Genomic DNA, 51,062 nt, shown 5'->3' on the forward strand with positions numbered 1-51,062 from the left:
CTGCTGGCACTGTTCCCTGCGCGCCAGCGCAGCCCGCAGAGGTGGGTTGGCTCTCATGGAAAACATCATAACAATATGATTTAACAGATAATTCTGTAGGAGCGGGCTTGCCCCGCGAAGCAGGCGACGCGGTGGATGGCACCGGCTTCGCCGGTGTTCGCGGGGCAAGCCCGCTCCTACAGGGGGGCGCGGCGCACCTGCTGGCAATGTACCCTGCGCGACAGCACTACCCGCAGGGCTGGGTTATCTCCCATAGGGTGTTGGGTACATGTCGAATGCCTGCTCCCACCTGAGCACCTGGACCAAACCACTATCACGGCTTATCAAGTGGCTCAGGGATGAAACCCTGCTCTCTCAGTGCCTTGATTACCCCGCGTATGAGGTAATTACTGGAGAAGCCAATCGTGTACTGCCTTGACCCCGCGCTAACCGGAACAAGCATGCCTTGGTCGACCAGCCTCTTGATCTGATAGGTTCGCTGGCCAGCCGTGAGCTTGGGCAGCGCATGGGCAATGTCTGCCGACTTCACTACCTTCATTTTGATCGCACAGGCCAGGACGTGCTCTTCAGCTTCTGTAATCCACTCGCGGCTGCGCGCAAAAGCCACTGCCGGCGACAGGATGCACTCCGTGAGATAGGCATAGTTGGTAAGCCTGTCTACTTTCTCAAGCTCGTCCCGAATGCCTTGCAATACATAGACGCACCACGCCTCCAAGCCCTCGGTGGTGCCGGTATCGGCCACTCCAAGCATGGCGTAGTAATTTTCTCGGTCATTGCAAAACACTGCCGTAGGGTTGAGCACCCTCCCACCCACATTTACGTTGAAGCCGTACTTCATCAACAGCGCATAGGTGAGCAGCCTCACTACCCGCCCATTGCCATTGCCGAATGGGTGAATCCAACCGAAACGATGGTGGGCCAAGGCAACCTTCATCAACGCGTACTTGGGTGAGTCGTCGCGATTGATGAAGCTGACCAGCTCCTGCATGTATTGGGACACCAGCACAGCATCTGGCGGGGAGTGTTCGGATTGGGAAATCCTGACAGGCCCTTCGCGGTAGGCCCCGGGCGTCTTGTCGCCTTCGCGGCGCAAACCGAGTACGGTCAGGGCATGCAGCTCGCGAATGGTGTGCTCTGTCAGGTCTACACCAGGCTTCATCACCTCCTCGATGTAGTCCATCGCCTTCTCGATATTTGCAACCTCAAGCAACTGATCAGTGCTTTCAGCTTTCCCTTCAACCTTGCTGTCAATGTAGTCCGCCAGGGTGGTGTGGTTGCCCTCGATCCGCGCAGACCCCAAGCTCTCCAACGTATGGAACAGCCCCTTGAGCTGGAAGAAAACCTGCGGCGGCGTGTCCCCCTCCAGCCTCAACCTGCGCAGGAATTCAAGCTCACTCAGCACGTCAACCAGAGGCGAGTCAAAGGAAGGGTTCAGCAGTCGGAGATCGTGATGAGAAAAGCTGGCCATCTAAAAATTATCTCTAATCGGCAAACGCACTATCTTTAAATTTTTTGACAAACACCCCGTAAATACTGGGCGAAAGCCAGAAACCAGATAAGCACTATCTCAAAAATCGTGCAAGCCTAAGTGGAAAGTGGTCAGAGATTAAGTCGAAAACGGCGCCCGGTGGGCAGCGGCTGGAAGGCGTCGGGGTGAAGGAAGTAGAAACAAAAATGCCCGCACAGGGCGGGCATTTTAGGGAAGGCTATATGCAAACAAAGCTGCATCAAACCTAGAGTACTGGTGCCGGAGACAGGAATCGAACCTGCGACCTTCGCGTTACGAGTGCGCTGCTCTACCGACTGAGCTACACCGGCGTGTAGCGCAACGTACCACTGCCGCACCCGCTGCGTAAACCCCTGTTTCCCCGGCTTATTCCCCTTTCTTCACGACGCCGTGCACCCGCTTGGCGCCAGGTCTTCCTCGATATTGGTCGCACACTGCCAGCCGCTGGCCGTGCGCGACAGGGTCAGGGTCTTGCCCAGCACGTTGGCCGGGGCGTCGGCCAGGGTGCAGGTGATGGCGGCGGTGCCGTCGGCGGCCTTGCCGGTGGCGGTGATCGCGCAGTGCGCGGTGGCGGGCTGGCCGCCCAGGGCGGATACGTTGGCGACGTCCTTGCCTTCGTTCAGGCGCAGGTCCATGGCCGTTTTCAGCGCGCTGATTTCCAGCAAGCCAGCCGCTGCCTTGGCGCGGGACTGGTGGTTGGTGTACATCGGCAAGGCGATGGTCGTAAGAATGCCGATGATCGCAATGACGATCATCAATTCGATCAGGGTAATGCCGCGTTGCCCTTTCATGAACGGTTTCCTTTTTGATACGTGTAGCCGTGAGGGTCAGGCTCGCCCCAGCGGACAGCGGCGCAGTAGGCCTGAACAGACACCTTTTGTCACCCCTGCCCGCCAGGGCGTCATCTTCGCTGAACTACTCTAGTGAGCATCACGGACGCACGCCTGCCCAGGGAGGCGGCAAGCTGTTTCCAGGCTTGTCGCCGGGGTGGAAAAAGGACCTTGGCATGAACACTTCTACACAGCTCTACACCTGGCGCGGCACCAACGCCAGCGGTGCCGCGGTCAGCGGCCAAATCAGCGGGCGCAGCCCGGCGTATGCGCGGGCCGGGCTGCTGCGCCAGGGTATCCGGGTGGCCAGCCTGCGGCCTACAGGCAGCTTTGAATGGCGCTTGCCGAAGGCGCGGGTGAAGGCCGACCCAGCGGGGTTCAGCCGGCAGTTGGCGACCTTGCTCAAGGCCGGGGTGCCGCTGTTGCAGGCCTTCGAGGTGATGGGCCGCAGTGGCTGCAGCGCGGCGCAGGCGGCGTTGCTCGGCCAATTGAAACAGGATGTGGCCGCAGGGCTGGGGTTGGCGGATGCGCTGCAGCGCCACCCGGCGTGGTTCGATGGCGTGTACTGCAACCTGATTCGCGTGGGCGAGCAGTCTGGCACGCTGGACCGGCAGCTGGAGCAACTGGCGGGCATGCTGGAGCAGCGCCAGGTGTTGCACAAGCGGGTGCGCAAGGCGATGTTCTACCCGCTGCTGCTGTTGCTGACCGGGCTGGGTGTTGCGGCGATCTTGTTGCTGGAAGTGATTCCGCGCTTCGAAAGCCTGTTTGCCGGGTTCGAGGCGGGGCTGCCAGCGTTCACCCAATGGGTGATCGACTTATCCACAGGGCTGGGGCGGTATGCGCCGGTGCTGGCAATCACTGGGCTTGTCTTGGGGTTTGCAGTTAGCCAGCTTTACCGAAAGCATGCACCAGCGCGCCTGTGGATATCTCGCCAGGCCTTGCGCCTGCCGGTGTTCGGGCCGCTGCTGAACCAGGCCGCCCTGGCCCGTTTCGCCCGCACCCTGGCAACCTCCTATGCAGCGGGGGTGCCGCTGCTCGATGCACTGGGCACGGTGGCCAGGGCCTGTGGCAGCAGCCTGCACGAGCAGGCGGTGATGCAGGTGCGCCGGGCCATGGCCAACGGCCAGGCGCTGAACCAGGCGATGGCGCTGGAACCGTTGTTCCCACCACTGCTGGTGCAACTGACGGCCATTGGCGAATCCAGCGGCACGCTGGACCTGATGCTGGAAAAATCCGCCAGCCATTACGAGGAACAGGTCAGCCAGGCGCTGGACCAGTTGACCAGCCTGCTGGAGCCCGCCATCGTGCTGGTTCTGGGCCTGCTGGTCGGTGGGCTGGTGGTGGCGATGTACCTGCCGATCTTCCAGTTGGGTAGCTTGATCTGAACATGACTCTGTGGACTTTCCTGGCCGGGCATCCGGCCTACTTCATTACCCTGGCGACCGTGCTCGGCCTGCTGGTGGGCAGTTTTCTCAATGTGGTGGCGTACCGCCTGCCAATCATGCTCGACCGCCAGTGGCAGCGCGAAGCGCAAGAGGTGCTGGGCCTGCCGACCACCGAGCACACACGCTTCAACCTGTCGCTGCCCGCCTCCCACTGCCCGCATTGCGGCCATGGCATCCGTGCCTGGGAGAACATTCCGGTGCTCAGCTACCTGGCATTGCGCGGGCGTTGCTCGGCCTGCAAGCAGCCGATCAGTGCCCGTTATCCACTGGTGGAAGTGGCTTGCGCATTGCTGTCGATGACGGTGGCCTGGCACTCCGGCCCTGGCTTGGAGGCCCTGGCCCTGCTGTTGCTCACCTGGAGCCTGCTGGCGCTGAGCCTGATCGACCATGACCAGCAACTGTTGCCCGACGTGCTGGTGCTGCCAACGCTGTGGCTGGGGCTGATGGTCAATGCCCTGGGCACCCTGGTGCCGTTGCACGATGCGCTGTGGGGCGCGGTGGCCGGCTACCTCAGCCTGTGGACGGTGTATTGGGTGTTCAAGTTGGTTACCGGCAAGGAAGGCATGGGCCATGGCGACTTCAAGCTGCTGGCGCTGATCGGCGCCTGGGGCGGTTGGCAGGTGCTGCCGGTGACGTTGCTGCTGTCGTCATTGGTTGGGGTGGTGGCGGGCCTGTGCCTGTTGCGCCTGCGCGGGCAATCGGTGCGCACCGCGATTCCGTTCGGGCCCTATCTGGCAATTGCGGGGTGGATTGCCGTGCTCTGGGGTGATGAAATAGTCACCTTCTACCTGCAACAGTTTGGAATGTGATGACCACCAAGGCCTTCACCCCCTGGATTCTCGGGCTTACCGGCGGCATCGGCAGCGGCAAGAGCGCGGCCGCCGAGCGTTTCGTCGAACTTGGCGTGCACCTGGTCGATGCCGACCAGGCGGCGCGCTGGGTGGTCGAGCCCGGCCGCCCGGCACTGGCCAGCATCGTCGAGCGCTTCGGCCCTGGCGTGCTGCTGGAAGACGGCCAGCTCGACCGTGCGGCGCTGCGCCAGTTGATCTTCGCCGACCCGGCCCAGCGCAAGTGGCTGGAACAACTGCTGCACCCGCTGATCGGGCAGGAAATCTTCAGCTACCTGGCCAAGGCCGAGTCGCCCTATGCGGTGTATGTGTCGCCGCTGCTGGTCGAATCGGGCCAGTACCAGAAGGTGCAGCGCGTGCTGGTGATCGATGTGCCTGAGGCGCTGCAGGTAGAACGCACCCTGGCACGTGACAACACCAGTGCCGAGCAGGTGCAGGCAATTCTCAAGGCCCAGCTGGGGCGTGAGGAACGCCTGGGCCATGCCGACGATGTGGTGGTCAATGACGGCGACCTCGCCGCGCTGCACGAGCAGATTGACCGCCTGCACCACTTTTACCTGACTTTACGAGGAGGCCAGCCATGAGCCAGCCATTGACCGTCGATTGCCCGACCTGTGGCGCACCTGTGGAATGGAACGAGAAGAGCGCGTTCCGGCCGTTCTGTTCCGACCGTTGCAAATTGATCGACCTGGGGGCCTGGGCGGCCGAGGAGCACAAGATTCCGGTGGCGCCGGATTCGGAAGATGAATTGTTTTCGGGGGATCTGGAGCCGCGGCATTGAGGTGAATGGCCTGGGTGGGTGCAGTTGGCGCCGCTTGGCGGCGCTTCGCGAGCTTTGCTCGCTCCTACCAGGGGCCACCACAAACAGCACGACAATCAGCGCTCATCTTCCTTCCAGGGCGCCTGCAAGTAGCGCGTGCGGTTGAACGTTTCCAGCCACTCGGGGCAAAACACCACCAGCGCGCTGATCACCATGCCGTTGATGAACGCCTCCGGGAACATCATCAACCACAGGTAGCCAATGAAATCGCTGAGCCATTCCGGCATCGCGAACACCCCATCCAGCCACAACACCCCAAGCGCTACCGGCAGGCACACCAGCACCGTCAACGCGGCGGGAAAGAACCCCGAGCAGAAGATATACACGAACAGGTTACGCGGCTGCGCCCGCTCCACCAGCAGCGCGCACACCTCGGTAATCAGTACCGGCAAGCCCACCAGCAGCAGCCCATTGACCCCAAGCGCCGCCAGGTCCTGGCGCCCCAGCGCCAGCAGGCCCAGCTGGGCAAAGAAACCACCGAGCACCGCCAACGGCCAGTCCAGCAGCAAGGTCACCGCCGTCATGCCGATGAAGTGGTACGACACCCCCGTTTCGAAATCGCGCCGCACCAACCACAGGGCAAACAGGCAGAACACCGTGCCGAACAGCAAGTGCTGGCGGCGTCGGTCGGTGACCAGCTCCACCCAGCGCGTGCGGCTGGCCGCCCAGATCAGCACGGGCACATAACCGCACCAGCCCACGGCAAGGCTGGTTGTGGACAACACCTGTGCGCTGATCACCTGAAATACCCCTGACTGCCATGTGGTTAAAACCTGAGTCTATACCCTGCCCCGATTCCTACGCACAAACAGCATCTTACCGTCATCGATTAGCGACTAAGCTTGTTCCCATGGATGACTCAGACTACCTGCGCCTGCTTACCATCCAGGCCGAACAAGCCAATGCCTTCCTCTCCAACGCCCGCAAGTGGGAGCGGGAGCGGTGGGTGTGCCAGCGCCTGTTGCAGGGGCTGAACATCCCTTACCGCAGCGAAGACTTCACCCCGGCCGGCCAGGAGCCACCAGACGTGCTGTTTCGCGATGCGGCATTCGAGGTGTTTTTCGTGCTCGACGAGGGCCGCCGCCTGAACGACGAGTGGCGCGAAGAGCTGCAGCGCCGGCGCAGCGCCTTCTCCCTGGCGCAGCTGGTTCGCCGCGAAACCCGCCCACGGCGCATCGCCGCCACCGAACTGCTCGCGCGCCTGGCGCCGACCTTGCGCAAGAAGGCGCACAACTACCGCGAACGCGGGCTGGAGCTGGGCGAGCTGGACATCATCGCCTTCTCCAGCCTCAAGCGCGAAGTGCTCGACCTCAACACCCACTTCCCGCCGCCCACCGAGTACCTGCGCCAGGGCTGGCGGTCGCTGTCGCTGGTGGGGCCGACCTTTGCCCGGGTGCTGTTCGCCCACCCCGATGCGCCGGATTTCCTGCGTGGCAACCTGGGGCGCAGCATCGTGTTCGACGTGGGCATCAGTCTTTGATCCAGTGCCGAGCATCATTGCAATGGCGTACACTCGGCGCCAGGGATAGAAAGCATTATCATTTGTCTCAAGCGCCTGCATGAACGCTGTAGCGTGCATGCAGTCACAAACGTCTACCTGACGAGGCCCACCATGACCAGCCGTCTGAATCCTGAAGATCAGCGTCGTGTCGATGCGTACCTGCAAGCCCCTCAGCACCAAGTCGAGCGCCGGCCTTTCCGGCCCTGGCTGCTCCTGGTGCTGGTGCTGGCGGTGACCATCGGGTTGGGCCTCATCAGCCGCCTGCTGAGTGGACTGGTGCTATGAGCTGCTTCGCGCTCGCCCTCCCCTTGCGCAGTGTGCGGCCGGCCCCTGGGGCCACGCATTCCGTAAACCTTATGAGATATCCCCATGACTCATCGCATCGTGATTGTCGGCGGCGGCGCCGGCGGCCTGGAACTGGCGACCCGCCTGGGTAAAACCCTCGGCAAGCGCAAGCAGGCCGACATCACCTTGGTCGACGCCAACCTCACGCACATCTGGAAGCCGCTGTTGCACGAAGTGGCCGCCGGCTCGCTGAACTCCTCGGAAGACGAACTGAACTACGTGGCCCAGGCCAAGTGGAACCACTTCAACTTCCAGCTGGGGCGCATGAGCGGCCTGGACCGTGAAGGCAAGCAGATCCAGCTGGCCGCGACCCTCGATGAAGAGGGCCGCGAACTGCTGCCTGCGCGCACCCTGGGCTACGACTCGCTGGTGATCGCCGTAGGTTCCAACACCAACGACTTCGGCACCCTGGGCGCGGCGCAGCACTGCCTGTTCCTCGACACCCGCAAGCAGGCCGAGCGCTTCCACCAGCAGCTGCTCAACCACTACCTGCGCGCCCACGCCGGTGACGTGGCCAGCGAAAAAATCAGCGTGGCCATCGTTGGCGCTGGTGCCACCGGCGTGGAGCTGGCGGCCGAGCTGCACCATGCGGCCCACGAGCTGGCAGCCTATGGCCTGGACCGTATCCAGCCCAAGGACATGCACATCACCATCATCGAGGCTGGCCCGCGCGTGCTGCCGGCGCTGCCAGAGCGCATCAGCGTGCCGGTGCACAAGACCCTGGAAAAACTCGGCGTGAAGGTGATGACCAACGCCGCCGTCAGCGAAGTGACCGAGGACGGCCTGAAAACCAAGGACGGCGAAGTGATCCAGGCCAGCCTCAAGGTGTGGGCGGCGGGCATTCGTGCACCGGGCTTCCTCAAGGACATCGACGGCCTGGAAACCAACCGTATCAACCAGCTGGTGGTGCGCCCTACCCTGCAAACCACCCGCGACGACAACATCTTCGCCTTCGGCGACTGCGCCGCCTGCCCGCAACCGGGTAGCGACCGCAACGTGCCGCCACGGGCCCAGGCCGCGCACCAGCAGGCGTCGATGCTGGCGCAAAGCCTGAAGGCGCGGCTGGAGAACAAGCCGCTGCCCACCTACACCTACAAGGACTACGGCTCGCTGGTATCGCTGTCGCGCTTCTCGGCGGTGGGCAACCTGATGGGTAACCTGATGGGCAGCGTGAAGCTCGAAGGTTGGCTGGCGCGGATGTTCTACGTGTCGCTGTACCGCATGCACCAGATGGCGCTGTACGGGTTCTTCCGCACGGCCTTGATGATGCTGGGCAGCAAGATTGGCCGCGGCACCGAGCCGCGCCTGAAGCTGCACTGATACCCAGCCGGCTACAAGACAGGGGGCCCGCCGTCAGGCAGGCCCCCTTTTTTACAGCCGATCAGCGGTTCCAGTTCGCCTCGCCATTGCGCAACGCGCTGGCGATGGTCTGCAGGTTGCTGTCAGGCAAGGTATCGGGCAGCAGGTCGGCCCCGGAGCTGACATAAAGCTGCGCGTACGCATTGCGCAGCTCGGCGTAGGCCAGGTCGCGCTTGAGCTGGGTCTGCAAGTTGTTCAACTCGCCCTGGATCAGCTCCAGCTCACCGATGTTCTGGGTTTGGTAGCGGTTGCGCAGTTGCCCGGCGATTTCCCCATCCAGCGTGGCCAGCTCTTCGCTGGTACGGAACTGGCGAACCGACTCGTTGAAGTTGGCGTTGGCCACGTACAACTGCGCCAGCACCGCCATCGACATGGCCTGGCGCCGTGCTGCGGCGACGTTTTCACCCGCCTCGGCCACCTTGATCGCCGCCGGTGCCGAGAGCACGTTGAACAGGTTCCAGGTCACCTTCACGCCATAGTCGGCCCAGCTCTGGTTGGTCAGGAACGAGTTGCTATCGTAGTGGCCACCGGCCGAGAACTCCAGGCCCGGCAGCATGCGCAGCATGGCCTTGCGGGTTTCTGCCGCGCTGATGCGCGCCTGGTAGTCCTGCTCGCGCAACTCAGGGCGGCTGGCCAGGGCCTGCTGCTCAAGCTTGGCGAAGTCGCCCTTGAAGGTCGGCACCACGTAGCCTTCTTCCGGCGCCAGGGTGAATTCGGTATTGAGCGGCAGGTTGATCAGCGCCGCCAGCTCGGTCTTGGCCAGCGACAACGCGCGGCGCTGCTCTTCCAGCTGGCGGGTGGCCTCGATCAGGGCGCGCTGGTAGCTCAGGGTTTGCACCGGGTCGCCGATGCGTTGGGCGCTCATGCTCTGGCTGTTGTCACGGGCCTGGTGAATGCGCCGCATCAGCGCGTCGATCTGGCTCAGCAGGCGCTGCGCCGCCACTGCGCGCCAGTAGGCCGAGCGCACATCCTGGGTGATGGTGTGGACCACCTTGCGCTTGCGCTCTTGCAGAATCAGGCGCTGGTCGGCCTGCTGCTTGGCGCTGACGTAGCTCACACCGAAGTCCAGCACGTTCCACACCATGGTCAGGTCGGCCACATCGCGGTCGCGGTCCTGGGAGGTGGACGGCTCCAGCGACTGGGTGCCGGTGCGGATGCTCTGGCTGCTGGAGGCGCTGACGTTGTTGCGCCCGACATAGCCTGCATCCAGCGCCATGCGCGGCAGCATGTCGAACTGAGCCAGGTCGACCTGGCGTTTGGCCAGGGCTTCTTCCATCACCTTAAGCCGTGCCTCAAGGTTGTACTTCACCGCACGGGCCATGGCCTGGTGCAAGGTGAGCGGGCCATTGAGCGGCTCCTGCCCCTTGAACATGCTGGCAAGATCCGCCCGTGCGCGTTCCTCGCTGACACTGCGGTCGATTGGCTGGCTGGTGACCGCGCAGCCGCTGACGGCCAACGCCAACAGGCTGGCGGCGAACAGTTTGTGACTCTTCTTCATCCTTGAGCCGCCCCCTGGTACGGCTTGTTCATCAAGTGTTGTGTGTATTTCATGCCTGCCGCCCGATCTGGGCCGGTTGGGCCAAGGCGTGAGCCAAGTCGCGCACCTGGCGCTGCTCGGCATCGTTGAGTTGTTGCAGTTGCTGGCCGAAGGTCGGCACGCCGAACACCCCGCGCAGCCCCTGGCTGAGGTCGGCTGGCCGCCACTGGCTGCCGTTGAACACGTTCATGTCGCTGACACCCGGCACCTCATGGCTGAAAATCGCCGCCAAGGTGCTGCTGCCGAACACGCCGTTACCGCCGCTGGCAAAGCCGCCGAAGCCCGCCTGCACGGCGGCGCTGTCGCTGCTGCCAAATACCTGGGCGATGAAGCTTGGCGCACTGCTGGCGTTGCCGAGGAAGATCGTGCCCAGGGGCTGGATATCCCCCCCCACGCTGCGCACCTCGAACAGCGCCCCCGGCAGCAGCGGTGACACGCTTTCGTTAAGCTGCGGCCCAGGCACCTGGGGCTGCAGCACGGTGGAGCGCGGGTCACCCAGCGCCTGCGGTGGGTTGAGCCGGTACTGCAGGTCGCCCACGTCCTGGGTCTGGATGCCCTGGGCCTGGCCCACCAAGCTCAGCGCCATGGCATTGCCAGCCGCGTCCTGGATGCCGCTGCCCAGCGCATTCAGGCTCAAGGCCAGCGTGCCCTGGCCGCGCAGGCTACCGACCACGATGCGGTAGGTACTGGCATCGATGCGCTGCACCTGCTGCACCACCCCGCTCGCGGTGTTGGTGCCCAGCACGCTGAAATCGCTGGCGTCCACACCGCTTACCGGTTCATCGAAGGTCAGGGTGAAGCTCAGGCTACGGTCGGTCGGCAGTACCGGACCATCGACCACGATGCTGGTGGCGCGCGGGGCGCGGGCATCGACCAGAATGCCTGAGGTGTCACCCACGTTGTTCAGCGCGGTCACTGCATCGTTGCCGCGGGCATCGCGGATGCTGCCGCCGTTGAGGTCGATGACGGGTGCCACGCTGAAGTTGCCGTTACCGGCCATGCCGCTGGTGACGTTGAGGCGGAACACCAAGGCGCTGCCGCCGGAGCCTGCCAGGTAATCGGCATACACCACCCGCCCGTTGTCCAGGGTGATGGCCAGGCGCGGTGCGCCGTCCCCGGTGTCCACCAGCACGGCCTCGTCGGTGTTGACGGTGAAGTCCAGCTGCTGGCCAGCCACATAGGTACCGCTGGCCGGCACCGTCACACCGGTTACCGAAGGGGCGACGCGGTCGATGCTGTACACGCTGCCCGCCAGCCCGCCACTGATCGGGTTGCCGGCCACGTCGGTGATGCCGGTGCCGCTGGCGTTCAGGTCCAGGCGCACGTTGCCGGCGCCGCTGAGGTTGTCGACGACGATGGTATAGGTGCGGCCATTGACCTGCTCCACCGAGGCAATACGGCCGCTGGCGCTGCCGGTGAAGGCCAGCGAGAAGTCCGCGCTGTCTACCCCGGAAACGCTTTCATCGAAGGTAACGGTGTAGCGCACGGTGCTGGCGTTGCTCGGTGTGGTGTCGACCCGCACGATGTCGCTGACCTGTGGCGCGACCGTGTCGACGATGATGCCTGCGCCGGAGCCTGCTCCGTTCAACGCAAGGTTCATTGCATTGCCAGCGGCATCGGTGAGGGACCCACCATCGAGATCGATGCTGGCGCCCAGGCTGATGCCGCTGGTGCTGTTGTTGCCTGGCTGGATGCTGTACTCGAACACCAGCGCCGAGGTGCCGGAGCCGGAAACGTAGGTTGCATAGCGGGTCACCCCGCCGATGTTCACGGCCAGCCGTGGCGTGCCGGTGCTGGTGTCGACGACCACCGGCTCACTGGCGTTGACGGTGAAGCGCAAAACGTCACCGGCGTTGTAGGCACCCGGCGATGGCAGCGTCACCGTGGCCACGGTCGGCACCACGGCATCCACCAGGATGCCATCGGTGGCCGGCAGGCCATTGAGCGTGGTTTGCGCAGCGTTGCCCACGGCATCGCGCAGGGTCGCGCCGTTGAGCTGCAGGCCGCTGCCCACACTGATGCCGGTGGTGTCCAGCTGGCCGCTGGTGATGGTCAGGCGGAACACCAGCACGCTGCTGCCGGCCCCGGACAGGTACTCGGCGTACACCGTGCCACCGTTGTCCAAGGTGACGGCCAGGCGCGGGCTACCGTTGCTGGTGTCCAGTTGCACCACTTCACTCATGTGCACGGTGAAGTCGAGGTTCTGGCCGGCGACGTAGGTGCCGTTGGCCGGCACATCCACGGCGGTCACGCTCGGCGCGACGCGGTCGATGGCGTAGCTCACGCCAACGCGCCCGCCTGGTACCAGGTTGCCGGCGGCATCGGCAATATCGGTGCCGGGCTTGAGGTCCAGGCGTACGGTGCCGGTGCCGCTCAAGTTGGCCAGGGTCACGGTGTAGGTCATGCCGTCGAGGCTGCTGACGCTCTGAATGTTGCCCGTGACATCACCGCCGAAGATCAGGTTGAAGTCGCTGGCGTCCACGTTCGCCACCGTTTCACTGAACGTCACGCGGTAGCTGACCGTAGCGCTGTTGGTCGGGGTCGTGTCTACCCGGGTGATGCCGGTGGCATACGGCGTCGTGGTGTCGATCAGCACGTTGGCGGTGCTGCCCAGGCCGTTCAGGCTGAGCGCCAGCGCATTGCCGGCCGGGTCGTTGAAGTGCCCGCCGTTGAGGTCCAGCGTGTTATTGACGCCAATGCCGCCAGAGGCCGTGTCACCGGCCTGCACGGTGTACTGGAACAGTAGCGCACCGTCGGCGCCACCGGACACATAGCTGGCATAACGGGTCACCCCTCCCACGGTCAGCACCAGGCGTGGCGTGCCACCGAGGGTGTCGGCCACTACGCCTTCGCTGGTGTTGACGGTGAAGCTGAGCACATCGCCCGCTTTGTAGCTGCCGCTCGCCGGCACGTCGACGCTGGCGATCACCGGCACCACGGCATCCACCAGTACACCACGGGTGTCGGCGACGTTGTTCAGTTGCAGGTTGGCATCGTTGCCCACGTTATCGCGCAGGGTGCCGCCGTTGAGCTCGATGACGTTGCCCAAGCTGATGCCGTCGCTATCCAACTGGCCATTTACGACGGTCAGGCGGAACACCAGCGACTGCAAGCCGGAGCCGGACAGGTACTGGGCATAGGCGACTTCGCCGTTGCCCAGCGTCACCGCGATGCGTGGGGTGCCGCCGCTGGTGTCGACCCGGGTGTTTTCGTCCAGGTTGACGATGAAGTCGAGGTTCTGGCCGGCGACGTAGGTGCCGTTGGCCGGCACAGCCACGGTAGACACGCTCGGCGCCACACGGTCGATGGCGTAGTTCACCCCGACCCGTCCGCCCGGTATCAGGTTGCCTGCGGCATCGGTGATGTCGGTGCCAGGCTTGAGGTCCAGGCGCACGGTGCCGGTGCCGGTCAGGCCGCCCAGGGTGACGGTATAGGTAATGCCGTCGGTACTGCTGACGCTCTGAATGCTGCCAGCGACATCGCCACCGAAAACCAGGTTGAAATCGCTGGCATCCACGTGCAGCACTTGCTCACTGAAGGTCACGCTGTAGCTGACCGAGGCGCTGGTGCTCGGCGTCGTATCCAGCCGGGTGATGCTGGTGGCATACGGCGTGGTGGTGTCTACGATCACGCCGGCCGTGCTGCCAACACCATTGAGGCTCAGCGCCAGTGCATTGCCGGCCGGGTCGTTGACATGCCCGCCATTGAGGTCCAGGGTGCCGCTGACGCCAATGCCGCCGCTGGCAGTGTCGCCCGCCTGCACGGTGTACTGGAACAACAAGGCGCCCTCGGCTGTGCCGGACACATAGCTGGCGTACCGGGTCACGCCGCCCACGTTCAACACCAGGCGCGGCGTACCGCCAAGGGTGTCGACCAGCACCGCTTCGCTGGTGTTGACGGTGAAGCTCAGCACTTCGCCGGCCTTGTAGCTGCCATTGGCCGGCACGGCCACACTGGCCACGCTTGGCACCACGCCATCGACCAGGATGCCGCTGCTGTTGCCCGGCGTGAACGCGGTCGTGCTGGCGTTGCCGGCCTGGTCGTACACGCTGCCGCCATTGAGCTGCAAGGTATTGCCGACGCTGATGCCGTTAGTATCCAACTGGCCACTGGCAACGGTCAGGCGGAACACCAGCGCACTGCCGCCGGAGCCGTACAGATAGTCGGCATACACGATGCCGCCGTTATCCAGGGTGACCGCCAGACGCGGCGTACCGCCGGTGCTGTCGACCGTCACCGCCTCGCTGAAGTTGACCACGAAATCGAGGTTCTGGCCCAGCCGGTAGTTGCCATCGGCCGGCAGCGTCACCGAGCTGATGGTCGGCACGATACCGTCGACCACGATGTTCTGCTGGCCACCCAGGGAATTGGCGCCGCCCACGGTCGGCAGGGTGAGAACCGCCGAATAGCCCGCGCCGCTTTGCAGCACCGCGCCATTGGCGCGCAGCGATGCGGTGCTGGCGTAGTCCAGGTCGGCGGAGGTGTCACCGGCCTGCACGGTGTAGCGGAACACCAGCTGGTTCGTTCCCGAGCCGCTTATATACACCGCTTCACGGTCAATGGCGCCGGTTTCCAGCAGCAGGCTTGGCTGGCCACCGGTGAGGTCGACCACCACGGCGTTGTCGAAATTGACCACGATGTAGACAGTATCGCCCACCTTGTGCTGGCCATCACTGCCGGGCAGCGCGGTCACACTGACGACCTTCGGGTTGGCCGGCGATACGGTGATCAGCAGGGTGTCGATGTCACTTTTCGCGCCGCCGCTGCCGGAATTGCCCTGGTCGTTGCTCTCGATGGTCAGTGAGCCGGTGCCGAAGTAACCGGCGGTTGGGGCGAACGTCAGGCCGTTGAGCGCCGCGTTGATGTCACTGAGGCTGCCGCTGAAGGTCATGGTCGCATTGCTTGAGCCATTACCGACAATGAAGCTCAGGCCGGTGGTCTGGCTCAGGGTCAGCAGGCCGTGGTTGGCGGTGAGGGTGACCACCATCGGGTTAGCGCCGATGTCCACGTCCGAGACGCTGATCAGGTTGCCATTGCCGGTACTGAAGGTCAGCACGTTGTCCTGCAGCACCGTCTGGGAGGGTGGAAGGCTGTTGACCGGGGCATCGTTGACGGCGGCGATCACCAGCGAGAGGTCCGCCGACACCGTCAGCGGGCCACCACTGCCGGTGTTGCCGTTGTCGTTGATGGAGATCGACAGGGTTTTCACCCCCGTTGCGTTCGCCGCGCCCAGGTAGCTCAGGTGGCCATTGCTGATCATGCTGTTGATGTCGCCGACGGTGCCTTCGAGCACGATGCTGTTGCTGCCGGAACCGGTAATGGCCACACCGCTGCTGGGGCTACCGGTCAGCGTGCCGTTGCCGTTGGCCACGCTGAACGTCACCGTGACACTGCCGCTGCCGGCATCGACATCGGCGAAGCTGATGCCAGACAAGGGCATGGCAACATCTTCGGTGACATTGATGAAAACCGGCGTGGTGATGGTCGGCGCGTCGTTCACCGGGGTGATGTCGAGGGTCAGGCTGCGGGTGACGGTGGCGACGCTGGCCGTGTCCACGCTGATGCCAAGGGTCACGCTGCCGTTGGCGTTGAGCGCCGTGGTGTACTTCAGGTTGCCTGCGGCGATGTAGGCGTTGATCGAGCTCAAGGTGCCGGTCAGAACGAGTGCCGAGCCACTGCCAGCCACGCTGACACCACCGGTGCTGACGCCGCTGAGGTTGCCGGCGGCGACGGTCAGGGTGAGGGTGCCGCTGCTGGAGTCGACATCGCTGATGACGATGCCGGTGACCGGCGACAGTGTGTCCTCGGTAACGCTGACGTTGGTTGGTGCGCTGATCTGCGGCGCATCGTTGACCGCCGTGAGGGTCACGTTGCGGGTGACCACGTTGGAATCGAGGCTGCCATCGTTGACCTTGATCGACACCGTGCGGGTGGTGGTGGTCGGGGTGTCCGAGTTGTTGGTGTAGGTCACCGAGCGCAGCGCTTCCTGGAACTGCGCCTGGGTGGCACCGCCGGCGGCGCTGAGGGTCAGAGTGCCGGTGATGGCGTTCCACGTGGCAGTGATGTTGCCCGTGGTCGCGGCGTCAAGGGTTATGCCCAGGGTATCTTCACCCAGCACATAACTGCCGCCCAGGCTGACGGTGGCCGAGGCGATGCTTGGGCCATCCGGGTCGCTGACGATCAGGCCGCTGTCGATGATCACCGGGGTGGACGTGACGTTGTTGCCCTCGGTCCAGGCCACGCTGCCGCCGCTGCCGGTCACCACCGGTGCATCGTTGACAGCAGTCACCACCACGCTGGCGGTATCGGTGGCGCTGGAGTAGGCATTGCTGCCGCCGGTAAGCCCGGCGACGTTGGTGCGCAGGCCTTGCAGGCCTTGGGTTCCGCCGGTCTGGTCCCAGGCGCGGTAAGTGACGGTGGCGGTTTCCCCGTGCACGCCATCGGGTACGAAACGCAGGCGGTCGGCGGGGCTCAGCAATAGCCCGTAGGTATCCGAGGCGCTGCCGATGTTGATCCAGGTGGCGCCATTGTCGGTGCTGAACTGCCAGGTGCCGTAGGTGCCCGTGATGCCGGTCACGACGATACCTTTGAGGGCGCCGCTGTCGACATCGGTAACGCCGCCAAGCAACGTACTGACGCCGCTGCCAATATTGTTGGTGGCCGTATCAGTCAGGCCGGGCAGGGTTGGGTTCACCGGGGTTATCACCGGCGCATCGTTGACCGAGGTGACGATAAGCGTGACCTGGGCGGTGCCAGTGGAGTACGCGGTGGTGCCACCGTTGGCGGTAGTGTCGCCGGTGTTGGGCGAGCCGTTGGTGGCCGCCGTGCCCGTGGTATGGTCCCAGGCACGGTAGGTGAAGGAGACGTTCTCGCCATTGGCACCATCCGGGATGTAGCGCACCTGGCTGGTCGAGGCCAGCAGCAGGGCACTGCTGGTCGATACGCTGCCGAAGCTGGTCCAGGTGGTGCCGTCGGTGGAGTACTGCCAGGTGCCACGGCCAGCGGTGGCGATAATGGCGATGCCGGAGGCGGCGTCCGCATCGGCGTCGGAATAGCTGGCGCCAGCCAGAATCGTGGAAACCGCCACCGCGTTGCTGGTGGTGTCTTCGTTGGTGGCGGCGATCACAGACGGCCCCCCGCTGAGCACCGGGGCATCGTTGACCGCCACCAGGGTGACGACACTGGTGATGCTGAGGGCCGAGGTGTCGATGCCACCGTTGCTGGTTCCACCGCTGTCGCGCACGCTGGTCAGGGTGACGGTGCGCAAAGTGCCGGTCGGGGCGTTGCTGTCGTTACGGTAGGCGATGGTGTTGAGAATGCTCTGGGCCGTCGCAGTGGACAGCCCACCGTGGGTGATGGTGAGCGTGGCGGTGCCGGATGCCACCGAAACCGAGACGGTCAGGCCATTGCCGCTGGTGAACACGCTGGTGCCGTTGGTCAAGGTGACATCGGAGCCATCGATCACCAGTTTTTCCGCGGTGCCATTGGCCAGGTTGCTGACGGTCAGGGTCAACTGGTTGATGGTCTGCCCGCTTTCGACGGTGCTGATCGCGGCGCCGCTGAACACGGCGACCGCGGCGCCGTCCTCGGTGAAGGTCGGGTTGGTGCCATTGGCGGTGACCTGCGGCGGGTCGTTCACCGCCAGTACGTTGACCGTAACCGCCGCCGCCGTGCTGCTGGTGCCGGTGTCGTCGGTGACGCTGACGCTGATGATGCGCGTGCCGGTATTGGGCGCGGTGGTGTTGCTGTTGCTGTACACCAGGTTCTGCAACAAGGCGCTGACGGCAATCGGCGTGGCATTGGCGTTGAGCGTCACCACCAGGGCATTGCCGCCGGTGCCGCCGGTGAAGCTACCGATGGTCACGCCACCGTACAGCACACTGAATCCGGAAACGGCTATCTGCCCGGCCGCCGTTCCGGCATTTCGGATCGACAGCACATCCTCGCCGCTGACCGCACCGCCGGTCACCGAAACCCGCACGTTGCCGCCGCCGAAGTTGCTTGAATCGGCGTCGGTGACTAAGGCATTGCTACCCGCATCGATCAGTACGCCACTGCCCTTCTCGCTGTAGCTGACCGCGTCGCCATTGAGGTTGCTGACCACTGGCGCGGCGTTGGTGGCGGTGGTGAAGTTCAGCCGGGTGTTGTTGAGGATGCCGAGGAACACCTTGCCGTCGGCGTTGACGAAGGTCTTCGCATCGATGCGCACGGCATAAGCCACACCTTGGGCCAGGTCCGATGGGTCGATGGTCCAGGTGGTGCCGAAGCCGGTGACCTGCCCACTGCTCACCGAAATGGTCTGCACCACGACGTTGTCGGAGGTGCGCACGATATAGATGTTGCCAGTGCCCTTGGTCACGCTCTGGCTGAACGTCAGGGTGATGTTGGCGGTGGGCGAAACGTTGAGGGTGTCGTCGGCCGGGGTCGAGCTCACCAGTTTCGGTGTGCTGCCGCTCTGGTAGTAAACGCTGAAATTCTGCCCGGCCGCGGTGCCCACCACGTCCAGGTCGCCGTCGCCATCCATGTCGGCCACGCGCACGTTCTGGTTGGCGAAGTCGGTCATGATGACGCCGGCGAAGGGTGACAAGTTTTGTGTCACCGCCGGCGCAAAGGTGCCGTTGCCGAGGTTTTCGGCATACAGCCATGCCGACCCGACGGCAGCGGCACTTTGGTAGAAGATATCGGCATCGCCGTCACCGTCGAAATCGCCAATCAGTGCACGCGCAGCGAATGCCGGCATCGGGGCGCTGGCGATGGTCACCGAAGTAAAGGCCGTACCGTCATTGCGGTACAAGGTACCCGTGGTGTTGTTGGTGAAGACGAAGATATCCAGGTCGCCATCGCCGTCGAAGTCCACCACCCGGTAGTTGTAGGTGAGGTAGCCCGGCAGGGTCAAACCGCTGAACACCGTACTGGCCAGCGCAGTATCGGTGAAGGTGCCATCGCCGTTGTTCAGCGCATAACGCCATGAATTGCTGGCATCGACGGACCCGGGTTGGTAGAGGATGTCGGCGGCACCATCGCCGTTGAAATCACCCACCACCAGGCGCACGCCATACTGGGTGCCGTTGAAGCCACTGGCGATTTCACGGGTAAAAGTCCCGTTGACGTTGCGGTACAGATAGGCAGGGCCCGAGGTTGTGGTGACGCCAAGCAGGTCGGTGTCGCCATCGCCGTCGAAGTCGGCGGCGTAGTAGTTGTAGCCCGCCCCCGCCGCGTCGATCAGCGTCACGTTGGCGAATGGCGAGGAACCCTGGGCCACCGCCGTCTCGAAAGTGCCGTCAGCCCGGCCCGCGGAAAACAGCCAGGCGCTGCCAGCCGCGGTGCCGGTTTGGTAAAGGATGTCGCTGATGCCATCGTTGTTGAAATCGCCAAGCACGTAGCGCATCTGCGTGCCAGTGGTCACGGTTGGCGTGGTGCCGTTCACGCCACCGCTGAACGACACTGCCAGCAGGCTCTGGTAGCCGTCCATCTGCGCGCCCAGGGCGGTGGTTTCGATCAGCCCGCTGCTGCGCTCCAGGGTCCAGTTGCCGCCCAGGCTTGCAGCACCGGTGTCGTCGGCAGAGGCTGCGACATCGGCGCCGGTGAGCGACGCCAGGTCATCGAGGAAAGCCTGGCCGTTGGCACTTTCGCCCACGCGGCAGCCGTACAGCAGCAGGTCGCCATCGGCCTTGAGCGCGGCACCAATGCTCTGCAGGGCTTCGCTGTGCTGGGCGAGGTTGTTGCTGGCCAGCCACACATTGCCCAGCTGCACCGTGCCGTCGGCACCGTGGGACAGCAGGTGGATGGCGTCCAGGTTCTCGCGGCCCTTGAGGTAGTCGGCCATCTGCTGCAGGCCGTCCTTGTTGGGGTCCAGCACCACCACTTCGGCATTGTTGCCAAGGCCCGCCACCAGTTGCTCGACATTGGCCACCTGGCCGTCGATGAACACCACCTCATGGCGTTCGCTCTGGGTGCTGCGGGTGTCGGCGGTGGCCACCGGCGCTTGGCTTGCGGCATCGGCGGAGCTGGCGGTGCTGTCCTTGGCCGCGTCGGCGGTGGCCTGCGCGGTGGCATCCTGGGCGACGACGGCTACCGAAGCATCGAACATGATGCGCGGTTCCAGCGCCATCAACAGCGGCGTGCCGACAGCTTCGGCAGCAGGCTGAGGGGCGGCTTGCCTACGCGTAAAACGTTCGATGAACTTCATGAAGCACCTCCTGGAATGGCCTCACGCCGCGAACCTCATGCACCGCGGCCGAAAAAAGTGGCGGTGCCCTGGCGGGCACCACCGGTCGTTACCCTGCGCTGCCAGGCCAGCAACGGCCAGGCAGCAGGCCGTTCAATCTCGCGTGGGGTAGATCCCCGTCAGCGCGATGATGAACGAGACGCTCAGGTATGGATTGCGCACGGAGAGTGGCAGCGACTGGCCACTATTGCCAATAGCCTGCAAAGCCATTTGGGTGTCCACCGGAACGCCTTCTGCATACATGTTCAACGGCGAACCCGCCGCGTCCGTGGGCGAGGCCAGCACCGACGTTTCCGTCGGGGTGTTGTGGTCGCCTGGGGCGGTGTTGGCGTTCAGGATGTGGTTGTGAAATGGCAAGTTGCCGTTGGTCAGGGTCACCGCTTCCACCCCGCCGGTCTGCCCCACCGTGAACCCCGAGCTGCTACCCGTCAGCGTGCCTTGGCCAACCGGTGTGCAGCCGCCGAAGTTCGGCAGCGCAATGGTGGTGGGCAGGGTGCCGCCATACAGGTTGCCGATCAGGGCGGTCAGCGCCTGATTCTGCTGAACCGCAAGCAACTGGCCGTTGCACAGGGCATAGCCCCGCGGGGCAAAGTTGCCTGCGAACATTTTTATTTCCGCAATGAATGGCTCACTCATCGAACACTTCCTTTGTTGCGTAATAGGGTGGATACCGCTAAGTCGCGACGTGACGAAGCTTTACGGGCGCGAAGGCCATTCACCGCTGAGCGCGATGATGAACGAGATGGCTACGTAGGGATTGCGCACCGAGAACGGCTGCGAGCCACCGGTGGTGGCCAACAACGACGGCAACAGGGTGGTGTTCGGTGCAGCACTGCCGTAGATGTTCAACGGTGTACCGGCCGCATCCTCGGCGCTGGCAAGGAAGGTGGTCGGCGATGGCACGTTGGTGACACCGCTGGCCGTGGTGCCGGTGAGCTTGTGCGTGTGCGCCGGCATGTTGGATTGCAGCAGGCTGACGCTCTCCTGCCCCGCTGCCTGGCCCACAACGTAACTTGCCCCGCTGGTTGATTGCCCCTGGCCCAAGGGCGCCCGGCCCGCGAGGTTGGGCAGGGCGAAGTTGCTGGTGCCGTTGCCACCGTAGTAGGTTCCCAGGATCGCGAACAGGGCACTGTTCTGCGAAACCGGGATGATCTGGCCTTGGCACAGGGCGTAACCGTAGGGGGCAAAGTTGCCCGCGAACATTTTCACTTCACCGATGTAGGGTTCACTCATTTGAACACTTCCTGGATATGCGCGTTATTGACGGTTTTCAGGCATTGGCGTGAAGGCAGTTACGACTGCGTCGGGTAGAAACCCTCGGTACAGATGATCAAACTCAGTGTCAGGTAGGGGTTCTGCACATCGACCGGCAGGCTGGCACCGGCCACCGTGGTGCTTTGCGGCGACAGGGTGATGTTCAGCGGCGTGCTGCTGTTGTTGGTTTCACCGTAGATGTTGACGGGCGAGCCGGCAGCATCCTCGACGGCCGCGAGCAGCGTGGTTGGCCCGGGTATATGGGTGGTCGCCTTCTGGGTGGTGGCGCCCATCGAGTGGGTGTGGGCTGGCATGTTGGCGCTCAGTACGGTCGCCACCGCCACGCCGGCTTGCTGCCCCGCCACGAACGCTGCACTGACGATCGGCGCCTTGCCCGTGCCTACCGGCGCGCGCCCGCTGAAATTCGGCAAGCCGAATGTGGTACGCCCGTCACCGCCATAGGTGGTGCCGACGATGGAAAACAGTGCCTGGTACTGGGCGATCTGCAACAACTGCCCCTGGCACAGCAACCAGCCAACGGGGGCGTAGGTGCCCGCGAAGACCCTGATTTCACCCAAATATGCATCACTCATTCGAACACTTCCTTTGTTGTTTCGGTTGGAGTTACTGCTTTTGGTTGCGCACTGACAGCGGCGACATGCGCCCAGGCGTCAAGCCGCGACGCGCTTGCGGTGGATAACGGCCTCCAGGGCGTATCGCCCATCTTCTTCGGGTTTTACCGGCGTCATCATCAAGGTCCACTGCTGGCCTTCGGGGGCGCCGATGCGGAAAACCGCCTGGGGCAGTTGCACGCCTTCGGGCAAGGCGAAGACGATGGCATAGCATTCGTAATCCGGGCTCATGGCCACGCCCGCACGCAGCGCCACACGGGTAATGGGCAGGTGCTGCTGTGGCCCGACCTGGACAGTGAAGGCGTCGGCAGGCACGCGCTCCAGCTCGGCATAGGTGGGCATGGTGTAGTCGATGGTTTCGCTCATGACGGCATCCTGCTGGGGTGGTCGGGGGCCTCGCGGCGCATGCGCAGGTACACGCCCTTCTGGTCGATAACCTGAAAGCCGAAGCGCTGGTATAGCTGCAAGGCCGGGTTGTAGGGCTCTACCGAGAGCTCGACCGGCAACTGATGCTGGTCGCTTCGGCGCAGCAGGGCTTCGAGCAAGCCGCTGCCGATACCGTGCTTCTGGTAATGGGGAAGCAAGGCGATATCGATCAGCACCGCGCAGGTGCTGCCGAAATAGGTGTAGAGGCGCCCGGCCCGCTCGCCATCGGCTTCGACGATGCAGAATTCAGCGCCAGCAAAGTGCTGCTGATAGAACTGGTGCTGGGCGTTGAACTGCATCTTCAGGAAGCTGGCGATCTGCTCGGCCGGCCAGCCACTGTGGGTCATTTCAAGGGCGCGACTGGTGGCATACAGGTGCTCGATAAAGCCCATGTCGCCTGTTTCCAGGGCACGCAGCGTCACAGCGTACTTCGTCATCAAAGCAAACTTCCCTGTCATCGATCCGTGGTGCGCGAACCATTCGTGTGGTGGACACCACACGCCAAGACGTGGCCAATTGATAGCACCTTAGCTCAATTGTTTTGCTCGCACTGCTCAGAAACCACTTTCTCGCACGCCAAGCGCGGCCATTCGTCGCCATGCCGCAGACAGCAACGATTCACCCTGCCCTTGCAGTACCACCACCCCTCGCAGCGGGTGGGCCAGCTGTTCGGCTTCAGCGTGCTCCAGCATGAACTGCGCCCCGTATTGCGCCTGCAACGGCTGCGCACGCTTCTGGTCGTCACGCCGTACCGCAATCGGGCCCTTGTGCTCGGAAACCAACGCCTCCTGATCAATGTAGGCCACACCGTTGGCATCCACCTGGGCAAGGTTTACGGCAAGCGAGCCACGCAGCACATCGTCGGCAACAAAGTGCCCCTGGCTGCCCGGCGCGACCCGCCAGAGGTCAGCTTCGGCCAGGTAGCCGCGCAGCCGCAGGCCATCCTCGATGATGCGCGCCAAGGGCAACTCGGCCGTGATCCAGCGGCCCGGGCTGAGGCTGTCGGCAAGGTCGCGTACCGTGCCAGCATGGGCCGCGCGCAAGGTCAGGCGCTCGCGCTGGGCGGCCAGGCCGCGGTACTCGGCCACCGCCTCGGCCAGGCGCTGCTCAACAATGCCGCTGTCCACCGCCGTGCTACTGCGGCTGGACTGGCGCCGCAACTGCAATTGCAGAATTTCAATTTCACGCCGGGTAATCGCCATGCGCGATGCCAGGTCGGGGGATTCGAGCACCGCCAGTACCTGGTTTTCGGCAACCCGCTGGCCATCCACCACCCGCACTTCAGCCACCCTTGCCGCCGTGGGCGCATGCACGGCGGTGACCCTGGCCGCTTCGAGCATCGCCGGCACTTCCACCCCGCTGCGCCAGGGCACCAGCAACAGGGCCAGCAGCACCAGCGCGGCGCTACCTAGCGCCAGCACCTTGCGCGGATGCGCCTTGGCCCGATGCTGCCACCAATGGCGCATTTCCTTGTAGATGGGCAACCCAATGAACCACACCAGTTCGACCATCATCAGGAAGATGCCGAGCACCTTGAAGAACAGGTGATAAACCGCCAGGGCAATGCCGAAGAACAGCACGGCGCGCCACAGCCAAGAGGCGTAGCCCCAGCACAGCAGGCGCTTGCGCAAGGCCGGCGACCAGCGCTCCGGCGGCGCTTCGCCATAGCCGAACAGGCATTCGCGCAGGTGCCAGCGGCACAGGGCATAGCCCCGGCCTTGCAAGTTATCCACACCCCACAGGTCGCTGAGCAGGAAGTAGCCGTCAAAACGCATCAACGGGTTGACGTTGATTGCCACGGTGGTCACCCAGGTGGCGCTGGCCAGCATGAATGCAGCCGTGCGCCCCGCCCCGTCCGGCAGCAGCGACCAGGCCAGCAAGGCGATGCAGGCCAGCAGCAACTCCGCCAGCACGCCACCGGCACCGATCAGCAGGCGCGTGCGCCGGTCTTGCACGCGCCAGGCATCGCTGACATCGGTGTACAGCATTGGCAACAGCACCATGAACGCCACGCCCATGCTCGGCACCCGGCAACCGGCGCGCTTGGCCATGTAGGCATGGCCGAACTCATGGCAGAGCTTGGCGAAGCCCAGGGCGATGGCGAAGGCCAGCATGCCGCCGAGGCTGAGCAATTGCGGGAAGGTGGCCAGAAAGCGTTCCCAGTCGCGCATTACCAAGAATGCGCCAAGCAAGGCCACCAGCGGCAGGCCACCACGCAGCAAGGCTGGCCCGTAGCGCTCCAGCCACGGCCAGGTGCGGTTGAGAAAGGCATCCGGGCGCCACAGTGGGATGCGGAAGAACAAGTATTTGTGCAGCACCTGGGTCCACAGGCCCTGGCGCTGGCTGGCAGCCTTCAGGGCATAGCTGGCGTTCTGCTCTGGGTCGGCGCCGCTGATCAGGTCGTGCCCACGCAGGAATTTCAGCAACTCATCCAGCGCCTGCGGGGTCAGTGGCGCGCCGGGTTCGGCATTGGCGGCGCGCAGCACCTGCAGGGCATCGCCCAACGCCCAGTGGCGCAACAGGCGCATGGCCGGTGCGCCGAGCTTGAAATACTTGCCGCGCAATGGGTCGGCCAAGGTCCACTGCGGCGAGCCGTCCAGCCCTGGGGTCGCCACCGAGAGCTGCAGGTCCGGGCGCAGCGCCGGCAGGTTCATATCCCCACCGCCTGGCGCAGGGCCGCCAGTGGGCGGCGCAGCAGGTACAGGGCCAGCGGTGCGCGGGCACCGAACACCTTGGCCGTGCCACGCAGGCCGATACGCGGCGGCGCGTCGGCGAAGCGGGCGTCCAGGCGGTAAGCCAGCTGCCCGGCAGCGGTGGCCTGGGCCTCATAGGCTGCACGCTCAAGCGTGGCGGCGTGGCGGTTCAAGGGGTCGCTGTCGAGGAACAGGGCAACCTCGGCGCCCTTGTCCAGGCCGATGGCATCGGCCACCGGCAGCTCGATGCGCAGTTCGGCCTGGGCCGGGTCGGCAATTTCCATCAGCCGCTCACCGGTACGCATCGGCTTGCCGACAAAGCGCTGGGCGTCGGCGAACACGGCAATACCGCCGCGCTCGGCGCGCACCTCGCTGCGCGCCAGCAGGTTACGGGCATAGTCGCGCTCGGCACGCTTCTGTTCCACCCGGGCGGCCAGCAAGTCCAGGCGGGCACTGGAATCGGCATCGGAAAAGGCGCGCTGGGTGTTGGCCTTGAGTTCTGCTTCGGCCACGCCCAGGGTGCGTTCGGCCACGTCGGCCTGCGCCTTGAGGGCGGTGGCGTCGAAACGCACCAGCAACTCGCCGGCCTGTACCGGCTGGTTGGGCTTGACCAACACCTCGGCAACCACGCCATCGAGCGGCGCGGCAACCACCTGGCCATTGAGCGGCACCACCTCTGCAGGCGCCAGCACCGACTGGCGCACCGGAATCAGGAACAGCAGCAACACGCCGGCAGCCACGGCCAGGCGGGTGCGAGCCGGCCAGCGCAGGCGCCAGGGTTTACGCGGCTGCAAGGCGCCCCAGGCGTGGGCATAGCAATCGCCCAATTGCGCCAGCAGCACTTGCTCGGCATCGCTCCAGGCGTGGTCACGTGCCAGCCATAGCCCGCCGAACACCTCGCCGCGGCGGTCCTTGAGCGGCAACCAGAAGGCATGCGGAGCCGACAACGCCTGCCAGTCGTCACGGCTGGCCTGGTCGACGGTTTCCGGTGGCACCGCGCCCGGCAGGGCAAAACGGTCACTCGCCCCCAGGCGGGCAACCATGCGTTCGATGAACACCACGAAGGGGGCGTTGGGTTCGACCACGCTGATGCCGGTGAGCGCACGCACCTTGCCGGCAATCAGCAAGGCGCCGTGGCGGTAGCCAAACAGCGGCTGGCTGTCGTTGACCATGCTGAACGACAGCACTTCAAGCGATGCGGCAGCACGTGCCTGGCGCTCCAGCTTCAGGTAATGCGCCAGCAGCTGTTCGAGGGCGCCGGGAACGGGGGCGTTCATTGCGGCTGCACGAAGTGGGCGGTGCCGCTCATGCCGGCCAGCAGGCCCGGCGTGTTGGCCGGCACGCTGCCGATCAGCAGCAGGGTCTGGCTGCCTTCGTCGATGCGTGCGCCCAGGCGCTTGACCACCGCGTCGATCGGCTTGCCGGTTTCATCGGGCACGAAGCTGAAGGCCTGCTCGGGCTTGAGCTTGCCGAGCCAGCGCGAGGGCACCAGCAGGTGAATTTCCAGCGAGCGGTTATCGACGATTTCCAGCAGCGGAGCACCACTGGCCACGCTCTCGTGGGCCTGTACACGGCGGGCGACGACTTGGCCATCGAACGGCGCCTTGACCTGGCAGCGCTGGACTTGCACCTGGTAAACCTGGGCTTCGGCCTGTGCTTGGGCCTGGCGGGCCTCGGCCAGCGACACCTCGAAACGGCCCACGGAATTGAGCGCGGCCAGTTGCTGCTTGTTGCGCAGCTCCTCTTTGGCCGCACGTACGGCGGCGCCTGAGGCGTTGGCCTGGGCCTGGTAGGCACTGCAGTCGAAGCGCACCAGCACATCCCCCTTGCTGAATGCCTGGCCCTCGGCAAACGGCATGTCCACCACCCGGCCGGGCAGCTCACTGGCCAGCACAGCCTGCGAGCGCGCGCGAAGTACACCACGGATTTCACTACCGGCAGCACTGGCGCCGTCGAGCAAAGGGTCGTTCTCGGCGGCAGCATGGGCCACCGCACTGCTCAAGGCCAACACCGACCAGCACAGCCACTGCTTCATATCACCACGTCCCTGTAAATATCTGCACGCTTCAAAGGGGTATCCGCTGTTTTTCTCCGATCTTGACCCACCGCCGGTCAGCCCATGCTGGCTACACAAGCGCTGCATGGGGGTTGTCGGGGCGTTGAAACGGGATACGGAAAAAGGCAGGCAGCGCTGGAGCGATGGCAGAGATGATCCAGTTCACCTGAAAAACCACAGCGCAGTGGCCGGATGCTATCAACGTTTTGGGTGTGCTGGAAGTGACCCATGAAGCCAGGCAGATGACGTCGGCGTTTTTCTAGCGCAAACGAAAAAGCCCGCCTTGAAAGGCGGGCTTATCGTATCTGGTGGGTCGTGTAGGATTCGAACCTACGACCAATTGGTTAAAAGCCAACTGCTCTACCAACTGAGCTAACGACCCGGAAAATGGTCGGGGTGAGGGGATTCGAACTCCTGACATCCTGCTCCCAAAGCAGGCGCGCTACCGGACTGCGCTACACCCCGAGATTGGCTCCGCGACCTGGACTCGAACCAGGGACCCAATGATTAACAGTCATTTGCTCTACCGACTGAGCTATCGCGGAACTGAACTTCGGTACATCTTTACAGCTTCGAAGTCTGTGTTAGCTTCGATCTCTTGAGCTATTCGCTTTCGCGTTGTCGCTGCTGAGGTCGGCTATTCTACATTCTTCGTTTTGCTTGTCAACACCTTTTTTTCATTCAACTTACTGATTTGTAAGTTGTTTTGCGGTCACCGATGTTGCTGGTGATTCGCTTGGTGGCTGACAACGCGGCGTATATTAGGGGCACCTGATTTTAGATGCAAGCAGAAATTTCAAAAATTTCAGCAAGTTATCTGGAGGGCCCGGGAAGGCCTGAATTTGCGCGGGTTGTGGGGGGGCTGATCGCGAGCTTTGCTCGCTCCTACACCAGCCTGGTAGGAGCGAGCGCAGCTCGCGATGCGCCGCCCACGGCGCCCTGCAATCAACCGAAGACGATTTCGTCCCCTTCCACCCTGGCGGTAATCGCCGTGCCCGGCAGGAACTTGCCAGCCAGAATCAGCTGCGCCAGCGGGTTTTCGATCCAGCGCTGGATCGCGCGCTTCAGCGGCCGGGCGCCGTACACCGGGTCGTAACCCACGGCGATCAGCTTGTCCAACGCCTCTGGGCTCAGGCTCAGCGACAGGTCGCGCTCCAGCAGGCGGCTGCGCAGGCGGCCGAGCTGGATTTCAGTGATACCGGCGATCTGCTCACGGCCCAACGGCTCGAACACCACCACTTCGTCGATCCGGTTGATGAACTCCGGACGGAAATGCGCGCCCACGGCGTCCATCACTGCCGCACGCTGCGCCTCGCGGTCGCCCACCAACTCCTGGATCTGCGCCGAGCCCAGGTTGGAGGTCATCACGATCACCGTGTTGCGAAAATCCACGGTGCGCCCGTGGCTGTCGGTCAGGCGGCCATCCTCCAGCACCTGCAGCAGCACGTTGAACACATCCGGGTGGGCCTTCTCGACCTCGTCCAGTAGCACCACCGCGTAGGGTTTGCGGCGCACGGCTTCGGTCAGGTAGCCGCCCTCTTCATAACCTACGTAGCCAGGTGGGGCGCCGATCAGGCGAGCCACGGAGTGTTTCTCCATGAACTCGGACATGTCGATGCGCACCATGGCCTCTTCGGTGTCGAACAGGAACTCGGCCAGCGCCTTGCACAGCTCGGTCTTGCCCACGCCGGTCGGGCCAAGGAACAGGAACGAACCACTGGGCCGGTTCGGGTCGGACAACCCAGCCCGCGAACGGCGCACGGCATTGGCCACGGCAGTCACGGCCTCGCCCTGCCCGATCACGCGCTGGTGCAGCAGCGCTTCCATCTTCAGCAGCTTTTCACGCTCGCCTTCGAGCATTTTCGCCACCGGAATGCCGGTCCACTTGGACACCACTTCGGCGATTTCTTCCTCGGTGACCTTGTTGCGCAGCAACTGGTTGTCGGTCTTGCCGTGCTGGTCGACCATCTGCAGGCTGCGCTCAAGGTCCGGGATCACCCCGTACTGCAGCTCGGCCATGCGGCTCAGGTCGCCCTTGCGGCGAGCGCTTTCCAGTTCCTGGCGAGCCTGTTCGATTTTCTGCTGGATCTGCGCCGAGCCCTGCACTTCGGCTTTTTCGGACGCCCAGATTTCCTCCAGGTCGGAATACTCACGCTCCAGGCGCTCGATTTCCTCGGTCAGTTTTTCCAGGCGCTTCTTCGCGGCCTCGTCTTCTTCTTTCTTCAGTGCCTGGGACTCAACCTTCAGTTGAATCAGGCGACGGTCGAGGCGGTCGAGCACTTCCGGCTTGGAGTCGATCTCCATGCGGATGCGGCTGGCGGCCTCGTCGATCAGGTCGATGGCCTTGTCTGGCAGCTGGCGGTCGGTGATATAGCGGTGGCTGAGCTTGGCGGCAGCGATGATCGCACCGTCGGTGATGGCCACCTTGTGGTGCACTTCATAGCGCTCTTTCAGGCCACGCAGGATGGCGATGGTGTCTTCCTCGCTCGGCTCTTCCACCAGCACTTTCTGGAAACGGCGCTCCAGGGCGGCGTCTTTCTCGATGAACTGGCGGTACTCGTTGAGCGTGGTGGCACCGACGCAATGCAGCTCGCCCCGGGCCAGGGCCGGCTTGAGCATGTTGCCAGCGTCCATGGCGCCCTCGCCTTTGCCGGCGCCAACCATGGTGTGCAGCTCGTCGATGAACAGGATGATCTGGCCTTCCTGCTTGGACAGCTCGTTGAGCAGGCCTTTAAGGCGCTCTTCGAACTCACCGCGGTACTTGGCACCGGCGATCAGCGCGCCCATGTCCAGCGCCAGCAGGCGCTTGCCCTTCAAGCCATCGGGCACTTCGCCGTTGATGATGCGCTGGGCCAAGCCCTCGGCGATGGCGGTTTTGCCGACGCCCGGTTCGCCGATCAGCACCGGGTTGTTCTTGGTACGGCGTTGCAGCACCTGCACGGTGCGGCGGATTTCATCGTCACGGCCAATCACCGGGTCGAGCTTGCCTTCCTCGGCACGCTTGGTCAGGTCGACGGTGTACTTGTCCAGGGCCTGGCGCGACTCCTCGGCGTTGGCGTCATTCACCGCCGCGCCGCCGCGCAGGTTGCTGATGGCATTTTCCAGGGCCTTCTTGCTCACGCCCTGGCCGAGCAGCAACTTGCCAAGCTTGCTGTTCTCGTCCATGGCAGCGAGCAGCACCAGTTCGCTGGAGATGAACTGGTCGCCCTTCTGCTGGGCCAGGCGGTCGGCCTGGTTGAGCAGGCGCGCCAGGTCCTGCGACATGTTCACGTCGCCGGTGGGGTTCTGGATTTTCGGCAGCTGGTCGAGTTCTTTCACCAGCGCCTGGCGCAGGCTGTTGACGTCGAAGCCAACCTGCATCAGCAGTGGCTTGATCGAACCGCCCTGCTGTTCGAGCAGTGCCTGCAACAGGTGCACCGGCTCGATGGCAGGGTGGTCCATGCCAACGGCCAGGGATTGGGCATCGGAGATGGCAAGCTGGAGCTTGCTGGTCAAACGGTCTATTCGCATGGGATACCTTCCTTTAAAGGGCAGGTCGGAGCGATGGACAGCGCCTGTTTATAAAGAAACCTGCCTGAGATGACTTTATAGATAAGGGTGATTCTGGAAGATTCAAGCGTAGCGGGGTTGACCGGGGTCAACCGGTTGAATTAACGCTGGAGCATTCGCGGGGCAAGCCCGCTCCTACAAGGGACGGGTTCGTTTTGTAGGAGCGGGCTTGCCCCGCGAAGAGGCCGGTGCAGGCTAACGCGGTTCCAACCACACCAACGAGGCAAAGCGCCCACCCTGCGGCGTACGGCGGTAGGAGAAGAACCGCTCATCGCTTACCGTACACAAGCCCCCGCCATATACGGCCGTCACCCCACGCGCCGCCAGGCGAATGCGGGCCAGCTCATAAATGTCGGCCATCAGTTTGCCCGGCCGCTCACCCTCGACGAACGCCCGGGCCGCTTCAGGGTGCACCGCGGTAAAGGCCTCGCGCACTTCCAGCCCCACCTCGAATGCTGCCGGGCCAATGGCCGGCCCCAACCACACCAGCACCTCTTCAGGCGCCAGGGCCAGGCGGTCGAGGGTGGCCTCCAGCACGCCACCGGCCAGCCCGCGCCAGCCGGCATGGGCGGCGGCCACGCGGGTGCCGGCGCGGTCGCAGAACAGCGCGGGCAGGCAGTCGGCGGTCATCACCGCACAGGCGATACCCGGCTGGCTGGTCCAGCTGGCGTCGGCCTCGGCCACCACGGCCGGGTTGGCATCGGCCACGACCTGCCCATGCACCTGCTTGAGCCAGGCGGGCTGGATGGCGAATTCTTCGCTCAGGCGGCGGCGGTTCTCGGCGACCGCCAGCGGGGCATCGCCCACGTGGTCACCGAGGTTGAAGCTGGCGAAGGGCGCCAGGCTGACGCCGCCTTCGCGGGTGGTGACGCAGGCGCGGACCGAGGCCGGGGCAGGCCAATCGGGGAACAGCAGCGACTGCGTCAGGCCACTCATCCGATAAAGCTCTCGCGGTCCTGGTTGAGCAGCGACAGCAACCAGACGAAGTCATCCGGCAGCGGCGATTCCCATTTCATCTTCTCACCGGTGATCGGATGCACCAGGGCGAGGAACCGCGCATGCAGCGCCTGGCGCGGGAAGGTCTTCACCGCCTCTACCATGGTTGGGCTGGCTGCCGGCGGAATGCGGAAACGCACGCCGTACGTCTGGTCGCCGACCAGCGGATAACCGACATGCGCCATGTGCACGCGGATCTGGTGGGTACGCCCGGTTTCCAGCTTGACCCGCACATGGGTGTGCGAGCGGAAGCGCTTGAGTACCCGGTAGTGGCTGACCGCTGGCTTGCCGCCGTCTGTCACGGCCATGCGCTGACGCAGGCCACCGTGACGGCCGATCGGGGCATCGATCTTGCCGCCGGCGATCACCACGCCAACCACGATGCACTCGTAGATGCGGCTGACAGTACGGCTTTGCAACTGCTCGACCAGCTTGGTCTGCGCCTGCAGCGTCTTGGCCACCACCATCAGACCGGTGGTGTCCTTGTCCAGGCGGTGCACGATACCGGCGCGTGGCACGTTGACGATGTCCGGCACATGGTGGAGCAGCGCGTTGAGCAAGGTACCGCTGGCATGCCCGGCGGCCGGGTGAACCACCAGCCCGGCGGGCTTGTTGATCACCAGGATGTGCTCGTCCTCGTAGACGATATCCAGTTCGATGTCTTCGGCAATCCACTCGCCCTGGGCCTCTTGCTCGGCCTCCAGGACAAGCAGGGAGCCACCATGGACGGGATCGCGTGGTCTGACGACCGCACCATCGACCGTCAGGCGGCCCTCTTTGATCCACGAAGTAAGCCGCGAACGCGAATACTCAGCGAACAATTGGGCGGCGACCTGGTCGAGGCGTTGGCCGCCCAGTTCGGACGGGACCTCTGCGCTAAGTTGAATGATCTCGGACATGCTCGATTCGGCGGGCGCACAGCCTTTGGTTTCGGCTGCGAGCTTGTGGTTAAATACGGCTTCTTTTGTCCCGGGGTTGGCCGGGGCGCTCATCATAACAGGACGGCACCGCCCAAGACAGCGGCCGTCAAAGGGACGCAAGCCGCCATGCAAGTGAAACACCTGCTGCTGATCGCTATCCTCGGGCTTACCGCGGCCTGTTCCTCTAACAAGGAAGTCATTGACGAGAACCTCAGTGAGGCCGAGCTGTATCAACAGGCTCAGTCCGATCTGGACAACTCCAGCTACACCAGCGCGGTGAACAAGCTCAAGGCCCTGGAGTCGCGCTACCCGTTCGGCCGCTACGCCGACCAGGCGCAGCTCGAACTGATCTACGCCAACTACAAGAACTCCGAGCCCGAGGCTGCCAAATCGGCTGCCGAGCGCTTCATCCGCCTGCACCCGCAGCACCCGAACGTCGACTACGCCTACTACCTCAAGGGCCTGACCTCGTTCGACCAGGATCGCGGCCTGCTGGCGCGCTTCCTGCCGCTGGACATGACCAAGCGTGACCCGGGCGCGGCGCGTGACTCGTACAACGAATTCGCCCAGCTGACCAGCCGCTTCCCCAACAGCCGCTACGCGCCAGACGCCAAGCAGCGCATGATCTACCTGCGCAACCTGCTGGCCTCCTACGAAATCCACGTAGCCGACTACTACCTGAGCCGTCAGGCCTACGTGGCTGCCGCCAACCGTGGCCGCTACGTGGTCGAGAACTTCCAGGAAACCCCATCGGTCGGCGATGGCCTGGCCGTGATGGTCGAGTCGTACCAGAAAATGCACCTGGACGAGCTGGCCGCCACCAGCCTGGAAACCCTCAAACTCAACTACCCGGACCACCCAAGCCTGGTCGATGGCCAGTTCCAGCCCAAGCAGACCGAGTCTGATGGCCGCGGCTGGCTGTCCAAGGCAACCCTGGGCCTGATCGAAACCGAAACCCCGCTGCCGCCGGGCGAAACCCGCGCCAACCAGGACGTGGTCAAGCAGTTCCAGGACGCCCGCGACGAAATGCCGCAAGAGCTGCTGCCCAAGGACGAGAACGGCGACCCGATCGTGCCGGCCGGGCCGAAGGAAGCCGAGAAAGACCGTTCCTGGTTCAGCTACATGACCTTTGGCCTGTTCGACTGATGACAGGCGCATGAGAAAGGGAGGCCAGAGGCCTCCCTTTTTTTTTGGCCGCGCCCTAGACTGTCGGCTTTCTTCCACCGACAAGCTGGTCACCATGATTCGCCTACTTTTCTGGGTCGCCCTGATCGCCGCCGCGTTCTGGCTGTGGCGCAAATTCAACGCCAGCCAGCAGCCGCCCGCCGAGCCCAAGCTCGACGCCCCGCTGAAGATGGTGCGCTGCGCCCACTGCGGCGTGCACCTGCCCGACGACCGGGCGCTGCAGCAAGGTAGCGAATGGTATTGCAGCCAGGCGCATTTGCAGCAGGGGCCCGGCCGGTCGGCGTAACTCCTCGCCCTTTGAATCGGGTGGAAGATCAATCATCGTAGTGGTATCGGCACTGCAAGATGGTCATCTGCCCGGCTTCGAACAGGTACACCAACCGATGCTCGCGGGTAATGCGACGAGACCAGAAGCCTGAAAGATCACCTTTGAGGGGCTCCGGCTTGCCTGTGCCTTTGAACGGTGTACCCAGGCACTCCCGAATCAGCCTATTGATCACGGCAAACACATCAGTGTCAGCATCCCTCCAGTGACAATAGTCTTCCCAGCCCTCCGAAGTGAACGCAACACTGATCGAATTGCGAGCTTCAGTCTTGTTCCGTTGCTTTGACTTCGTGTTCATCGATGGACAGCTCATGAGAAGCAGCTTTTCCCGACCGCAACTGATCAATGGATGCGCGCAAGCGCTTGGCATTGGCTGATGAACCCAGCAGATACAGGGTTTCCTGCATGCCGTTGTAGTCCTCAAGGGAGATCATGACAACCGGCTCTCCGCGCTGGCGAGTGATGATCGCAGGTTCGTGATCCCGACAAACATCGTCCATTGTCTGCTTCAGGTCGGCGCGAGCCTGGCTAAAAGTCAGTACATGCATTTCTTCAAATCCTTCCCAGGAAGGGCCTGGATCAGGTATCTCTTGGCCCACGCAGCAGGGCTGAATGAGCAATGGGCTTGCAGGTACGTGCCGACGGACTCAGCAGGGACCAACCAAAACATTGTACAAGCCTAGGTACAAACCTCAACTGCCCATGGTCGGGACACCTTGGGCACGCGAATCATAGATTGGGCTGCCTGCAAAGCGGTAGGTGCCAGCTTGCCATAGAGCTAGTAGGAAATGTCATCAACGACCCTCGCAGGGTAAGCCCACTCCTCCGGGCTGCGCTGTCGCGCAGGGAACACTGCCAGCAGGCGCACCGCCATTCCCTGTAGGAGCGAGCACAGCTCGCGATGGGCTGCAAAGCAGCCCCGGGTCATGAGCCGCGAAGCTGGAACCCTGGGGCCGCTGCGCGCCCCATCGCGAGCTACGCTCGCTCCTACCGCAGCGGCGCCGGCTTGGAGATTGCCAGGGCTGCGCTAGGAGCAGAACAAGCCCTCAGCCCAGACGACCTTCTGGCGCATACGGCGCCGGGTCGATGATTGGCTCGGCCCCGGTCAGCAGATCTGTCAACAATTGGCACGAGGCTGGCGCCAGCACCAGCCCATTGCGGTAGTGCCCGCAATTCAGCCACAACCCGCCATGCCCGGGCACTGGCCCGATGTAGGGAATGCCTTCGGGCGAGCCCGGCCGCAAGCCGGCCCAGTGTCCGACCACCTCGGCATCGGCAAGCGCCGGCAGCAGCTCGATGGCCGACGCCTTGAGGCTGGCCAGCGCGTCATCGGTCGGGGTCTTGTCGTAGCCGGCATGCTCCAACGTGCTACCCACCAGAATGTGCCCGTCGCGCCGAGGGATGGCATAGCGCCCCTTGGCCAGCACCATGCTCGGCAGAAAGTCCTCGGCGCACTTGAACAGGATCATCTGGCCCTTCACCGGCTCCACCGGCAGCTCAAGGCCCAGGGTGCGCAACAGGTCGCCGCTCCAGGCACCGGCGCTGAGCACCACTTCATCGGCGGCCAACACGCCGTCGGCGGTCTGTACCCCAGCCACCCGGCCATCCTGGTGAACGAAGCCGCTGACTGGGCAGTGCTCGCGCAAGGTCACGTTGGGCAGCGCCTGCAGCGCGGCCTTTAGCGACTTCACCAGCCGTGGGTTGCGCACGTTGGCCACACCGGCCATGTAGATAGCGCGCTTGAAGCCTGCCCCCATCACCGGAACGGCATCATAGGCCGCCGAGATATCCACGGCGCTCAGTGGCCGCTGCTGGCGAACCGCCCAGACCAGCGCCTCGGCTTCATCGTCCAGGTCGAGCCAGTACAGCCCGGTGGTGTGAACTTCCGGGTCGATTCCGGTGCTGGCGAACAGCCGCTCGCCCAGCTGTGGATAAAAATCCTGAGACCAGTGCGCCAGGGCGGTTACCGCCGGGCTGTAGCGCCAGGGGTACAACGGCGAGACGATACCCCCACCCGCCCACGACGACTCGCGGCCAACCTCGCCCTGATCGCACACCACCACCTGGCCGACCTTGGCCGCCAGGTTGAATGCGGTCAGCAGGCCAATCACCCCGCCGCCGACCACCACTACTTGCTTGCTCATCTGTCGATCCAACACCTGAAGTAAAACCGCGATGCACCGGGCATCATTGAACCTTCAGCTCCCCCAACAGCGCTCACTGCCTGGCACGGCATTCGGGTTACCCTGCACGCCGGCCTGGTCGAGCTGGAAATCGCCGCAACGATCATCGGCCATCAGCCCACCGGGCAAGCGCTGCGCGAGCAGCGTGAAGGTATCGCTGTCGCGCTGGGCGTGCAGGCGGTAGTGGCGGTTGGCAACGGGCAGTTGCAGCTCGCCCTCGGCGTACTGGCCGGTGCGCACGCGGTGGCGCTCCAGGCGCAGGGCAGCGTCGTGCAGCAGGCCGACCACTTCGCTGCGTGCGGCTCGCCTGAGCTGGTCGCTGTAACTGGGGTAGGCAATGGCTGCCAGAATGCCGGTCACGGCCACGACAATCAACAACTCGATCAGGCTCATTCCTTGTTGCATATCAGTCTTCCTTCAGTCTTTGCCGCCAGAGGATGCGCCGCGGTGCCTGTGCTTGAGCGGTCGGCACGGCGTAGACGGCCTCCAGCACCTGCCTGGCGGCCTGTTGCCGGCTGACCGCCGTTACTCGGTACAAGGTGACCTGCTCAGCCTCGGGCATATGAATGGCATTGCTGGTTTCACCCAGGTTCTGCAACTGGAAGTAACCTGACGAGCTGGCCTGCCAGTGGCCATGAAGCTCATGCGGACGTGGCGGTGGCGGGCAGCCTTGGCACGCAGGAAGCGCCGCCTGGCGCAGCGCTGACAGGCCGGCCAGCAGCGTGCCTTCTGCTTCCTCGAAGGCCTGCAAGCCATCGCGCAGGGTTGCTGCCATGCGCATGTCCACCAGCGCATCACGCAGGGCCGACGCTGCGAGCAACCCCAGCAACAGGCTGAACACCAACGCCAGCACCAGCACCATGCCCCGCTGGCGCTTCATGGCCCGGCTACCGGATTGCGCAGCGCCACGCTCAGCCCATGCTGCTGCTCCAGTTGCAGTACCGGTTCGTACAACGTCAGGTGCAGGTCTATCCGCTGCCCTTGCGGCGTGTTCACCAGCGCCACCTGAAACGTGCGCACGTGCTCGGCCAGCCCCTGGGGCCGCCCACGGCGGCTGAACATCAGCGAAGTACCGTTCAGGTAGTAGCGATACCGGCTGATGGGGATGGCCATGAAGCCGTCCGGGTTCGCTTGGCGTCCGGGGTATAGGGTGGCCCGGTCATGGCAGTCGGTCAGCAAGGTCCAGTCTGGCGCCCCGGTATGGCCAGGCAACTCGGCCACGATCAGGTTGAGGCTCGACGGGCCGACTTCCACCGGCTGTTCGAAAGCCTGCCGGGCAGCCGCAGCTTCAAACTCGATGGCGTCCAGCCGCAGGCAGCCGAAAATGCCGGCCTGGCGGATGTCCCGGGCCATGCGCAACAGCGCCAGGCGGGCATCGTCCTGCAGGCGCAGCGCGGCGCCTTGCAGGTGCCAGCTTCGGTGAGCCGAAATCAGCAGTTGCCCTGCCCCTGCCAGCACCATCACGCCAATCGCCAGCGCCAGCGTGGCCTCCAGCAAACTGAACCCGCCCTGCCCTCGCCGGCTCAACGGCGCAGTTCCTGCTCACTGTGCAAAGCCAGCGCCGCAGCGCCGTCACGCCGCGCCTCGTCCGTGGCCTGCAATGCCTTCAACTGCAAACCCGCGGCAGCAAACATGCCGACGGCCACTACCAGGCCGGCCAGCAACACCTCGATCAGCGTCATACCTTGCTGTTTTTCGTGCATCCATGCACCTCCTGCGACGTTTCCTGCAAATAACTTGAACGTGGGCGACTGGACCTCGTGTCCAACGTCGGTGAAGCTCAAGCCAAGCACGTCCAGGGAGGGATGCCCAGTGAAGCAACGCGGTGTAACACTGATACAAACGATGTTTGCCCTGGCCTTGGCCGCCTTGCTGACGCAGCTTGGCATGCCGGCCTACGCCCGCTTGAGCGATGACCTACACCGAGCGGCGGCAGCCCGCGACCTGGCCCAGGCACTGCGCAGTGCGCGCAGCCATGCCGTGCTGCAAGGTCAGCCCGTGCAGGTGCAACCGCTTGAAATGGATTGGGGCAGGGGCTGGCGCGTGGTGCTGGAAAGCAACCAGCAGGTACTGCGTGAGCACCGGCTGTCACGGCCATTGAACATCGCGAAAAATGCAGGCATGCAACTCAGGTTCAGCGCACAGGGCGTGCCGCTGGGACAGGGCGATGGCTTTACCGGCACGACGCTGCAGGTTTGCGATAGCCCGTACTACGTGGTGCTGTCGAGCAGCGGCAGGGTCAGCCTGCGCACGGGAGATCGCAACGACCTTCCGTGCACAGGCACCTGAATCAGATCAGCGAGCGAACCCGCAGCTCCTTGGGCATGGAGAACGTGATGTTCTCCGGGCGCCCGTCCAGCTCTTCGGCGCCAGTGGCGCCCCAGGCGCGGAGCTGCTCGATCACGCCACGTACCAGCACCTCTGGCGCCGAAGCACCGGCGGTGATGCCAACGCGCTCGGCCCGGTCGAACCAGCCGCGCTGCAGGTCTTCGGCACCGTCGATCAGGTACGCCGGGGTGCCCATGCGCTCGGCCAGCTCGCGCAGGCGGTTGGAGTTGGAGCTGTTCGGGCTGCCGACTACCAGCACCACCTCGCACTCACCAGCCAGTTGCTTGACGGCGTCCTGGCGGTTTTGCGTGGCGTAGCAGATGTCGTCCTTGCGCGGGCCGCCGATGTTCGGGAAGCGCGCGCGCAGGGCATCGATGACCCGGCTGGTGTCATCCATCGACAGCGTGGTCTGGGTGACGAAGGCCAGGTGGTCGGGGTCGTTCACCTGCAGCTGGGCAACATCGTCCTCGTCCTCGACAAGGTAGATGGCGCCGCCGTTGCTGGCGTCGTACTGGCCCATGGTGCCTTCGACTTCCGGGTGCCCTTCGTGGCCGATAAGGATGGTTTCACGGCCATCGCGGCTGTACTTGGCCACTTCGATGTGCACCTTGGTGACCAGCGGGCAGGTCGCGTCGAACACCTTCAGGCCGCGGCCGGCGGCTTCCTGGCGCACGGCCTGGGAAACGCCATGGGCGCTGAAGATGACGATGACATCATCCGGCACCTGATCCAGCTCTTCGACGAAGATGGCGCCACGGTTGCGCAGGTCTTCGACCACGAACTTGTTGTGCACCACTTCGTGACGCACGTAGATCGGCGGGCCGAAGACTTCCAGCGCACGGTTGACGATCTCGATCGCCCGGTCGACCCCTGCGCAGAAGCCGCGAGGGTTGGCGAGTTTGATTTGCATGCTCGGCTCCAGGCTTACAGGGCCTTCACCTCGAGGATCTCCACCTCGAAGGTCAGGGTCTTGCCAGCCAGTGGGTGGTTGAAGTCGATGGTCACCTGCGCGTCATCGAACGCTTTGACCACACCCGGCAATTCGGTGTTGGCGGCGTCGTTGAAGATGATCAGCAGCCCGTCGGACAATTCCATGCCCTCGAACTGGGACCGCGGCATCACCTGCACGTTCTGTGGGTTGGGCTGGCCGAAGGCGTTCTCCGGCTCGACCACCACGGTGCGCTTGTCGCCGGCCTTGAAGCCGAACAACGCGGCCTCGAAACCTGGCAGCAGGTTGCCGTCACCGACCTTGAAGGTGGCCGGGGCCTTGTCGAAGGTACTGTCGACGGTATCGCCGTTTTCCAGGTGCAGCGCGAAGTGCAGGGTGACTTCGGTGTTCTGGCCGATGCGGGTGTCAGTCATGGACCGGATCCTCGGACTTCTTGCTCTTGAACATATCCAGCGCCAGCATCACCGCGCCAACGGTGATGGCGCTGTCGGCCAGGTTGAAGGCCGGGAAATAATGGCGGTTCTGCCAGTGCACCAGGATGAAGTCGACCACGTGGCCGAGCACGATGCGGTCGTACAGGTTGCCGATCGCACCGCCCAGCACCAGCGCCAGCGCCACGGCCAGCCAGGTTTCGCCGCGCCCCAGGCGCTTGAGCCAGACCACCAGCACGGCACTGACCACCACGGCGATCAGGGCGAACAGCCAGCGCTGCCAGCCCCCGCCTTCGGCCAGGAAGCTGAAGGCGGCGCCGGTGTTGTAGGCCAGGGTCCAGCTGAAGTAGTCGGGAATCACCACGATCTGCTGGTACATGGTCAGCGCATTGTTGAAGTACAGCTTGCTGGCCTGGTCGAGGACCAGGACCAGCAAGCTCAGCCACAACCACGCCATGCGCCCGAAGCGCCCCGCCGCAGGGTTAGGCATAGTGGCGCACCTCACCGGAGCCGGTCAGGTTGTCGACGCAACGGCCGCAGATTTCCGGGTGCTCCGGGTGGCTGCCGACGTCGGCGCGGAAGTGCCAGCAACGGCCGCACTTCACGTGGCCGGACTTCACCACCTGCAGCTTGAGGCCTTCGACTTCGGTGGCCACGGCTTCGGCCGGCGCCTGGGCGAACGGCACCACGCTGGCGGCCGAGGTGATCAGCACGAAGCGCAGTTCGTCACCCAGCTTGTTCAGGTCGGCGCTCAGGCCCTCCTCGGCGAACAGGGTAACTTCGGCCTGCAGGTTGCCGCCGATGACCTTGGCGGTACGCTGGTTTTCCAGCTCCTTGTTGACGGCCGCTTTCACTGCCATCACGCGGTCCCAGTAGGCGCGGTCCAGCTCGGTGCCTTGCGGCAGCTCGGTCAGGCCCTGGTACCAGCCGTTGAGCATCACCGACTCGTTGCGCTCGCCCGGCAGGTACTGCCAGATTTCATCGGCGGTGAATGCCAGGATCGGCGCGATCCAGCGCACCAGCGCCTCGCTGATGTGGTACAGCGCGGTCTGGCAGGAACGGCGGGCGACACTGTTGGCGCCGGTGGTGTACTGGCGGTCCTTGATGATGTCGAGGTAGAAACCGCCCAGCTCCTGCACGCAGAAGTTGTGGATCTTGGAATAGACGTTCCAGAAACGGTATTCGCCGTAGTGCTCTTCCAGCTCGCGCTGCAGCAGCAGGGTACGGTCCACGGCCCAGCGGTCCAGGGCGATCATGTCTTCCGGCTTGAGCAGGTCGCGGGCCGGGTCGAAGCCGGACAGGTTCGAGAGCAGGAAGCGCGCGGTGTTGCGGATACGCCGGTAGGCATCGGCGCTGCGCTGCAGGATCTGCTCGGAAACGGCCATTTCGCCCGAGTAATCGGTGGCCGAAACCCACAGGCGCAGGATGTCGGCACCCAGGGTGTTGTTGACCTTTTCCGGCTCGATGGTGTTACCCAGCGACTTGGACATCTTGCGGCCGTTCTCGTCCACGGTGAAGCCGTGGGTCAGCAGCTCGCGGTACGGCGCGTGGCCGTCGATGGCGCAACCGGTCAGCAGCGAGGAGTGGAACCAGCCGCGGTGCTGGTCGGAACCTTCCAGGTACAGGTCGGCGCGTGGGCCGGTGGCGTGGCCGATGTCGTGGGAGCCACGCAGCACGTGCCAGTGGGTGGTGCCGGAGTCGAACCAGACGTCGAGGGTGTCGGCGATCTTGTCGTACTGGCCGGCTTCATCGCCCAGCAGTTCGGCAGCGTCCAGCTTGAACCAGGCCTCGATGCCCTCTTGCTCGACGCGCTTGGCCACTTCTTCCATCAGCTCGACGGTGCGTGGGTGCAGCTCGCCGGTTTGCTTGTTGAGGAAGAACGGAATCGGCACGCCCCAGTTGCGCTGACGCGAGATGCACCAGTCCGGGCGGTTGGCGATCATCGAATGCAGGCGCGCCTGGCCCCAGGCCGGCACGAAGGTGGTGTCCTCGATGGCCTTGAGGGCGCGCTCGCGCAGCGGCTCGCCGGTGCTTGGCTGCTTGTCCATGCCGACGAACCACTGCGCGGTGGCGCGGTAGATCAGCGGGGTTTTGTGGCGCCAGCAGTGCATGTAGCTGTGGCTGATGGTTTCGGTGTGCATCAGCGCGCCGACTTCGCTGAGCTTGTCGACGATTGCCGGGTTGGCCTTCCAGATGAACTGGCCACCGAAGAACGGCAGCGACTCGACGTAAACGCCGTTGCTCTGCACCGGGGTCAGGATGTCGTCGTTGACCATGCCGTAGCGCTTGCAGGTGACGAAGTCGTCTTCACCGTAGGCAGGCGCCGAGTGCACCACGCCGGTGCCGGCGCCCAGCTCGACGTAGTCGGCCAGGTAAACCGGCGACAGGCGGTCGTAGAACGGGTGGCGGAAGTTCACCAGCTCCAGGGCCGAGCCTTGGGCGGTGGCGATGACCGCGCCTTCGAGGTTGTAGCGCTTGAGGCACGACTCGACCAGTTCTTCGGCCAGCACCAGCAGGCGCTCGCCGGTATCGACCAGGGCGTACGTGAACTCTGGGTGGATGTTCAGCGCCTGGTTGGCCGGGATGGTCCACGGGGTGGTGGTCCAGATCACGATGGCCGCAGGCTTGGCCAGCGCGGCCAGGCCGAAGGCGGCGGCCAGCTTGGCGTCATCAGCGACCGGGAAGGCCACGTCGATGGTTTGCGATTTCTTGTCGGCGTACTCGACTTCGGCCTCGGCCAGGGCCGAGCCGCAATCGAAGCACCAGTTCACAGGCTTGAGGCCCTTGAACACGAAACCTTGCTTGACCATTTCGGCCAGGGCGCGGATTTCACCGGCCTCGTTGGCGAAGTTCATGGTCTTGTAGGGGTTGTCCCAGTCGCCCAGCACGCCCAGGCGAATGAACTCGGTCTTCTGCCCTTCGATCTGCTCGGCGGCGTACTCGCGGCACAGCTCGCGGGTGCGGTCGGCGCTCAGGTGCTTGCCGTGGGTGACCTCGACCTTGTGCTCGATCGGCAGGCCGTGGCAGTCCCAGCCCGGGACATACGGCGCGTCGAAGCCGGACAGGGTCTTGGAGCGGACGATCATGTCCTTGAGAATCTTGTTCAGCGCATGACCGATGTGGATCTTGCCGTTGGCATAGGGCGGGCCGTCGTGCAGGACGAACTTCGGACGATCCTTGCCAATTTCGCGCAGTTTCCGGTACAGGCCAATGCTGTCCCAGCGCTGCAGAATCTGCGGTTCGCGCTGAGGCAGGCCGGCCTTCATGGGGAAGGCGGTGTCCGGAAGGTTTAGCGTGGCTTTGTAGTCGGTCATTTCAGGCTCTTCGTTAGCGGTTGAGCGTGCCAATGTGCACGTGCGGCGGCGATATCCGCATCGATCGCCGACTTCAGCGCCTCCAGGGAGGCGAATCGCTGCTCTTCACGCAGCTTGTGGTGGAATTCCACCGTCAGGCGCCGGCCATACAGATCGCCGGCATAATCCAGTAGATGAATCTCAAGGTGCGGGCGGCCGTCTCCGGCCACGGTGGGGCGCACCCCGATATTGCCAACACCCGGCCAGGCCTTGCCGTCGATCTCGATGCTGGCCAGGTAGACCCCGGACAGCGGCACGCGGCGGCGCTTGAGCTGGATGTTGGCGGTGGGCGTGCCAAGCTGGCGGGCAAGCTTCTGCCCATGCAGCACGCGCCCGGTAATGCGGTAAGGGCGGCCCAGCAGGTGTTCGGCGAGGGTGAAGTCGCCCTCGGACAAGGCCTTGCGCACTTCGGTGCTGCTGACCCGCAGGCCGTCCTGAATCACCGTGTTGGCAGCCTCGACGGTGAAACCGTATTGCTTGCCGGCATCGACCAGGAAGGTGAAATCACCGGCGCGGTCGCAGCCAAAGCGGAAATCGTCGCCCACTTCCAGGTGACGCACGCCCAGGCCATCGACCAGGATCGCCTTGACGAAGGCGTCGGCGCTGAGCTGGCTCAGGCGCTGGTTGAAGGCCAGGCACAGCACCCGGTCGATGCCCTCGGCGGCCAGCAGTTCGACCTTGTCGCGCAGGCGCGCCAGGCGGGCCGGGGCGGTGTCCGGAGCGAAGTATTCACGTGGCTGTGGCTCGAAGATCACCACGCAGGTCGGCAGGCCAAGTTCCTGGCCACGCTCGCGCAGGCGCGCCAGGATAGCCTGGTGGCCACGGTGAACCCCGTCGAAGTTGCCAATGGTGGCGACACAGCCCCGGTGCTCGGGGCGCAGGTTGTGAAGACCTCGAACCAGCTGCATAGCGCGCTTCTTGCTCATAAAGTGGCCGATTATAACCACACCCGGGCGCTGGTGACAGGCAGCAGCGCCCGGGGGCGGCGTGGAATGCGAAAAACCGACGCCTGACCCGCCATTGGCCCTAGTGCAGGGCGTTGCGGGCGAAGTGCCGGGGCCTGAAGCCGCACAGGTACAGGCAACCGAAATAGGTCACCACGCCGGCGCCGATCAACGCCCCCAGGCGCAGGAACCGTGCCAGCATGTTGCCCTGCTCCCAGGCCGGCAGGAAGTGCATGCCCACCAGCAGTACCGCCACCATCAGGGTGACCGCCAGCACCAGCTTGAGCAGGAACATCGCCCAGCCCGGTTGCGGCTGGAACAGCTGCTGGCTGCGCAGCTTCCAATACAGCAGGCCGGCATTCAGGCAGGCGCCAAGGCTGATCGCCAGGGCCAGGCCTGCGTGTTGCAGCGGGCCGATCAGTGCCAGGTTGAAGCCTTGGGTGCACACCAGGGTGAAGATGGCGATCTTCACCGGGGTACGGATATTCTGCTGCGCATAGAAGCCCGGTGCCAGTACCTTGACCAGAATGATCGCCAGCAGGCCGACCGAGTAGGCGATCAGCGCACGCTGGGTCATGGCCGCGTCGAAGGCGCTGAACTTGCCGTATTGGAACAGCGCGACGGTCAGCGGCTCGGCCAGGATCGCCAGGGCCAGGGTACACGGCAGCACCAGCAAAAAGCACAGGCGCAGGCCCCAGTCGAGGATCCGCGAATACTCCTCGCGGTCCTTGTTGGCGTAGGTCTTGGCCAGGGTAGGCAGCAGGATGGTGCCCAGGGCCACGCCGAGCACGCCCGAGGGCAGCTCCATCAGGCGGTCGGCGTAGTACATCCATGACACGGAACCGGCCACCAGGAAGGAGGCGAAGATGGTGTTGATGATCAGCGAAATCTGGCTCACCGACACCCCGAGGATGGCCGGCAGCATCTGCTTGAGCACCCGCCACACGCCCGTGTCGCGCAGGTTCAGGCGCGGCAGCACGAGCATGCCGATTTTCTTCAGTGCTGGCAGTTGGTACAGCAGCTGGGCAAGGCCACCGGCCAGCACACCCCAGGCCAGGGCCATGATCGGTGGGTTGAAGTACGGCGTCAGCAGAACGGCGAAGATGATCATCGCCACGTTGAGCAGGGTGGGGGTGAAGGCCGGCACCGAAAAACGGTTCCAGGTGTTGAGGATCGCACCGGCCAAGGACGACAGGGAGATCAACAATATATAAGGAAAGGTCACCCGCAGCAGGTCGGTGGTGAGCTGGTACTTCTCGGCACTGTCGACAAAGCCCGGTGCGGTGGCCCACACCACCCAGGGCGCGGCCAGGATGCCCACGGCCGTGACCAGGGCCAGCACCAGGGTCAGCAGCCCGCTGACGTAGGCAATGAAGGTGCGCGTGGCCTCGTCGCCCTGTTGGGTCTTGTATTCCGCCAGGATCGGTACGAAGGCCTGGGAGAATGCCCCTTCGGCGAAAATACGCCGCAGCAGGTTGGGCAACTTGAAGGCGATGAAGAAGGCGTCGGTGGCGATGCCGGCGCCGAAGACGCGGGCCAGGATGGTGTCGCGCACGAAGCCCAGCACCCGGGAAACCATGGTGATGGAACTGACTGCAGCCAGGGATTTGAGCAGATTCATCGAAAAGATTCACGCCAGGGACAGAGGACGCTGCCAGACAGCGTTCGAATGTGCGATACTCCCGCGCCTTCGCAGGGGAGCCAAAAATTCCCGAGTTTACAGGTAGCACGCCAGAAAGGAATATTTCCCGCCTGCTGCTGCACCACTCGGCGGAACCCTGCAGGTGGCCTTGACATCCGGTCTACTCATCGGCATGATTCGCGGCCTATTTTGTTTGCTATTTACCTAAAGTCTTTCGAGGAGCTCGACGGTGGCCAACACACCTTCCGCCAAGAAACGTGCAAAACAGGCTGAGAAGCGTCGCAGCCACAACGCCAGCCTGCGTTCCATGGTCCGCACCTACATCAAGAATGTAGTTAAAGCCATCGACGCAAAAGACGCCGAAAAAGCGCAAGCCGCTTACGTTCTGGCTGTACCAGTAATCGACCGTATGGCCGACAAAGGTATCATCCACAAGAACAAAGCTGCTCGCCACAAAGGCCGTCTGAATGGCCACATCAAGGCGCTGAAAGAAGCTGCAGCTGCCTAAGCGACGTTCTTGTCGAAAAAACCGACCCTAGGGTCGGTTTTTTTATGCCTGCGATTTAGCCCTCGGTCAATGGCACGGGCTAGGCCCGTGTTCGCGGGTGAACCCGCTCCCACAAAGGGGGAACGGGCCAACCTTTCCATCACTTGGCGATCTGAATCTTCGGCGCCCACTGCAGCCAGGCATCTTCGGGCTTGTCGAACAGCGCGAAGGTCTGCTGCGGCCGGGCCGGGTTGCCCATCTGCTCACCTTCGGGCGTTGCGAAGGCAATGCCGCCGTCGATCAGCGTTTCCAGGGACTCGGTACGCACCGTCGCGCCCTTGAACAGGCCCCAGTCGAAGCCGAAGCCGCTGCTGTTCCAGAACCGGCTACCGCCACGCACCAGCGCCGCATAACGCGGCTCGATCAGGATATGGATCAATACCCGGTCCGCCGTTTGGCCGAGCTCGAAGCCGGTCACCTTGCCCACCGCCACTTCACGGTAGGTAACCGGCACGCCCGGCTTGATCGAACCACGGCGGGGGGCACTGAGGGTCAACGGCAAACCGACTTCCTCCCCAGCCACCTCGGGCGCATCGGCCAGGGCGATGAAGTCATGCTGCACGCCCTTGTCCTTGATCGCCGGCTGCACTTCCAGGTACTGGCCGCCAATCAAGGTATCGAGGTTTTCCGTGCGCACCAGCCCCAGGGCCGGCTTGACCACCCAGAACTGCGTGCCAACCCGGGCAATACGCTCGGCGGCCTCGGTGATGCGTGCACGCAGCATGACAGCCTGCAGGTCCTTGGTCAGGTCGACGCTTTCGACACTGCCTACGTCCAGGCCACGGAAACGAATGGGTGTGCCCGGCTTGAGGCCATCGGCGCGGTCCACGCGAATGGTCACCAGGGTGCCGGCGCGGTTCACTGCATCCTGGTTTTCCAGCAGGCGGAAGCGCGGAATATGCCGTTTCAGCGCCACATTGGGCCTTGGCGTGTCGAAGGCGATACCACCGGCCATCAGCGTCTGCAGCGACTCACTCTTGATCTTGATGCCCGACAGGCCTCCGGTCAGGGTGATGCCACTGACGTTCCAGAACCGCGACGACCCGTTCACCAGGTTTTCGTATTCCTTCTCGATATGCACACCGATCAGGATGCGATTGCTGTTACGCGCAAACTGGTAGCTCTGCACGCTGCCGACCTTGACCTGGCGGTACATCACCGGGCTGCCGACTTCCAGCGAACCCAGGGTATCGGCGAACAGCACCAGGTGCAGGCCCGGCGCCTTGAGGTCCAGCGGCGGCGCCTTGGCCCTGGCCTCGAACTCGCGCTGTGGCTTGGCACCGCGCTCACCCGGGCGAATGGCAATGTAGTTACCTTTGACCAGCGCTTCCAGGCCGGTGATGCCCGCCAGGGAAATCGACGGCTTGACCACCCAGAACTGGGTACCCTCGACCAGGTAGTCTTCGGTCAGTGGGTCCAGGGTCAACTCGGCGGTGGCGCTGGCAAGGTTGTCCTCCATCTTCAAGGTCTTCAGCGACCCCACCTGAATACCTTTGTACATGACCGGCGTGCGGCCAGCCTGCAGGCCTTCGTAATCGCTCAGCTTGACCTTCACGCGGATCCCCGCCTGGGCGGCATCGAAGTCCTCGTACAGGCGAAACGGCAGGCTTGGGTCGGTGGGCGGGCTGTCCTTGCGGTACTCAGGGGTGGCGAAGGCGATACCGCCGGCGACGATACTCGACAGCGACTCGCTGCGCACCTTCACGCCGGACAGGTCGGCGTCGATGCTGATGCCACTGGCATTCCAGAACCGCGTGTGCTTGCGCACCAGGCTTGCGTAGGCAGGCTCGATGAAAACCTTGACCTCAACAGTGCTCTGGTCTTCGGACAAGCGGTAGCTCTTCACCCGGCCTACCTGGATCTGCTTGTAGAACACCGGGCTGTCGCGGTTGAGCGAGCCCAGGCGTTCGGCCTTGAGGGTCAGGTGCAGGCCCGGCTCGCTGTCGGACAGTGGCGGCGCCACCTTCAGGGCAGTGAAGCGCTTGGTGCGCTCGCCCTCGCCAGGGCTGACCGCAATGTAGTTGCCCGATACCAGTGTTTCCAGGCCGGAAATACCCGCCAGACTGACACTCGGCTTCACCAACCAGAACCGCGTGCCCTTGGTCAGGTGCGGCTCGGCGGCCTTGTTCATCTCGATGGTGGCGATAACGCCCTGCTTCTCACCCTCGGCGTCGAGCACCAGCTTGGTGACCTTACCAACCGACATGCCTTTGTAGATCACCTCGGTCTTGTTGGCGACGATGCCTTCGCCTGTCTCGAAGCGTACTTCGATCTCCACGCCGGCATCGCGGTAGGCTTGCCAAGCCAGCCAGCCGCCGATCATCAGCGCAATCAGCGGCAGGATCCAGATGGCCGACCAATTGGAGGCAGGGCGGGTTTTAGCCGTTGGCATGTCACTCATGGTCGTCATCCGACTCCGTGTTATCCCAGATCAGTCGGGGATCGAAAGTTAAAGCAGCAAGCATCGTGAGAATCACCACAGTAGCGAAGGCGACAGCGCCCAGGTTGGCTTCGACACTGGCGATACGGCCGAAATTCACCACGGCCACGAGAATGGCGATGACGAAGATGTCCAGCATGGACCAGCGCCCAATGAATTCGATGAAGCGGTACATCAGGATGCGTTGGCGCGCCGACAGTGGCTGGCGGCGCTGCACCGAATACAGCAGCAGGCCGATACCCACCAGCTTGAAGGTGGGCACCAGAATGCTGGCGATGAACACCACGGCCGCGATCGGCACCATGCCATGCTTGAGCAGGGTGATGACGCCCGACATGATGGTGTCGCCACTGCCCTGCCCCAGGGTACTGACCGTCATGATCGGCAACAGGTTGGCCGGGATGTACAGGATCGATGCCGTGATCAGCAGCGCCCAGGTGCGGATGATGCTGTTGGGGCGCCGCGCATGCACGGTGGCGCCACAACGGGTGCAGGTTTGCGAGTCGCTCTCGGCATCCTGACGGTTCAATTCGTGGCACTCATTGCACACCACAATGCCCGCATCAATCGCCCGCATGAAGATCCTCCCCGGACAGTGCACTCCAGATCTGGTGGGGCGACATCACCACTTCGAGCCAAACCTGAATCAGCAGCAGGCTGATGAAACAGAACAGGCCCAGGCCCACGGTCAGCTCGGCCAGGTCGACCAACTTGACGATCGCCACCAGCACGCCCATGAAATAGACCTCGAGCATGCCCCAGTCACGCAGGTGGTGGTAGATGCGATAGCACAGCAGCCCATAGCTGCGGCCGATATTCAGGCGAATGCTCAGCAGGACGGCCAGCTGGCACAACAGCTTGAGCAAGGGGATGGCCATGCTGCACAGGAACACGACCACAGCGACGCCGCGCATGTCTGAGTTGTACAGGCCCAGCACACCACTCCAGACGGTATCGTCGGAGGACTGGCCAAGCAGGTGCAACTGCATGATCGGCAGGAAATTGGCTGGCACGAACAGCAACAGGGCCGTCAGTACCAGCGCCAGGCTGCGATTGACCACATTGTAGCGATGGGCGTACAGCTCGTAGCCACAGCGCGGGCACAAGGCTTTCTCGCCGTGATGGAGCACGGGCTTGCGCAGCAGCAGGTCGCATTCGTGGCAGGCGACGAGGTCGTCCAGCGGCAATTGCTCCAGGGCTTCGGTTTTGACAGGTTCTGGCATCTCGAGGTTCTGAATAGGTACGTCGGCTCTATTCTAGTGTTCCAGCTCGAAATGTGGGAGCTGCCAAAAGCGAGCCCTGCGCAAGCCCCCCCGTAGGAGCGAGCAAAGCTCGCGATGCGGTCGGCCAGGCGCCGCGCATCTCAAAACATTAAACGCCAGAAAAGACAAAACCCCTACCTGCTCGCGCAGATAGGGGTTTTGCGAAATGAATCTTGACGATGACCTACTCTCACATGGGGAAACCCCACACTACCATCGGCGATGCATCGTTTCACTACTGAGTTCGGGATGGGATCAGGTGGTTCCAATGCTCTATGGTCGTCAAGAAATTCTGTTGCCAGAATGTCCTGCTGGACACGCTTAGCGAATTCGGATATGTGAATTTGTGATGTTGCGAATTTTCGGTTCTTTCGTCTTCACCACCACAATTTGGCTTTCGTGCGCAAATTGCTTGGGTGTTATATGGTCAAGCCTCACGGGCAATTAGTATTGGTTAGCTCAACGCCTCACAGCGCTTACACACCCAACCTATCAACGTCGTAGTCTTCGACGGCCCTTTAGGGGAT

Annotated in this window: 43 protein-coding genes, 4 tRNA genes and 2 rRNA genes; 11 read left to right on the forward strand and 38 right to left on the reverse strand. The window is 63.8% G+C overall.

Annotation, left to right across the window (positions count from 1 at the left end):
• Window positions 1–313: 313 nt before the first annotated feature.
• From F3J45_RS06715 to F3J45_RS30010, 3 genes are all read right to left on the reverse strand, one after another.
• The gene (locus F3J45_RS06715; RefSeq protein WP_167059219.1) at window positions 314–1,468 is read right to left on the reverse strand and encodes a Fic family protein; all 1,155 of its coding nucleotides are present in this window, start codon (window positions 1,466–1,468) and stop codon (window positions 314–316) included.
• A 274-nt stretch (window positions 1,469–1,742) separates the two neighbouring features.
• Window positions 1,743–1,818, reverse strand: a tRNA-Thr gene (locus tag F3J45_RS06720).
• A gap of 69 nt (window positions 1,819–1,887) precedes the next feature.
• Entirely contained in the window at window positions 1,888–2,298 is a 411-nt protein-coding gene (locus F3J45_RS30010; protein ID WP_167059222.1) for a pilin, read from the reverse strand.
• A 215-nt stretch (window positions 2,299–2,513) separates the two neighbouring features.
• On the opposite strand from F3J45_RS30010, the gene F3J45_RS06730 reads away from it, so the two are divergent.
• From F3J45_RS06730 to yacG, 4 genes are read left to right on the forward strand one after another with little or no spacing between them, the layout of a single operon-like run.
• Entirely contained in the window at window positions 2,514–3,722 is a 1,209-nt protein-coding gene (locus tag F3J45_RS06730) for a type II secretion system F family protein (RefSeq protein ID WP_167059225.1), read from the forward strand.
• Between the two features lie 2 nt (window positions 3,723–3,724).
• Complete coding sequence (locus F3J45_RS06735; RefSeq protein ID WP_167059228.1) at window positions 3,725–4,591, forward strand: A24 family peptidase; 867 nt, start codon at window positions 3,725–3,727, stop codon at window positions 4,589–4,591.
• Entirely contained in the window at window positions 4,591–5,214 is a 624-nt protein-coding gene (gene coaE / locus F3J45_RS06740; protein WP_167059231.1) for a dephospho-CoA kinase, read from the forward strand. The genes F3J45_RS06735 and coaE overlap by 1 nt, the downstream gene beginning before the upstream one ends.
• Window positions 5,211–5,411: a DNA gyrase inhibitor YacG gene (yacG, locus tag F3J45_RS06745; RefSeq protein ID WP_167059234.1), complete on the forward strand. Its 201-nt coding sequence runs from the start codon at window positions 5,211–5,213 to the stop codon at window positions 5,409–5,411. The genes coaE and yacG overlap by 4 nt, the downstream gene beginning before the upstream one ends.
• Window positions 5,412–5,506: 95 nt before the next feature.
• Here yacG and F3J45_RS06750 read toward each other — a convergent pair whose 3' ends face one another.
• On the reverse strand, window positions 5,507–6,190 hold the full coding sequence (locus F3J45_RS06750; RefSeq protein WP_167059236.1) for an energy-coupling factor ABC transporter permease: 684 nt from the start codon (window positions 6,188–6,190) through the stop codon (window positions 5,507–5,509).
• 110 nt (window positions 6,191–6,300) lie between these two features.
• Here F3J45_RS06750 and F3J45_RS06755 point away from each other — a divergent pair, with 110 nt between their 5' ends.
• From F3J45_RS06755 to F3J45_RS06765, 3 genes are all read left to right on the forward strand, one after another.
• The gene (locus F3J45_RS06755) at window positions 6,301–6,930 is read left to right on the forward strand and encodes a DUF1780 domain-containing protein (protein ID WP_167059239.1); all 630 of its coding nucleotides are present in this window, start codon (window positions 6,301–6,303) and stop codon (window positions 6,928–6,930) included.
• 132 nt (window positions 6,931–7,062) lie between these two features.
• Window positions 7,063–7,236 carry a DUF3094 domain-containing protein gene (locus F3J45_RS06760; RefSeq protein ID WP_167059242.1) on the forward strand — a complete coding sequence of 58 codons (174 nt, stop codon included), beginning with the start codon at window positions 7,063–7,065 and terminating at the stop codon, window positions 7,234–7,236.
• Between the two features lie 84 nt (window positions 7,237–7,320).
• The gene (locus F3J45_RS06765; RefSeq protein ID WP_167059245.1) at window positions 7,321–8,616 is read left to right on the forward strand and encodes an NAD(P)/FAD-dependent oxidoreductase; all 1,296 of its coding nucleotides are present in this window, start codon (window positions 7,321–7,323) and stop codon (window positions 8,614–8,616) included.
• A 61-nt stretch (window positions 8,617–8,677) separates the two neighbouring features.
• Here F3J45_RS06765 and F3J45_RS06770 read toward each other — a convergent pair whose 3' ends face one another.
• From F3J45_RS06770 to rluD, 16 genes are all read right to left on the reverse strand, one after another.
• Entirely contained in the window at window positions 8,678–10,153 is a 1,476-nt protein-coding gene (locus tag F3J45_RS06770) for a TolC family protein (RefSeq protein WP_167059248.1), read from the reverse strand.
• Between the two features lie 49 nt (window positions 10,154–10,202).
• Window positions 10,203–20,381: a DUF4347 domain-containing protein gene (locus tag F3J45_RS06775; protein ID WP_167059251.1), complete on the reverse strand. Its 10,179-nt coding sequence runs from the start codon at window positions 20,379–20,381 to the stop codon at window positions 10,203–10,205.
• Between the two features lie 132 nt (window positions 20,382–20,513).
• Complete coding sequence (locus F3J45_RS06780) at window positions 20,514–21,056, reverse strand: phage tail protein (RefSeq protein WP_167059254.1); 543 nt, start codon at window positions 21,054–21,056, stop codon at window positions 20,514–20,516.
• A 60-nt stretch (window positions 21,057–21,116) separates the two neighbouring features.
• Window positions 21,117–21,653 carry a phage tail protein gene (locus F3J45_RS06785; protein ID WP_167059257.1) on the reverse strand — a complete coding sequence of 179 codons (537 nt, stop codon included), beginning with the start codon at window positions 21,651–21,653 and terminating at the stop codon, window positions 21,117–21,119.
• Window positions 21,654–21,712: 59 nt separating this feature from the next.
• Window positions 21,713–22,267, reverse strand: a complete 555-nt coding sequence (locus F3J45_RS06790; protein ID WP_167059261.1) for a phage tail protein — start codon at window positions 22,265–22,267, stop codon at window positions 21,713–21,715.
• A gap of 78 nt (window positions 22,268–22,345) precedes the next feature.
• Entirely contained in the window at window positions 22,346–22,672 is a 327-nt protein-coding gene (locus F3J45_RS06795) for a hypothetical protein (protein ID WP_167059264.1), read from the reverse strand.
• On the reverse strand, window positions 22,669–23,169 hold the full coding sequence (locus tag F3J45_RS06800) for a GNAT family N-acetyltransferase (RefSeq protein ID WP_167059267.1): 501 nt from the start codon (window positions 23,167–23,169) through the stop codon (window positions 22,669–22,671). Before F3J45_RS06800 ends, F3J45_RS06795 begins: the two co-directional genes overlap by 4 nt.
• Before the next feature lie 117 nt (window positions 23,170–23,286).
• On the reverse strand, window positions 23,287–25,386 hold the full coding sequence (locus tag F3J45_RS06805; RefSeq protein ID WP_167059271.1) for an efflux RND transporter periplasmic adaptor subunit: 2,100 nt from the start codon (window positions 25,384–25,386) through the stop codon (window positions 23,287–23,289).
• A complete protein-coding gene (locus F3J45_RS06810; protein ID WP_167059275.1) occupies window positions 25,383–26,702 on the reverse strand; it encodes an efflux RND transporter periplasmic adaptor subunit in 1,320 nt (439 codons plus the stop codon). The genes F3J45_RS06805 and F3J45_RS06810 overlap by 4 nt, the downstream gene beginning before the upstream one ends.
• The gene (locus F3J45_RS06815) at window positions 26,699–27,460 is read right to left on the reverse strand and encodes an efflux RND transporter periplasmic adaptor subunit (RefSeq protein ID WP_167059278.1); all 762 of its coding nucleotides are present in this window, start codon (window positions 27,458–27,460) and stop codon (window positions 26,699–26,701) included. Before F3J45_RS06815 ends, F3J45_RS06810 begins: the two co-directional genes overlap by 4 nt.
• A gap of 327 nt (window positions 27,461–27,787) precedes the next feature.
• Window positions 27,788–27,863, reverse strand: a tRNA-Lys gene (locus F3J45_RS06820).
• Window positions 27,864–27,869: 6 nt separating this feature from the next.
• A tRNA-Pro gene (locus F3J45_RS06825) sits at window positions 27,870–27,946 on the reverse strand.
• Between the two features lie 4 nt (window positions 27,947–27,950).
• Window positions 27,951–28,026 (reverse strand) — tRNA-Asn (locus F3J45_RS06830).
• Between the two features lie 400 nt (window positions 28,027–28,426).
• The gene (gene clpB, locus F3J45_RS06835) at window positions 28,427–30,991 is read right to left on the reverse strand and encodes an ATP-dependent chaperone ClpB (RefSeq protein ID WP_167059281.1); all 2,565 of its coding nucleotides are present in this window, start codon (window positions 30,989–30,991) and stop codon (window positions 28,427–28,429) included.
• A gap of 234 nt (window positions 30,992–31,225) precedes the next feature.
• Entirely contained in the window at window positions 31,226–31,966 is a 741-nt protein-coding gene (pgeF, locus tag F3J45_RS06840; RefSeq protein ID WP_167059284.1) for a peptidoglycan editing factor PgeF, read from the reverse strand.
• Window positions 31,963–32,925, reverse strand: a complete 963-nt coding sequence (rluD, locus tag F3J45_RS06845) for a 23S rRNA pseudouridine(1911/1915/1917) synthase RluD (RefSeq protein ID WP_167059287.1) — start codon at window positions 32,923–32,925, stop codon at window positions 31,963–31,965. The genes pgeF and rluD overlap by 4 nt, the downstream gene beginning before the upstream one ends.
• A gap of 147 nt (window positions 32,926–33,072) precedes the next feature.
• Here rluD and F3J45_RS06850 point away from each other — a divergent pair, with 147 nt between their 5' ends.
• Together F3J45_RS06850 and F3J45_RS06855 are read left to right on the forward strand one after the other, a co-directional pair.
• Window positions 33,073–34,092 carry an outer membrane protein assembly factor BamD gene (locus F3J45_RS06850; RefSeq protein ID WP_167059289.1) on the forward strand — a complete coding sequence of 340 codons (1,020 nt, stop codon included), beginning with the start codon at window positions 33,073–33,075 and terminating at the stop codon, window positions 34,090–34,092.
• A gap of 94 nt (window positions 34,093–34,186) precedes the next feature.
• Window positions 34,187–34,417 (forward strand): PP0621 family protein, encoded by a 231-nt coding sequence (locus F3J45_RS06855; protein WP_167059291.1) that lies wholly within the window; start codon window positions 34,187–34,189, stop codon window positions 34,415–34,417.
• Between the two features lie 28 nt (window positions 34,418–34,445).
• On the opposite strand, the gene F3J45_RS06860 is transcribed toward F3J45_RS06855, so the two are convergent.
• The 7 genes from F3J45_RS06860 to F3J45_RS06890 all read right to left on the reverse strand — a co-directional run bounded on the left by F3J45_RS06860 (window position 34,446) and on the right by F3J45_RS06890 (window position 38,423).
• Complete coding sequence (locus F3J45_RS06860) at window positions 34,446–34,706, reverse strand: Txe/YoeB family addiction module toxin (protein WP_167059355.1); 261 nt, start codon at window positions 34,704–34,706, stop codon at window positions 34,446–34,448.
• Between the two features lie 13 nt (window positions 34,707–34,719).
• The gene (locus F3J45_RS06865) at window positions 34,720–35,004 is read right to left on the reverse strand and encodes a type II toxin-antitoxin system Phd/YefM family antitoxin (RefSeq protein ID WP_167059294.1); all 285 of its coding nucleotides are present in this window, start codon (window positions 35,002–35,004) and stop codon (window positions 34,720–34,722) included.
• A gap of 498 nt (window positions 35,005–35,502) precedes the next feature.
• A complete protein-coding gene (gene thiO / locus F3J45_RS06870; RefSeq protein ID WP_167059296.1) occupies window positions 35,503–36,600 on the reverse strand; it encodes a glycine oxidase ThiO in 1,098 nt (365 codons plus the stop codon).
• Between the two features lie 54 nt (window positions 36,601–36,654).
• Window positions 36,655–37,044, reverse strand: coding sequence for a type IV pilin protein (locus tag F3J45_RS06875; protein ID WP_167059299.1), 390 nt, complete (start codon window positions 37,042–37,044; stop codon window positions 36,655–36,657).
• A 1-nt stretch (window position 37,045) separates the two neighbouring features.
• Window positions 37,046–37,519, reverse strand: a complete 474-nt coding sequence (locus F3J45_RS06880) for a PilX N-terminal domain-containing pilus assembly protein (protein ID WP_167059302.1) — start codon at window positions 37,517–37,519, stop codon at window positions 37,046–37,048.
• Complete coding sequence (locus F3J45_RS06885) at window positions 37,516–38,166, reverse strand: PilW family protein (protein ID WP_167059305.1); 651 nt, start codon at window positions 38,164–38,166, stop codon at window positions 37,516–37,518. The genes F3J45_RS06880 and F3J45_RS06885 overlap by 4 nt, the downstream gene beginning before the upstream one ends.
• Entirely contained in the window at window positions 38,163–38,423 is a 261-nt protein-coding gene (locus tag F3J45_RS06890) for a prepilin-type N-terminal cleavage/methylation domain-containing protein (RefSeq protein ID WP_205300428.1), read from the reverse strand. The genes F3J45_RS06885 and F3J45_RS06890 overlap by 4 nt, the downstream gene beginning before the upstream one ends.
• A gap of 61 nt (window positions 38,424–38,484) precedes the next feature.
• Here F3J45_RS06890 and F3J45_RS06895 point away from each other — a divergent pair, with 61 nt between their 5' ends.
• Window positions 38,485–38,928, forward strand: coding sequence for a GspH/FimT family protein (locus F3J45_RS06895; protein WP_205300429.1), 444 nt, complete (start codon window positions 38,485–38,487; stop codon window positions 38,926–38,928).
• 1 nt (window position 38,929) lies between these two features.
• On the opposite strand, the gene ispH is transcribed toward F3J45_RS06895, so the two are convergent.
• The 6 genes from ispH to murJ all read right to left on the reverse strand — a co-directional run bounded on the left by ispH (window position 38,930) and on the right by murJ (window position 46,265).
• A complete protein-coding gene (gene ispH / locus F3J45_RS06900; protein ID WP_167059310.1) occupies window positions 38,930–39,877 on the reverse strand; it encodes a 4-hydroxy-3-methylbut-2-enyl diphosphate reductase in 948 nt (315 codons plus the stop codon).
• 14 nt (window positions 39,878–39,891) lie between these two features.
• Complete coding sequence (gene fkpB, locus F3J45_RS06905; protein ID WP_167059312.1) at window positions 39,892–40,329, reverse strand: FKBP-type peptidyl-prolyl cis-trans isomerase; 438 nt, start codon at window positions 40,327–40,329, stop codon at window positions 39,892–39,894.
• Window positions 40,322–40,837, reverse strand: a complete 516-nt coding sequence (gene lspA, locus F3J45_RS06910; protein ID WP_167059315.1) for a signal peptidase II — start codon at window positions 40,835–40,837, stop codon at window positions 40,322–40,324. Before lspA ends, fkpB begins: the two co-directional genes overlap by 8 nt.
• The gene (gene ileS, locus F3J45_RS06915) at window positions 40,830–43,661 is read right to left on the reverse strand and encodes an isoleucine--tRNA ligase (RefSeq protein ID WP_167059318.1); all 2,832 of its coding nucleotides are present in this window, start codon (window positions 43,659–43,661) and stop codon (window positions 40,830–40,832) included. Before ileS ends, lspA begins: the two co-directional genes overlap by 8 nt.
• Window positions 43,658–44,608 carry a bifunctional riboflavin kinase/FAD synthetase gene (gene ribF, locus F3J45_RS06920; protein WP_167059321.1) on the reverse strand — a complete coding sequence of 317 codons (951 nt, stop codon included), beginning with the start codon at window positions 44,606–44,608 and terminating at the stop codon, window positions 43,658–43,660. The genes ileS and ribF overlap by 4 nt, the downstream gene beginning before the upstream one ends.
• Before the next feature lie 118 nt (window positions 44,609–44,726).
• The gene (gene murJ, locus F3J45_RS06925) at window positions 44,727–46,265 is read right to left on the reverse strand and encodes a murein biosynthesis integral membrane protein MurJ (RefSeq protein ID WP_167059324.1); all 1,539 of its coding nucleotides are present in this window, start codon (window positions 46,263–46,265) and stop codon (window positions 44,727–44,729) included.
• A gap of 250 nt (window positions 46,266–46,515) precedes the next feature.
• On the opposite strand from murJ, the gene rpsT reads away from it, so the two are divergent.
• Window positions 46,516–46,794 carry a 30S ribosomal protein S20 gene (rpsT, locus tag F3J45_RS06930; RefSeq protein ID WP_003247625.1) on the forward strand — a complete coding sequence of 93 codons (279 nt, stop codon included), beginning with the start codon at window positions 46,516–46,518 and terminating at the stop codon, window positions 46,792–46,794.
• A gap of 139 nt (window positions 46,795–46,933) precedes the next feature.
• Here the strand turns inward: rpsT and F3J45_RS06935 are convergent, their stop codons facing one another.
• The 5 genes from F3J45_RS06935 to F3J45_RS06955 all read right to left on the reverse strand — a co-directional run.
• Window positions 46,934–49,234: a PqiB family protein gene (locus F3J45_RS06935; RefSeq protein WP_167059327.1), complete on the reverse strand. Its 2,301-nt coding sequence runs from the start codon at window positions 49,232–49,234 to the stop codon at window positions 46,934–46,936.
• Complete coding sequence (locus F3J45_RS06940; protein ID WP_167059330.1) at window positions 49,227–49,850, reverse strand: paraquat-inducible protein A; 624 nt, start codon at window positions 49,848–49,850, stop codon at window positions 49,227–49,229. Before F3J45_RS06940 ends, F3J45_RS06935 begins: the two co-directional genes overlap by 8 nt.
• Complete coding sequence (locus F3J45_RS06945) at window positions 49,837–50,496, reverse strand: paraquat-inducible protein A (protein WP_167059333.1); 660 nt, start codon at window positions 50,494–50,496, stop codon at window positions 49,837–49,839. Before F3J45_RS06945 ends, F3J45_RS06940 begins: the two co-directional genes overlap by 14 nt.
• 210 nt (window positions 50,497–50,706) lie before the next feature.
• Window positions 50,707–50,822 (reverse strand): 5S ribosomal RNA (gene rrf, locus F3J45_RS06950).
• Window positions 50,823–50,958: 136 nt separating this feature from the next.
• Window positions 50,959–51,062 (reverse strand): 23S ribosomal RNA (locus F3J45_RS06955); the annotation flags it as partial.

This window comes from Pantoea sp. Ap-967 (assembly GCF_011752565.1).
Lineage (GTDB): Bacteria > Pseudomonadota > Gammaproteobacteria > Pseudomonadales > Pseudomonadaceae > Aquipseudomonas.

Coding starts and splice junctions, on each gene's coding strand:
- F3J45_RS06715 (WP_167059219.1), bottom strand. CDS start 1,468: ATGGCCAGCTTTTCTCATCACGATCTCCGACTGCTGAACCCTTCCTTT.
- F3J45_RS30010 (WP_167059222.1), bottom strand. CDS start 2,298: ATGAAAGGGCAACGCGGCATTACCCTGATCGAATTGATGATCGTCATT.
- F3J45_RS06730 (WP_167059225.1), top strand. CDS start 2,514: ATGAACACTTCTACACAGCTCTACACCTGGCGCGGCACCAACGCCAGC.
- F3J45_RS06735 (WP_167059228.1), top strand. CDS start 3,725: ATGACTCTGTGGACTTTCCTGGCCGGGCATCCGGCCTACTTCATTACC.
- coaE (WP_167059231.1), top strand. CDS start 4,591: ATGACCACCAAGGCCTTCACCCCCTGGATTCTCGGGCTTACCGGCGGC.
- yacG (WP_167059234.1), top strand. CDS start 5,211: ATGAGCCAGCCATTGACCGTCGATTGCCCGACCTGTGGCGCACCTGTG.
- F3J45_RS06755 (WP_167059239.1), top strand. CDS start 6,301: ATGGATGACTCAGACTACCTGCGCCTGCTTACCATCCAGGCCGAACAA.
- F3J45_RS06760 (WP_167059242.1), top strand. CDS start 7,063: ATGACCAGCCGTCTGAATCCTGAAGATCAGCGTCGTGTCGATGCGTAC.
- F3J45_RS06765 (WP_167059245.1), top strand. CDS start 7,321: ATGACTCATCGCATCGTGATTGTCGGCGGCGGCGCCGGCGGCCTGGAA.
- F3J45_RS06770 (WP_167059248.1), bottom strand. CDS start 10,153: ATGAAGAAGAGTCACAAACTGTTCGCCGCCAGCCTGTTGGCGTTGGCC.
- F3J45_RS06775 (WP_167059251.1), bottom strand. CDS start 20,381: ATGAAGTTCATCGAACGTTTTACGCGTAGGCAAGCCGCCCCTCAGCCT.
- F3J45_RS06780 (WP_167059254.1), bottom strand. CDS start 21,056: ATGAGTGAGCCATTCATTGCGGAAATAAAAATGTTCGCAGGCAACTTT.
- F3J45_RS06785 (WP_167059257.1), bottom strand. CDS start 21,653: ATGAGTGAACCCTACATCGGTGAAGTGAAAATGTTCGCGGGCAACTTT.
- F3J45_RS06790 (WP_167059261.1), bottom strand. CDS start 22,267: ATGAGTGATGCATATTTGGGTGAAATCAGGGTCTTCGCGGGCACCTAC.
- F3J45_RS06795 (WP_167059264.1), bottom strand. CDS start 22,672: ATGAGCGAAACCATCGACTACACCATGCCCACCTATGCCGAGCTGGAG.
- F3J45_RS06800 (WP_167059267.1), bottom strand. CDS start 23,169: ATGACGAAGTACGCTGTGACGCTGCGTGCCCTGGAAACAGGCGACATG.
- F3J45_RS06805 (WP_167059271.1), bottom strand. CDS start 25,386: ATGAACCTGCCGGCGCTGCGCCCGGACCTGCAGCTCTCGGTGGCGACC.
- F3J45_RS06810 (WP_167059275.1), bottom strand. CDS start 26,702: ATGAACGCCCCCGTTCCCGGCGCCCTCGAACAGCTGCTGGCGCATTAC.
- F3J45_RS06815 (WP_167059278.1), bottom strand. CDS start 27,460: ATGAAGCAGTGGCTGTGCTGGTCGGTGTTGGCCTTGAGCAGTGCGGTG.
- clpB (WP_167059281.1), bottom strand. CDS start 30,991: ATGCGAATAGACCGTTTGACCAGCAAGCTCCAGCTTGCCATCTCCGAT.
- pgeF (WP_167059284.1), bottom strand. CDS start 31,966: ATGAGTGGCCTGACGCAGTCGCTGCTGTTCCCCGATTGGCCTGCCCCG.
- rluD (WP_167059287.1), bottom strand. CDS start 32,925: ATGTCCGAGATCATTCAACTTAGCGCAGAGGTCCCGTCCGAACTGGGC.
- F3J45_RS06850 (WP_167059289.1), top strand. CDS start 33,073: ATGCAAGTGAAACACCTGCTGCTGATCGCTATCCTCGGGCTTACCGCG.
- F3J45_RS06855 (WP_167059291.1), top strand. CDS start 34,187: ATGATTCGCCTACTTTTCTGGGTCGCCCTGATCGCCGCCGCGTTCTGG.
- F3J45_RS06865 (WP_167059294.1), bottom strand. CDS start 35,004: ATGCATGTACTGACTTTTAGCCAGGCTCGCGCCGACCTGAAGCAGACA.
- thiO (WP_167059296.1), bottom strand. CDS start 36,600: ATGAGCAAGCAAGTAGTGGTGGTCGGCGGCGGGGTGATTGGCCTGCTG.
- F3J45_RS06875 (WP_167059299.1), bottom strand. CDS start 37,044: ATGCAACAAGGAATGAGCCTGATCGAGTTGTTGATTGTCGTGGCCGTG.
- F3J45_RS06880 (WP_167059302.1), bottom strand. CDS start 37,519: ATGAAGCGCCAGCGGGGCATGGTGCTGGTGCTGGCGTTGGTGTTCAGC.
- F3J45_RS06895 (WP_205300429.1), top strand. CDS start 38,485: ATGTTTGCCCTGGCCTTGGCCGCCTTGCTGACGCAGCTTGGCATGCCG.
- ispH (WP_167059310.1), bottom strand. CDS start 39,877: ATGCAAATCAAACTCGCCAACCCTCGCGGCTTCTGCGCAGGGGTCGAC.
- fkpB (WP_167059312.1), bottom strand. CDS start 40,329: ATGACTGACACCCGCATCGGCCAGAACACCGAAGTCACCCTGCACTTC.
- lspA (WP_167059315.1), bottom strand. CDS start 40,837: ATGCCTAACCCTGCGGCGGGGCGCTTCGGGCGCATGGCGTGGTTGTGG.
- ileS (WP_167059318.1), bottom strand. CDS start 43,661: ATGACCGACTACAAAGCCACGCTAAACCTTCCGGACACCGCCTTCCCC.
- ribF (WP_167059321.1), bottom strand. CDS start 44,608: ATGCAGCTGGTTCGAGGTCTTCACAACCTGCGCCCCGAGCACCGGGGC.
- murJ (WP_167059324.1), bottom strand. CDS start 46,265: ATGAATCTGCTCAAATCCCTGGCTGCAGTCAGTTCCATCACCATGGTT.
- F3J45_RS06935 (WP_167059327.1), bottom strand. CDS start 49,234: ATGAGTGACATGCCAACGGCTAAAACCCGCCCTGCCTCCAATTGGTCG.
- F3J45_RS06940 (WP_167059330.1), bottom strand. CDS start 49,850: ATGCGGGCGATTGATGCGGGCATTGTGGTGTGCAATGAGTGCCACGAA.
- F3J45_RS06945 (WP_167059333.1), bottom strand. CDS start 50,496: ATGCCAGAACCTGTCAAAACCGAAGCCCTGGAGCAATTGCCGCTGGAC.